The organism is Streptomyces sp. NPDC059567 (assembly GCF_042735655.1).
In the GTDB taxonomy this organism is placed as follows: domain Bacteria; phylum Actinomycetota; class Actinomycetes; order Streptomycetales; family Streptomycetaceae; genus Streptomyces.
The window spans coordinates 1-53,233 of sequence record NZ_JBHWBS010000028.1; the positions used below are offsets into that span (position 1 = coordinate 1).

General features: G+C 71.4%; 54 protein-coding genes and 1 pseudogene. 17 read left to right on the forward strand and 38 right to left on the reverse strand.

Annotated elements, in window-relative coordinates:
* Window positions 1–129: 129 nt before the first annotated feature.
* The 3 genes from ACFVZW_RS15300 to ACFVZW_RS15310 form a co-directional block, all read right to left on the reverse strand.
* Window positions 130–780, reverse strand: coding sequence for a hypothetical protein (locus ACFVZW_RS15300; RefSeq protein ID WP_384521147.1), 651 nt, complete (start codon window positions 778–780; stop codon window positions 130–132).
* A gap of 115 nt (window positions 781–895) precedes the next feature.
* A complete protein-coding gene (locus tag ACFVZW_RS15305; RefSeq protein WP_384521150.1) occupies window positions 896–1,591 on the reverse strand; it encodes a GntR family transcriptional regulator in 696 nt (231 codons plus the stop codon).
* A 113-nt stretch (window positions 1,592–1,704) separates the two neighbouring features.
* Window positions 1,705–3,066: an aspartate aminotransferase family protein gene (locus ACFVZW_RS15310; RefSeq protein WP_384521152.1), complete on the reverse strand. Its 1,362-nt coding sequence runs from the start codon at window positions 3,064–3,066 to the stop codon at window positions 1,705–1,707.
* 219 nt (window positions 3,067–3,285) lie between these two features.
* Between ACFVZW_RS15310 and ACFVZW_RS15315 the strand changes: the two genes are divergently transcribed.
* Together ACFVZW_RS15315 and ACFVZW_RS15320 are read left to right on the forward strand one after the other, a co-directional pair.
* On the forward strand, window positions 3,286–3,912 hold the full coding sequence (locus tag ACFVZW_RS15315) for a DJ-1/PfpI family protein (RefSeq protein WP_384521155.1): 627 nt from the start codon (window positions 3,286–3,288) through the stop codon (window positions 3,910–3,912).
* Window positions 3,909–4,412 carry a MarR family winged helix-turn-helix transcriptional regulator gene (locus ACFVZW_RS15320; protein WP_384521158.1) on the forward strand — a complete coding sequence of 168 codons (504 nt, stop codon included), beginning with the start codon at window positions 3,909–3,911 and terminating at the stop codon, window positions 4,410–4,412. Before ACFVZW_RS15315 ends, ACFVZW_RS15320 begins: the two co-directional genes overlap by 4 nt.
* Here the strand turns inward: ACFVZW_RS15320 and ACFVZW_RS15325 are convergent.
* Both ACFVZW_RS15325 and ACFVZW_RS15330 read right to left on the reverse strand, forming a co-directional pair.
* Complete coding sequence (locus ACFVZW_RS15325; RefSeq protein ID WP_384521160.1) at window positions 4,345–4,866, reverse strand: VOC family protein; 522 nt, start codon at window positions 4,864–4,866, stop codon at window positions 4,345–4,347. The two genes, ACFVZW_RS15320 and ACFVZW_RS15325, sit on opposite strands and share 68 nt — an antisense overlap.
* Window positions 4,867–4,903: 37 nt before the next feature.
* Window positions 4,904–5,287 (reverse strand): hypothetical protein, encoded by a 384-nt coding sequence (locus ACFVZW_RS15330; protein WP_384521163.1) that lies wholly within the window; start codon window positions 5,285–5,287, stop codon window positions 4,904–4,906.
* A 183-nt stretch (window positions 5,288–5,470) separates the two neighbouring features.
* Between ACFVZW_RS15330 and ACFVZW_RS15335 the strand changes: the two genes are divergently transcribed.
* The 3 genes and pseudogenes from ACFVZW_RS15335 (at window position 5,471) to ACFVZW_RS15345 (ending at window position 7,007) form a co-directional block, all read left to right on the forward strand.
* Window positions 5,471–6,307, forward strand: a complete 837-nt coding sequence (locus tag ACFVZW_RS15335; protein WP_384521166.1) for a helix-turn-helix transcriptional regulator — start codon at window positions 5,471–5,473, stop codon at window positions 6,305–6,307.
* Window positions 6,304–6,522, forward strand: a pseudogene (locus ACFVZW_RS15340) (DUF397 domain-containing protein); the annotation flags it as partial. The gene ACFVZW_RS15335 and the pseudogene ACFVZW_RS15340, both read left to right, overlap by 4 nt.
* A gap of 176 nt (window positions 6,523–6,698) precedes the next feature.
* Window positions 6,699–7,007, forward strand: coding sequence for a hypothetical protein (locus ACFVZW_RS15345; protein WP_384521168.1), 309 nt, complete (start codon window positions 6,699–6,701; stop codon window positions 7,005–7,007).
* Between the two features lie 83 nt (window positions 7,008–7,090).
* On the opposite strand, the gene ACFVZW_RS15350 is transcribed toward ACFVZW_RS15345, so the two are convergent.
* Entirely contained in the window at window positions 7,091–7,978 is an 888-nt protein-coding gene (locus ACFVZW_RS15350) for a glycoside hydrolase family 19 protein (protein ID WP_384521170.1), read from the reverse strand.
* Between the two features lie 109 nt (window positions 7,979–8,087).
* The gene (locus tag ACFVZW_RS15355) at window positions 8,088–8,555 is read right to left on the reverse strand and encodes a MarR family winged helix-turn-helix transcriptional regulator (protein ID WP_384521173.1); all 468 of its coding nucleotides are present in this window, start codon (window positions 8,553–8,555) and stop codon (window positions 8,088–8,090) included.
* 96 nt (window positions 8,556–8,651) lie between these two features.
* Here ACFVZW_RS15355 and ACFVZW_RS15360 point away from each other — a divergent pair, with 96 nt between their 5' ends.
* The gene (locus ACFVZW_RS15360) at window positions 8,652–8,813 is read left to right on the forward strand and encodes a hypothetical protein (protein ID WP_384521176.1); all 162 of its coding nucleotides are present in this window, start codon (window positions 8,652–8,654) and stop codon (window positions 8,811–8,813) included.
* 346 nt (window positions 8,814–9,159) lie between these two features.
* Here the strand turns inward: ACFVZW_RS15360 and ACFVZW_RS15365 are convergent, their stop codons facing one another.
* Window positions 9,160–10,101 (reverse strand): NADP-dependent oxidoreductase, encoded by a 942-nt coding sequence (locus ACFVZW_RS15365; protein WP_384521179.1) that lies wholly within the window; start codon window positions 10,099–10,101, stop codon window positions 9,160–9,162.
* Between the two features lie 177 nt (window positions 10,102–10,278).
* On the opposite strand from ACFVZW_RS15365, the gene ACFVZW_RS15370 reads away from it, so the two are divergent.
* Both ACFVZW_RS15370 and ACFVZW_RS15375 read left to right on the forward strand, forming a co-directional pair.
* Window positions 10,279–11,805 carry a substrate-binding domain-containing protein gene (locus ACFVZW_RS15370; RefSeq protein WP_384521183.1) on the forward strand — a complete coding sequence of 509 codons (1,527 nt, stop codon included), beginning with the start codon at window positions 10,279–10,281 and terminating at the stop codon, window positions 11,803–11,805.
* A 46-nt stretch (window positions 11,806–11,851) separates the two neighbouring features.
* Window positions 11,852–13,708 carry a serine/threonine-protein kinase gene (locus ACFVZW_RS15375; protein WP_384521185.1) on the forward strand — a complete coding sequence of 619 codons (1,857 nt, stop codon included), beginning with the start codon at window positions 11,852–11,854 and terminating at the stop codon, window positions 13,706–13,708.
* Here ACFVZW_RS15375 and ACFVZW_RS15380 read toward each other — a convergent pair.
* The 4 genes from ACFVZW_RS15380 to ACFVZW_RS15395 form a co-directional block, all read right to left on the reverse strand.
* On the reverse strand, window positions 13,705–14,355 hold the full coding sequence (locus tag ACFVZW_RS15380) for a Kelch repeat-containing protein (protein ID WP_384521188.1): 651 nt from the start codon (window positions 14,353–14,355) through the stop codon (window positions 13,705–13,707). The genes ACFVZW_RS15375 and ACFVZW_RS15380 overlap by 4 nt on opposite strands.
* Before the next feature lie 79 nt (window positions 14,356–14,434).
* Window positions 14,435–14,785, reverse strand: coding sequence for a hypothetical protein (locus ACFVZW_RS15385; protein WP_384521191.1), 351 nt, complete (start codon window positions 14,783–14,785; stop codon window positions 14,435–14,437).
* Window positions 14,782–15,306, reverse strand: coding sequence for a DUF6232 family protein (locus ACFVZW_RS15390; RefSeq protein ID WP_384521194.1), 525 nt, complete (start codon window positions 15,304–15,306; stop codon window positions 14,782–14,784). The genes ACFVZW_RS15385 and ACFVZW_RS15390 overlap by 4 nt, the downstream gene beginning before the upstream one ends.
* A 254-nt stretch (window positions 15,307–15,560) precedes the next feature.
* Complete coding sequence (locus tag ACFVZW_RS15395) at window positions 15,561–16,484, reverse strand: LysR family transcriptional regulator (RefSeq protein ID WP_384521196.1); 924 nt, start codon at window positions 16,482–16,484, stop codon at window positions 15,561–15,563.
* An 89-nt stretch (window positions 16,485–16,573) separates the two neighbouring features.
* Here ACFVZW_RS15395 and ACFVZW_RS15400 point away from each other — a divergent pair, with 89 nt between their 5' ends.
* Window positions 16,574–17,404 (forward strand): oxidoreductase, encoded by an 831-nt coding sequence (locus ACFVZW_RS15400; protein ID WP_384521199.1) that lies wholly within the window; start codon window positions 16,574–16,576, stop codon window positions 17,402–17,404.
* Window positions 17,405–17,468: 64 nt separating this feature from the next.
* On the opposite strand, the gene ACFVZW_RS15405 is transcribed toward ACFVZW_RS15400, so the two are convergent.
* Window positions 17,469–18,752, reverse strand: coding sequence for an adenylosuccinate synthase (locus tag ACFVZW_RS15405; protein WP_362363217.1), 1,284 nt, complete (start codon window positions 18,750–18,752; stop codon window positions 17,469–17,471).
* A 144-nt stretch (window positions 18,753–18,896) separates the two neighbouring features.
* Between ACFVZW_RS15405 and ACFVZW_RS15410 the strand changes: the two genes are divergently transcribed.
* The 3 genes from ACFVZW_RS15410 (at window position 18,897) to ACFVZW_RS15420 (ending at window position 20,543) form a co-directional block, all read left to right on the forward strand.
* The gene (locus tag ACFVZW_RS15410; RefSeq protein WP_384521202.1) at window positions 18,897–19,688 is read left to right on the forward strand and encodes a diacylglycerol kinase; all 792 of its coding nucleotides are present in this window, start codon (window positions 18,897–18,899) and stop codon (window positions 19,686–19,688) included.
* Window positions 19,689–19,782: 94 nt separating this feature from the next.
* Window positions 19,783–20,274, forward strand: coding sequence for a DUF2975 domain-containing protein (locus ACFVZW_RS15415; protein ID WP_384521205.1), 492 nt, complete (start codon window positions 19,783–19,785; stop codon window positions 20,272–20,274).
* A complete protein-coding gene (locus ACFVZW_RS15420) occupies window positions 20,274–20,543 on the forward strand; it encodes a helix-turn-helix domain-containing protein (RefSeq protein ID WP_384521208.1) in 270 nt (89 codons plus the stop codon). Before ACFVZW_RS15415 ends, ACFVZW_RS15420 begins: the two co-directional genes overlap by 1 nt.
* Before the next feature lie 248 nt (window positions 20,544–20,791).
* Here the strand turns inward: ACFVZW_RS15420 and ACFVZW_RS15425 are convergent, their stop codons facing one another.
* The gene (locus tag ACFVZW_RS15425) at window positions 20,792–21,313 is read right to left on the reverse strand and encodes a GbsR/MarR family transcriptional regulator (protein ID WP_384521211.1); all 522 of its coding nucleotides are present in this window, start codon (window positions 21,311–21,313) and stop codon (window positions 20,792–20,794) included.
* Between the two features lie 62 nt (window positions 21,314–21,375).
* Here ACFVZW_RS15425 and ACFVZW_RS15430 point away from each other — a divergent pair, with 62 nt between their 5' ends.
* Window positions 21,376–22,281 (forward strand): ATP-binding cassette domain-containing protein, encoded by a 906-nt coding sequence (locus tag ACFVZW_RS15430; protein ID WP_384521214.1) that lies wholly within the window; start codon window positions 21,376–21,378, stop codon window positions 22,279–22,281.
* Entirely contained in the window at window positions 22,278–23,861 is a 1,584-nt protein-coding gene (locus ACFVZW_RS15435) for an ABC transporter permease (RefSeq protein ID WP_384521216.1), read from the forward strand. Before ACFVZW_RS15430 ends, ACFVZW_RS15435 begins: the two co-directional genes overlap by 4 nt.
* Before the next feature lie 70 nt (window positions 23,862–23,931).
* On the opposite strand, the gene ACFVZW_RS15440 is transcribed toward ACFVZW_RS15435, so the two are convergent.
* The 19 genes from ACFVZW_RS15440 to ACFVZW_RS15530 all read right to left on the reverse strand — a co-directional run bounded on the left by ACFVZW_RS15440 (window position 23,932) and on the right by ACFVZW_RS15530 (window position 44,260).
* Window positions 23,932–25,134: a cytochrome P450 gene (locus ACFVZW_RS15440; RefSeq protein ID WP_384521219.1), complete on the reverse strand. Its 1,203-nt coding sequence runs from the start codon at window positions 25,132–25,134 to the stop codon at window positions 23,932–23,934.
* Between the two features lie 32 nt (window positions 25,135–25,166).
* A complete protein-coding gene (locus ACFVZW_RS15445; RefSeq protein WP_329118839.1) occupies window positions 25,167–25,826 on the reverse strand; it encodes a response regulator transcription factor in 660 nt (219 codons plus the stop codon).
* On the reverse strand, window positions 25,823–27,130 hold the full coding sequence (locus ACFVZW_RS15450; RefSeq protein WP_384521310.1) for a sensor histidine kinase: 1,308 nt from the start codon (window positions 27,128–27,130) through the stop codon (window positions 25,823–25,825). The genes ACFVZW_RS15445 and ACFVZW_RS15450 overlap by 4 nt, the downstream gene beginning before the upstream one ends.
* Window positions 27,131–27,247: 117 nt before the next feature.
* Window positions 27,248–28,108, reverse strand: coding sequence for an NAD(P)H-binding protein (locus ACFVZW_RS15455; RefSeq protein WP_384521222.1), 861 nt, complete (start codon window positions 28,106–28,108; stop codon window positions 27,248–27,250).
* A gap of 61 nt (window positions 28,109–28,169) precedes the next feature.
* Window positions 28,170–29,039, reverse strand: coding sequence for an alpha/beta hydrolase (locus tag ACFVZW_RS15460; RefSeq protein WP_384521225.1), 870 nt, complete (start codon window positions 29,037–29,039; stop codon window positions 28,170–28,172).
* A 94-nt stretch (window positions 29,040–29,133) separates the two neighbouring features.
* A complete protein-coding gene (gene kynU / locus ACFVZW_RS15465) occupies window positions 29,134–30,363 on the reverse strand; it encodes a kynureninase (RefSeq protein WP_384521228.1) in 1,230 nt (409 codons plus the stop codon).
* Complete coding sequence (locus ACFVZW_RS15470) at window positions 30,356–31,204, reverse strand: tryptophan 2,3-dioxygenase family protein (RefSeq protein ID WP_329118833.1); 849 nt, start codon at window positions 31,202–31,204, stop codon at window positions 30,356–30,358. Before ACFVZW_RS15470 ends, kynU begins: the two co-directional genes overlap by 8 nt.
* Window positions 31,205–31,316: 112 nt before the next feature.
* Window positions 31,317–32,210, reverse strand: coding sequence for a DUF3152 domain-containing protein (locus ACFVZW_RS15475; protein WP_384521231.1), 894 nt, complete (start codon window positions 32,208–32,210; stop codon window positions 31,317–31,319).
* Between the two features lie 447 nt (window positions 32,211–32,657).
* Window positions 32,658–33,071 (reverse strand): DUF3151 domain-containing protein, encoded by a 414-nt coding sequence (locus tag ACFVZW_RS15480; protein WP_384521234.1) that lies wholly within the window; start codon window positions 33,069–33,071, stop codon window positions 32,658–32,660.
* A gap of 14 nt (window positions 33,072–33,085) precedes the next feature.
* Window positions 33,086–34,522, reverse strand: coding sequence for an MFS transporter (locus ACFVZW_RS15485; RefSeq protein ID WP_384521237.1), 1,437 nt, complete (start codon window positions 34,520–34,522; stop codon window positions 33,086–33,088).
* Between the two features lie 76 nt (window positions 34,523–34,598).
* Window positions 34,599–36,566 (reverse strand): Ig-like domain repeat protein, encoded by a 1,968-nt coding sequence (locus ACFVZW_RS15490; protein ID WP_384521239.1) that lies wholly within the window; start codon window positions 36,564–36,566, stop codon window positions 34,599–34,601.
* Between the two features lie 111 nt (window positions 36,567–36,677).
* Window positions 36,678–37,850: a MalY/PatB family protein gene (locus ACFVZW_RS15495; protein WP_384521242.1), complete on the reverse strand. Its 1,173-nt coding sequence runs from the start codon at window positions 37,848–37,850 to the stop codon at window positions 36,678–36,680.
* A gap of 71 nt (window positions 37,851–37,921) precedes the next feature.
* Window positions 37,922–38,944, reverse strand: a complete 1,023-nt coding sequence (fbaA, locus tag ACFVZW_RS15500; RefSeq protein WP_383554098.1) for a class II fructose-bisphosphate aldolase — start codon at window positions 38,942–38,944, stop codon at window positions 37,922–37,924.
* A gap of 246 nt (window positions 38,945–39,190) precedes the next feature.
* Window positions 39,191–39,739: an orotate phosphoribosyltransferase gene (pyrE, locus tag ACFVZW_RS15505; protein ID WP_315894058.1), complete on the reverse strand. Its 549-nt coding sequence runs from the start codon at window positions 39,737–39,739 to the stop codon at window positions 39,191–39,193.
* 25 nt (window positions 39,740–39,764) lie between these two features.
* Window positions 39,765–40,565, reverse strand: a complete 801-nt coding sequence (locus ACFVZW_RS15510) for an aldose 1-epimerase (protein WP_384521246.1) — start codon at window positions 40,563–40,565, stop codon at window positions 39,765–39,767.
* Window positions 40,566–40,586: 21 nt separating this feature from the next.
* Entirely contained in the window at window positions 40,587–41,426 is an 840-nt protein-coding gene (locus ACFVZW_RS15515) for an SRPBCC domain-containing protein (RefSeq protein ID WP_384521248.1), read from the reverse strand.
* Window positions 41,427–41,494: 68 nt separating this feature from the next.
* On the reverse strand, window positions 41,495–43,162 hold the full coding sequence (locus ACFVZW_RS15520) for a polyamine aminopropyltransferase (protein WP_384521251.1): 1,668 nt from the start codon (window positions 43,160–43,162) through the stop codon (window positions 41,495–41,497).
* Window positions 43,163–43,237: 75 nt separating this feature from the next.
* On the reverse strand, window positions 43,238–43,756 hold the full coding sequence (locus ACFVZW_RS15525) for a DUF2617 family protein (RefSeq protein WP_384521254.1): 519 nt from the start codon (window positions 43,754–43,756) through the stop codon (window positions 43,238–43,240).
* Between the two features lie 309 nt (window positions 43,757–44,065).
* Entirely contained in the window at window positions 44,066–44,260 is a 195-nt protein-coding gene (locus ACFVZW_RS15530) for a hypothetical protein (protein ID WP_384521256.1), read from the reverse strand.
* Window positions 44,261–44,354: 94 nt separating this feature from the next.
* Here ACFVZW_RS15530 and ACFVZW_RS15535 point away from each other — a divergent pair, with 94 nt between their 5' ends.
* Window positions 44,355–45,530, forward strand: a complete 1,176-nt coding sequence (locus ACFVZW_RS15535) for a pyridoxal phosphate-dependent aminotransferase (RefSeq protein ID WP_384521259.1) — start codon at window positions 44,355–44,357, stop codon at window positions 45,528–45,530.
* On the opposite strand, the gene ACFVZW_RS15540 is transcribed toward ACFVZW_RS15535, so the two are convergent.
* From ACFVZW_RS15540 to ACFVZW_RS15550, 3 genes are all read right to left on the reverse strand, one after another.
* Window positions 45,517–46,752 carry an MAB_1171c family putative transporter gene (locus tag ACFVZW_RS15540; protein WP_384521262.1) on the reverse strand — a complete coding sequence of 412 codons (1,236 nt, stop codon included), beginning with the start codon at window positions 46,750–46,752 and terminating at the stop codon, window positions 45,517–45,519. The genes ACFVZW_RS15535 and ACFVZW_RS15540 overlap by 14 nt on opposite strands.
* A complete protein-coding gene (locus tag ACFVZW_RS15545; RefSeq protein ID WP_384521265.1) occupies window positions 46,749–47,279 on the reverse strand; it encodes a hypothetical protein in 531 nt (176 codons plus the stop codon). The genes ACFVZW_RS15540 and ACFVZW_RS15545 overlap by 4 nt, the downstream gene beginning before the upstream one ends.
* 73 nt (window positions 47,280–47,352) lie before the next feature.
* Window positions 47,353–47,823 (reverse strand): hypothetical protein, encoded by a 471-nt coding sequence (locus ACFVZW_RS15550; protein WP_384521267.1) that lies wholly within the window; start codon window positions 47,821–47,823, stop codon window positions 47,353–47,355.
* A 66-nt stretch (window positions 47,824–47,889) separates the two neighbouring features.
* Here ACFVZW_RS15550 and ACFVZW_RS15555 point away from each other — a divergent pair, with 66 nt between their 5' ends.
* Complete coding sequence (locus ACFVZW_RS15555) at window positions 47,890–49,251, forward strand: hypothetical protein (RefSeq protein ID WP_384521270.1); 1,362 nt, start codon at window positions 47,890–47,892, stop codon at window positions 49,249–49,251.
* A gap of 11 nt (window positions 49,252–49,262) precedes the next feature.
* Here ACFVZW_RS15555 and ACFVZW_RS15560 read toward each other — a convergent pair whose 3' ends face one another.
* Both ACFVZW_RS15560 and clpB read right to left on the reverse strand, forming a co-directional pair.
* Window positions 49,263–49,793 (reverse strand): YbjN domain-containing protein, encoded by a 531-nt coding sequence (locus tag ACFVZW_RS15560; RefSeq protein WP_137988427.1) that lies wholly within the window; start codon window positions 49,791–49,793, stop codon window positions 49,263–49,265.
* Window positions 49,794–49,980: 187 nt separating this feature from the next.
* Entirely contained in the window at window positions 49,981–52,566 is a 2,586-nt protein-coding gene (clpB, locus tag ACFVZW_RS15565; RefSeq protein WP_384521273.1) for an ATP-dependent chaperone ClpB, read from the reverse strand.
* Window positions 52,567–52,685: 119 nt separating this feature from the next.
* Between clpB and ACFVZW_RS15570 the strand changes: the two genes are divergently transcribed.
* Entirely contained in the window at window positions 52,686–53,099 is a 414-nt protein-coding gene (locus tag ACFVZW_RS15570; RefSeq protein ID WP_376434911.1) for a pyridoxamine 5'-phosphate oxidase family protein, read from the forward strand.
* Window positions 53,100–53,233 lie beyond the last annotated feature (134 nt).

A 53,233-nucleotide genomic window follows, 5' to 3' on the forward strand; every position in this document is an offset into this window, starting at 1 on the left:
CGGCGGCCCGGCGTCGCCCCCCACGGGGTCCGTTATCCACCGTGTGCGGCCCGCGGCGCAACCCCCCCCGAGTCGCGGGGCGCCCCTGCACGAGGGGCGCCCGTCTCGTCGGTCGGATGTCCGCCGGGCTCAGCTCAGGATGATCATCGAGCCCTGTCCGAGGCTCCGCGTCGCCGCAGCGTGCAGCCCGAGCCACACGTGGCGCTCGCGCGCGAACGGATTGTCGTCGTACGCGATGGCCCCCGCCGGCTCCTCGAGCGCGGTGGGACGCTCCGGCGGGAGCGGGGCGGCCGGCGGGTTCGCCGGGTCGATCCCGATCGCCGGGGCGACGAACTCCAGCTCCCGCAGCAGCCCGTGCGAGGACCCCAGCGGGCCGCCGCCCTCCAGCAGCTCGTCGTTGGAGAGCGGGGCCGGGAAGTCCACGGGGACGTACGCGCCGGCGTGGTCGTAGTGCCAGACCAGATGGGACTGCTGTGCGGTCGCCTCGAACATCTCGAGGAGCTGCTCGTAGTCACCGCCGAGCTCGTCGACCGGTTCGACGGCGAGACCGCACATCAGCAGCAGATAGGCGCGGCGGAGGAAGTGCAGGGCCTCGTAGTCGAATCCGGCGACGGGCGCCACGTCGCCCGAGAGCCCCGGCATGTAGGCGAAGACGGGAACGGTGGGCAGACCGGACGCGGTCAGGGCCTTGTCGTAGGCGGCGATCTCTTCGGCGAAGGGATTGTCGGGGCTGTGGCACAGCACGTCGACAAGAGGGACCAGCCACAGGTCACAGGCCAAGGGAGGCTCTCTCTCCGTCAGTTGCAGGGACGGCCAGGGTAGTCGGCGCGGTCCGTGCCGCACACCTGCTGGTGACCTGCCCTTCGACGCCCCCGCCGACACCCCCGGGCCGGCGTCACTCCGAGAGGCTGTCCAGGCGGTCCGCCCATGCCAGGGACTGGGTGTTGTACGCCTGGACGACCGCGACGGCCGCCTCGGCGTCGCCGAGCGTGAGCGCGTCGACGAGGTCGACGTGCCCGCTCCACAGCCAGCCGAGGACATCGCGGTCGGACCGCAGATACGGCACGGAGAACACCCATGCCTGGACCCGCAGCCGGTGCAGGAAGTCGGCGATGTAGTCGTTGTTGGAGACCAGCCTGGCCAGTTCGCGCCAGTAGCGGATGTCGTATCCGATGAGGATGTCCAGGTCGCCCGCGCGGGCCGCCCGCGCCGCCGCCTCGCCCCGGCGCCGTACGGATACGAGCGCGACCCCGCGGGAGACGTCGGGACCGGGCGGTTGGGTGACGGGGTCGTGGCGGCGGAAGATGCCGTCCACGACGAGCATCCGGGCCTCGACCATGCCGCGGTAGTCGTCGACCGTGAACTGGTGCACCCGGAAGCCGCGGTGCTGGTCGGAGTCGAGGAGCCCCTGCGCGGAGAGGTCGACGAGGGCTTCGCGCACGGGTGTCGCCGACACCTCGTACTGCTCGGCGATCTGCTTGACGGTGAATTCCTCGCCGGGCTGCAAACGCCCAGCGAGCACTTCGTCACGGAGCGCGTCCGCGATCTGCCGCCGCAGGGTGTTGCGGGTGACAGCTCCGCTCGCGGGCATCTTGGTCGGCCCCCTCCGTCCGGCTTCGGACACCCTAGACCAGACGGAGGGAAGGCTCCGTGACGCCGGTTACGCGACGTTTGCGCCACCGCGCGCGTGCCCGGTGGCGCGCATTACGCGGTGTGCTCGTCGGCCACGCTCAGCGCCGCGTCGAGGGCGGCGAGGCCCTCCTTGGCCTCGGCCTCCGAGACGTTGCAGGCGGGGACGGCGTGGGTGCGGTTCATGTTGATGAAGGGCCACAGGCCGTGCTTCTTGGCCTCCGCGCCGAACGCGGCCATGGGGGCGTTCGCCGCGCCCGTCGCGTTGTACGGGACGAGCGGCTCGCGCGTCTCCTTGTTCTTGACCAGGTCGAGCGCCCAGAACGTGCCCATGCCGCGGACCTCGCCGACGGACGGGTGGCGCTCGGCGAGCTCGCGCAGGCCGGGGCCGAGGACGGTCTCGCCGATGTGGGCGGAGTGCTCGACGACCTTCTCGTCCTCCATGACCTGGATGGTGGCGACGGCGGCGGCGCAGGCGAGCGGGTGACCGGAGTAGGTCAGTCCGCCCGGGTAGGGCCGCTTGTCGAAGGTCGCGGCGATCTCGGCGCTGATGGCGACGCCGCCGAGGGGCACGTAACCGGAGTTCACGCCCTTGGCGAAGGTCATCAGGTCGGGCACGACGTCGAAGTGCTCGGCGGCGAACCACCTGCCGGTGCGGCCGAAGCCGGCCATGACCTCGTCGAGGACGAAGACGATGCCGTACTTGTCGCAGATCTCGCGGACGCCCGCGAGGTAGCCGGGCGGCGGCGTCATGATGCCGGCGGTGCCGGGGACGGTCTCCAGGATGATCGCGGCGATGGTCGCCGGACCCTCGAAGGCGATGGTGTCCTCCAGGTGCGCGAGGGCACGCTCGCACTCCTGCTGCTCGTTCTCGGCGTAGAACGGCGAGCGGTAGAGGAACGGCGCCCAGAAGCGCACGACGCCGGCGGAGCCGGTGTCGGAGGCCCAGCGGCGCGGGTCGCCGGTGAGGTTGATCGCGGTGGAGGTGGCGCCGTGGTACGAGCGGAAGGCGGAGAGCACCTTGTGGCGGCCCGTGTGCAGACGGGCCATCCGTACGGCGTTCTCGACGGCCTCGGCGCCGCCGTTGGTGAAGAAGATCTTGTCCAGGTCGCCGGGGGTGCGCTCGGCGATGAGGCGTGCGGCCTCGGAGCGTACGTCGATGGCGAAGGCGGGCGCGAAGGTGGTGAGCTTCGCGGCCTGCTCCTGGATGGCGGCGACCACGCGGGGGTGCTGGTAGCCGATGTTGGTGTAGACGAGGCCGCTGGTGAAGTCGAGGTAGCGGTTGCCGTCGTAGTCCCAGAAGTACGAACCCTCGGCACCGGCGACGGCGAGCGGGTCGATCAGGCCCTGGGCGGACCAGGAGTGGAACACGTGCGCACGGTCGGCGGCCTTCACGGCCGCGCCGGCCTGGGGGTCGGGTTCGACATGAGGGGTCATATGCCCAGGGTAAGGACGCGCAGGTCGGAGCGGCCATGACCATCTTGTCCACCGAGACCGCGGGCGACGCGACACGTTGCCGCGCCCACTCCGCGCGGACGCGCCGGCCCCGTACCCCCTCCGGTGCCCGCCCTTCCTCAGCATTGACAGCATCCTGTCGACATGACAGCCTTCTGTCATACAAGGAACGGCACCGACACGAACGCTGGAGGCCCCGAAATGCCCCGCACCGTCCACCTCGCCGTATACGACACCCTCGCCGACTGGGAGACCGGCCACGCCACCGCCTGGCTCGCCCGCTCCGGCTTCACCGTCAAGACCGTCGGACTCGTCGCCGACAAGCCCGTCACCACCATCGGCGGCATGCGGATCGTCCCCGACCTCTCCCTCGAAGACCTCCGCCCGGAGGACAGCGCGCTGCTGGTCCTCCCCGGCGCCGATCTCTGGGACACGAGCGACGACCTCGCGCCCTTCGCGGCGGCGGCCCGCCGCTTCCTCGATGCCGGCGTCCCCGTCGCCGCGATCTGCGGCGCCACCGCCGGCCTGGCCCGCGAGGGCCTCCTCGACGACCGCGCGCACACCAGCGCCGTCTCGTTCTACCTGGCCGCGACCGGCTACAAGGGCGGCGAGCTGTACGTCGACGCCGACGCGGTCACGGACAAAGGCGTCGACGGCCTCGGCGACCTGATCACCGCGGGACCGACCGAGCCGGTCGCCTTCGCCCGCGAGGTGCTCGGGAACATGGGCGCCTTCGACGGCACCAGGCTGGACGCCTGGTACCGCCTCTTCCACGACTCCGACCCGGCGGCGTACGAAGAGCTGAACGCGGACGAAGAGGCATCGTGAGCCGGGAGCAGCAGGACGCCCTCGCCCGCACCGCGCTGAGCGTCTTCCGGCTCAACGGCCAGTTCCTCGCCGCCTCGGAGGAACTGGCCCGCCCCGTCGGCCTCACCGCCGCCTGGTGGCAGGTCCTCGGCGCCGCACTCCGCACCCCGCAGCCCGTCGCGGGCATCGCCCGCACCATGGGCATCACCCGCCAGAGCGTCCAGCGGATCGCGGACCTCCTGGTGGAGCGGGGGCTCGCGGTGTACGAGCCCAATCCGGCGCACCGGCGCGCCAAGCTCCTGTCGCCGACCCCGGAAGGGCTGGCGGCCGTCGAACGGCTCGACCCCGGCCACGCCGACCTCGCGGCCCGACTCGCCGACGCCCTCGGCGGCCAGGCCGAGTTCGACGAGACCGTACGGGTCCTGGAGCGGCTCTCCAGGGCGCTGGAGGCGGTCACCGAGGCGGATCCTGCTCCCCCGGTCGGTACATGGCCCCCGTCACGTACTCCATCGCCCGAGTGAAGACGGGGTCCGTCATCCGGCGGCCCATCTCCTCCTCGTCGACGTCCTCGATGTGGGTCTGGATCCACCAGAGATTCCCGAACGGATCGCGGACCCGGCCGACCTTGTCGCCGAAGAAGAGGTGGGTCACCTCCGTGACGGACGTGCCGCCCGCCTCGACGGCCTGCCGGTGCGTGGCCTCCGCGTCCTCCACGTACAGCCGGATGAACGCGGGGGTCGCCTCCCAGCCCGGCGGGCTGTCGAAGGCCATCAGCCGGCCGTTCCCGATCCTGAGCTCGGCGTGCCCGATCTTCCCGTCGTCCATGACGACCCGGCCCAGGTCCTCGGCCCCGAAGGCGCGCTCCAGGTAGTCGATGAGCCCGGCGGTGTCGTGGCCGATGATCCAGGGGGTGACGGTGGTGTACCCCTCGGGGATCGGCTGGACCTGACGCTGATCCTGCTTGTTCTCGCTCATGCCCCGAAGGTAGGCGGCAATGAGGCCGGATCCTGTCCTAGTTCGCCAGCATTTCGGTGACCGCGCTGCGCAGAAGCAGCGGATGCACGAACCTCCCCGGCCCGGTCGGCGGAAACCGCCAGGCCAGCGGCCAGGTCCGCCCCGTCAACGCCGGTACGGGTACGTAACTCACATGGGCGGGCCCGGCATTGAGCCGGGTCACACCACGCGGCCAGGTCCGCCGTGCGGTCGTCCCGGCCGGAACCAGGAAGTAGACGCCCCGCCGGCCGTTCGCCTCGGTGACGACCGGGCCGGGATCGCCGCCCGTGAGCTCTTCCATCCAGTCGGCGAGCCGACGGCCGTCCCCGCCGTCGACACGGACGGCGTCGAATTGCACGCCGGCCTTACGGAGTTGGAATCCGGAAACTGGAATCCAATCCATGTTTGCCTGTCGATTCTCTGCATTCACGAGGACATGTTCCCGCGTCGAAGCTAGCGTTTTCCACGACTGAGGAGGGCGCGTCGGCAACCCCTTGACCTGCGCCAACGCACCTTACAGTCAGTCGAATTCGGCGGGGAGCAGTTGAGACCGGTTGAGATCGGTTGAGTCCGGATGGGGACGGTAATGGCGCGTGCGGAGAACAAGGAAACGGCAGGTCCGGCGGCGCGGATGGCGGCCGCGGTGGCGAAGAGATTGCGGTTGAAGAAAGGATGGACACAGGAGCAGTCGGGGGCGCGAATGGGTTACACCGGCGCGGCCATCAGCGCCATGGAGTGCCTTTCGCAACCGGTGAGCGACGAGATGCTGGTGAAGCTGGAGGAGGTACTGGGAGACGGCACGGGCATCTTCGAGGAGATGCGGGAGCTGGTGCGGCTGGAGAAGCTGCCGGAGCAGTTCAGGGGCTATGCGCCGATCGAGCAGAAGGCGGTGAGCCTGTGTCTGTACGCGAGCCATGTCGTGCACGGGCTCTTCCAGACGGAGACGTACGCGCGGGCGCTGATCGCGGGTGGGTATCCGGAGCCGACGCCGGAGCGGGTGGAAGAACTGGTGGTCGGGCGTATGGCGCGCAAGGCGCTCTTAGACCGCAAGCCGCCGTGCGAGATCGAGCTGGTGCTGGACGAGTCGGTGCTACGACGGCCGATCGGGAGCGAGGAGATCACGCGCGAGCAGCTCGCGCACCTCGTGGAGTGCGCGCGGAGGAGAAATGTGAACCTTCAGGTCCTGCCGCTGAACGCGGGCCTGGGCGGCGAGTACGCAGGTGCCCGGGGCGAGTTGAACCTGGTCGAGACCCCGGCCCACGACCGTGTGACGTTCCTGGAGATCCAGGGCGAGAGCCTGCTGATCACCGAGCGGGCAAAGGTCAGTACGCACATGCAGCGGTATGCGAAGATCCGGGCACAGGCCCTGGACCCGCGCGGGTCGCTGGGCCTCATCGAGCAGTTGGCAGGAGAACTGAGATGAGCGAGACCCTGCGCTGGTTCAAGTCCAGCTACAGCGACGATGGCGGCGGCAACTGCGTCGAAGTGGCCTTCGACTGGCACAAGTCGTCCTACAGCGACAGCGGCGGCGGCGACTGCGTCGAGGTCGCCACCTGCCCCCACTCCGTCCACCTCCGTGACTCCAAGGTGCCCGACGGGCCCAGCTTCGCCGTCGCTCCGGCCTCCTGGTCCGCGTTCCGGCCCCCGTGCCCGGACTGCCGCCGGCCCGGATGTGTCGGGGCCCTGTCGGGCACCCGTCCGGGACGCGTCCCGGACGGGAACGGCCTTGAGCGGTCGCTCGGCGGGCGACAAGAGTTGCGCTCTGTCAGGGCCTCGGCATCCACCGGGGCCCCACTCGCGACAGAGGAGCCTTCATGCGCATCCGTATGCTCGCAGCGGCGGGAGTCCTCGCCGGCGCCGCGCTGACCGCGACCACCGTGGTCCCCGCCCAGGCGACCCCCGCACCGGCACCGGCCCAGGCGTCCGCCGGGTGGGCGATGTCGATCGGCGGGCCCATCAGGTCCTGTGACGCGGCGAGTTGCCGCGTGGTCTACCAGACGTCGTACGGCGAGGACGTCTACTGGACGACCAGCAGGATCAACTCGGCGGGCAACCGCTGGTACAAGGTGACGTCCCCGGCGTCCGGCTGGATCTACTGCGGGAACATCAGCGCCCCCTGCTGACGGCAGCACCATGACCTGACATGACAACGATTCCCGGGGCCCTGTCGGGCGTCCCGGGAATCGTTGTCATGCGCGTACGGAACTCAGCAGTACAGGTTCGCGCCGGTCGGCACGCCGAGGATCTGCGTGAACTGCTGGTACTTGCTCACGCGGCTCTGGACCTGCGCCGGGTTCTTGCCGTCGCACTCCAGCGCGCCGTTGATCGAGCGGATCGTCTGGCCGAAGCCCGCGCCGTTGACCATGGCGTTGTGGCCGGTCATCGTGCCGGGGCCGTTCTGGGTGTTCCAGTACCAGAGGCCGGTCTTCCAGGCGATGGGCGCCTCGCGCTCGACGCGGTAGGGGTTGTTGAGCAGGTCGATGCCGAGGGCGTCACCCGCGGCCTTGTAGTTGAAGTTCCAGGAGAGCTGGATGGGGCCGCGGCCGTAGTAGGCGGCCTGGCCGGCGGGGCAGCCGTAGGGCTGGCTGCTGTCGCAGTAGTGGGGGTAGTTGGCGGTGTTCTGCTCGACGATGTGGACCAGCCCGCCGGTCTCGTGGCTGACGTTGGCGAGGAAGGCGGCGGCCTCCTGCTTCTTCACCGTGTCGTTGCCGGTGTTGGCGAAGCCGGGGTAGGCGCTGAGGGCGGCCGTGAGACCGCTGTACGTGTAGAAGGAGTTCCGACTCGGGAACATCTGGTTGAACTGGGCCTCGGAGACGACGAACCCGGAGGGGTTCGGGTCCGTACCGCCGCCGCCACCGCAGGCGCCCTCGTCGCGCCAGACGTCGGACGAGCCGGGGCGTTCGTTCTGGGTCCACCACTTGGCGTACCAGTTGTGGCCGTTGTACGAGGCGGTCATGCCGCCGGTGTACACGCTGCCGGAGTTCCAGGCGGCCACGCAGGCGGGCGCCGCGCCCGCGCTGGATGCCGGGATGAACACGGCCAGTCCGACGGCCGTACAGAGTGCGGACAGGAGAATGAGCAGACGTCGCTTCATGCGCTCGCCCTTCCGTGGGGGAAGGCCAGCGAATCGTCTTTGGTCTGGACCTGTCAAGGTCTAGACCATCACTTGTGACAAACGGTGGTCGAACCACTCGGCGACCGGCTCAATGGTTGAGCACGCGCTCCAACAAGCTTGTGAGCAGCTCGCGTTCGAGCCTCGACAGCGGCTCCATCAGCTCGTCCTGCACTCCGGCGAACACCTCGTCCAGGCGCTCCAGGTGGCTACTTCCCTGCTCGGTCAGGGTGATGACGTTGCGTCGGCGGTCCTCGGGGTCGGGGGTGCGCTCGACGTGCCCGCGCTCGGCGAGTTCGTTGATGACGGCGACGAGATCGCTGCGGTAGATGCCGGTGCGGCGACTCAGGCCGGCCTGGCTGGTCGGGCCGTACTCGTCGAGGGAGGCGAGCACCGCGTAGTGCCATTTGCGGGCGTCCTCCCCCGCGAGCCCCTCGCTGATCAGGCGGTCCGCGCGGGCGGCGGTCAGGGCCAGCAGGCGGCTGGGCAGACCGCGGAGGCGGGCCGGGGTCTGGCGCTCATCCATCTCGGAGGCGTCGCCTCCGCTGTCCGTCGTCATGGCCGCAGATTACCCCTTGCGTTAGTGGCCCGAACGATGTAGCTTCGTTAGTGTCATAAACGTTAGGGCAGTAAACGTTAGAGGGGTGAACGGATCATGGCGACGATCGATGTCCTCGACTCGACGATGCACTACGGGGAGTCGAGGGCGGCCCCCCTCGTCTTCGGCCCGGCCGGCCACCAGGCCCCGGAGGACCGCCCGAAGGAGATCGCAGCCGCGATCACGGACTGGGCGGACCGCCATGGGCTGGGGCTGTAGCGCCCAAGGCTCCCGCGGCACGGGGGCTGACCGCGGGAGCGGCACGGTGACGGGCAGCGGGAGCGGCACGGGGGCTGACCGCGGCGGCGGCACGGCGGCCGACCGCGGGACCGGCACGGTGGCTGACCGTGGGAACGGCACGGTGACGGGCCGCGGGGGCGGCACGGGGGCTGACCGCGGGAGCGGCGCCGTGGCTGAGCGCAAGGCCGGCGCGGTCGTCGGCCGCGGGACCGACAGCGAGGCCGGCGCCGTGGCCGGCCGCGGGGGCGGCCGCGGGGGCGGTCGGTCCCGGGCCGGGTTGCGGGTGCTCTGCGCCGCGTGTCGGTCGCGGCGGCGCCCCCGTGCCTCAGATCATCAGGATCATGCGGCCCGGCCGGTGCCCCGCCTCCGCCCTGCGGTGAGCCTCCGCGACCTCCTCCAGCGGCATGACGTCGGCCACCCGGGTGATGATCTCCCGAGCCGCCACCTTCTCCAGGGTCTCCTTCAGTCGTGCGGCGTCCGGCTTCCCACGGACGGTCTCGACGCGGATGTTCCGTTCGGGGGCCGGCGTCCGGTTGGCGGCGAGCGCGACGAACACGCCGCCGTCCTTCACCACCGGGAGAACCGGAGCAGCGTGGAGCGCCCCGTCGAAGACCGCGTCGACCCCCTCCGGGACGAAGTCCAGCACCTTCCGGACCACGTCCTCGGGTGTGCCGCGGGTGACGCTGTGCTCCGCGCCGAGGACCTTCAGTTCGTGCTCGTCGCCCTCGTGGGCGACGGCCACCACCCGCAGTCCGGCCGCCGCGGCGTACTGCAGCGCGAGGCGGCCGACCACCCCGCTCGCGCCGGTCACGACCAGCGTCGACCCTGCCGGGAGCCCGAGCCGGTCGAGGCTCTGCTGGGCGGTGGCAGAGGCGAGCGGGATGGAGGCGGCCACCGTGTAGTCCACGTCGTCCGGGATGGGGGCCACCCACTCCGGGGCGACCCGTACGACCTCGGCGTACGTGCCCTCGCCCGTCAGCTCCTGCCACCAGGGCACGAACCCGGCCACGCGGGTCCCGGCCGCCATGCCCGGCACCGGATCGAGGAGCTTGCCCGCGAAGTCCGTCCCGAGGACGAACGGGGGCTTGAGGTCGCCGACCTCGTCGGCGTACACGCCGGCGCGGATCCGCAGATCCGCCTGGTTCACACCGGCCGCCTTCAGGCGCACCCGTACGCGCCCCGGGACGTCTCCGGCCTCGGGCTCGGGCCGGCGGGCCATCCTCAGGACCTCAGGGCCACCGTAGGCGGTCACTTCGACGACACGCATGGGGTTCCTCTCCGACGGGCCCCCTCGTGGCCATTACACCCACGGTCCTCACCCCCGGCAACACATGCTCCGCCAACCCGTGCCGCCCCGCGACCGCCGCTGAACGAAGGGAGAACTCCACATGGCGGGATGCGACCTCCCCCACGGAACCGCACGCGCGTCCGTACCGTCTCGGTCGTGGACTGGGTCACCGCTGAGAACGTCATCGCCGTGGTCACCGCGCTCCTCGGTGTCCTCGTCTCCGCCGGCGTGGTCGCGTACGAGCGCTTCCTCCAGCGGGGGCGACGGCTCGGCTACCGCGTGCAGCTCAACACCCCGCTGCGCGACGCGGGCGAGACCGCCGGTGACCTCACCCTGTGGGACGGCGACATCGGCGATTCCAACGGGTCCACGCTCGTGCTGCTCCGGATCGAGAACGACGGCCTGCGGGACATCACCCACGGCGACTACACCCAGGGGGACGACACCGGAGGACTGAAGGTCACCTTCGGCGACCGGCTCGTGCGGGCCGTCGTCGCGACGATCCCCCGCGCGTTCGAGCCGGTGAAGATCGACATGGCCGCGGGTCTCGGGCTGCGGAAGCACGAGAACTCCGTCCTGATACCGAAGGTGTCGCTCGAACGGAAGCAGTACTTCAAGCTGCTCGTCCTGCTCTCCGGCAGCGTGCTCGAAGGCGCGATCCGGCTCAACGGCTTCCATGAGACGGTCGAGGTCCACCACAACAAGAGCATGAGTGTCGACGACCGCAGACCGACGTTCAGCCCCGCCGCCCGGAACATCACCCTCGTCCTCGCCGCCTGCGTGCTCGCCCTCGCCACGATCATCGTCCGCAGCGACACCCCGCCCCCGATCGGCTGCGCCCGGGGCACGCTGCGGGTCACCGGATCGACCGCGTTCGCCCCGGTGGTGCGGGAGCTGGCCAAGAAGTACGAGAAGGACTGCGAGGGCGCCACGGTCGTGGTGGACGCGCACGGTTCGACGGCCGGCATCAGGGAGTTGGCGACGGTCGGCGCCGAGAGCGGCAACAAGGGCTCCCCGGCCGTCATCGCCCTCTCCGACGGGCGCAAGCCCGGCGGCTATCCGCAGCTGCGCGAAAGCATGGTCGCCGTCTCCCTGTTCACGCTCGTCCTGAACGACGCGATACCGGTCACCAACCTCACCCTCGACGAGGTCCGCCGGCTGTACCACGGCGAGATCACCAACTGGAACCAGATCCCCGGCGGGCCGAACCGTCCGGTCCTACTGGTCAGCCGGGGCGCCAACTCCGGTACGCGGGAGGTATTCCAGCGCCGCGTCCTCGGCCGCAACGAGCCCGCGAACTCCTCGCTCGACTGTATGACCAAGGATGACCCGGAGGCTCCGGTCGTACGCTGCGAACTCGACACCACCGACCAGGTCCTGTCGACCGTCGCCAAGCTCCCGGGCGCCATCGGCTACACCGAACTGCGCTCCGGCACCGGGCTGAAGGGCCTGCACCGGGTGTCGATCGACGGGCGCGTGCCGAACGTCGACGAGATCGGCGAGTCGACGTACCCGTACCGGGAGATCGAATACGCCTACACCTGGGGACAGCCGCCGGCCGACTCGCTGACCTCCAGTTTCCTCACCTACCTGAGCCGGGGCGGCGGCCAGGACATCATCCGCGTCCACGGCCACCTGCCGTGCGCTACACCCAAGGGCCTGCGGATCTGCGGTGAAGGGTGACAACGGGGGGAGAACTGGTGGGACCGGTCTGGCATCCTCTTTCGACGTGGAGCCATTGAACGCGGAAGACCCGGTCAGCATCGGCCCGTTCCGCCTGCTCGGCCGACTGGGCGTGGGCGGGATGGGACGGGTGTTCCTGGCGCGTTCGGCCGGCGGCCGGACGGTCGCGGTGAAGGTCGTGCACGCCGAGTTGGCGGCGCAGGAGGAGTTCCGGCGCCGGTTCGCCCGTGAGGTGGCCGCCCTGGAGCGGGTCGGCGGCACGGGCACGACCCCCGTCCTCGGTTCGGACACGTCAGCCGAAGCCCCCTGGGTGGCCATCGGCTACGTACCGGGGCCGTCGCTGCGGACCGTGGTGGGCGACGAGTTCGGGCCGCTGCCGTCCGCGACCGTACGGGCGCTGGCGTCCGGGCTCGCGCGGGCGCTCACCCATGTGCACACCGCCGGACTCGTCCACCGCGATCTGAAGCCCTCGAACGTGCTGCTCACCGTCGACGGCCCGCAGATCATCGACTTCGGCATCGCCCGCGCCGTCGACACGATCACCGACGGCGGACTGACCAGCACCGGAGCGGTGGTCGGCTCGCCCGGCTTCATGTCCCCGGAGCAGGTACGCGGCGAGAAGCTGACGCCGGCCTCGGACATCTTCTGCCTCGGCTCGGTTCTCGTGTACGCGGCGACCGGCCACTCCCCGTTCGGTACGGCGGACAGCGGCGTCCACGCCACCATGTTCCGCATCGCCCACGACGAGCCCGATCTGACCGACCTCGCGCCGGAACTCGCCGGCGTGGTGCGGGCCTGCCTGGCCAAGGACCCGGCGGCCCGGCCCTCGGCCACCGAGCTGGTGGAGACGATCACGGTCGCCGACCCGTGGCTGCCGGCGGAGGTGCTGGCCCGCCTCGGCCGCCACGCCGCGCGGGTCCTGGAGGCCGAGGCGGAGTCGACCGCCACCGACGGCACCCCGGCAAGCCCCGACGACCCCACACCTCCGCCGGCCCCGAAGCCGCCCAAGCGGCGGCGCACCGGCCTGATCGCCGCCGCCACGGCCCTCGTCGTCGCCGCGGCGGCCACGCTCACCTATGTCTTCTGGCCGGACCCGGACAAGGGCATGGACGAGCAGAAGAACCAGGCGCGCGGCAAGACCGGTGATGTGTCCGCCCGCCCGGCGGGGATCGTGCCCGCGGCGTTCCTCGGTGCCTGGGAGGGCGTCCAGCGCGGCTCGGCCGACCACCCCAGGGCGACCATGCGGATCGAGATCGGCCAGGGTGCCGCGGGCGCCAAGACCGCCGTCTACGTCCAGGTGAACGAGGAGCAGCTGTGCATGGGGCGCTCCCGGCTCGTCTCCGCCGACGAGGACAAGGTGGTCCTCGGCGAGTCCGACGTCACCACGAGCGTCCCCGCCCAGCGCTGCACGCCCGCCGCCCACCAGACCCTCACGCTGCGCTCCCCCGAGGTCCTGGAGTGGACCTCGGGAGCCGCGAAGACCACCTTCCGCAAGGCCAAGACCGGCACGAACATCGTGCCGACGCAGTTGATCGGCCGGTGGAAGATGGAGAACGACCCGCTGATCTTCGGCGAGAACGTCGACCGCTACAGCGACGAGGTGACCATCACCCAGGGCCCCGTCGGCTCCACCGTCTTCCGTCGTGTGCACGTCTACCCGCGCACCGACGACGAGGGCAACCCGACCCCCGACTCGGTCGCCTGCACCTTCACGGCGATCCTCGCCGGCTCCGGAACGCCCCTGATCATCGGCCCGGGAACCTCGGACCCGGACGCCTCCGACCGCGACTGCGAGCGGGCCGACATCTCCGGCTATCTGTCGGTCGTCCCGTTCAAGGGACGGGAGAGGCTGCTGGTCTTCCCGATGCTGGACGGGGAGCCTGGCGAGTACTACCGCCCCTAGGGGCCGGCCGCGCCGCCGTGTCCCGTGGGGCAGGGGCCGGCCGCGCCGCCGTGCGCGATCCGGGCCGTCTGCAGCGGGGTCACGGTGGCCCAGGTGTTCGTTTCCGGACTGTATGCCTCCACCGTGGCGAGAGGGGGGTTGACGGGGTCGTTGCCGCCGAAGACGTAGACGCACGTCCCCCGCAGCCCCCGCCCCTCGGCGCACGGCGCGGTGGCGGCCGCGGTGGCGGTGCGGGCGGTCGGCATGTCCGGCAGGGTCAGCCAGGTGTTGGTCTCCGTGCTGTACGCCTCCGCCGTTGCCAGGGCCGGGCCGCTGATGGTCGTTCCCCCGACGGCGTACACACAGTCCCCTCGCACCCCTTCGGGGCAGGGAGCGGTCGAGGAGGCGACCGAAATGCGAGGTGTCTTCATCTGCGGCAGTGTGGCCCACGCGTTGGTGCTGGGGCTGTACGCCTCGAACGGGGCGATGCCTTGGTTCCCGGCTCTGCCGATGGCGTAGACGCAGGTGTCGAGCAGACCCTCCGGGCAGTGCGCCGCCGTGGACGGGAAGGCGGTGCGGGCGGTCGGCATCGACGGCACCGACACCCACACGCCTTGCGCGGTCGCGGACCCGGCCGCCATCGCCAGCAGCGGGGCGAGTGCCAGCACCGCCAGCCGCCGCCGGCCCCGGCTGGGTCACAGGGTCCCATCGTCAGTGGCGCGCTGACCAGGACGTTCCCGGTCGGCCCTAGAGCAGCGCGATCACGCGCTCGACCGCCGCGACGAGCGGGGCGCCGATCGCGCCCGCCGCGCCGGCGATCTCCGCGATCCGGTCCAGTGCCCGACGCCGCTCCTCCGGCTCGGCGGCCGGACCGGCGGCGATGGCCGGCAGGGTGGCGTCGAGGGACTGCGCCGTACCCGCGGGCACGTTGCCGCGCAACTCCACGAGCAGGCGGAGCAGCTCCTGGACGGCGGCCTCCATGGCGGGAGACACGGCCTGGGCGCCGACCGTGCCCGACTGGTGGTTCACCATGCCGGTGTTGTTCGTCCCGTCGTGCATGTTGACGGTGTTGCCGTAGAAGTAGTTGTCGCCGCTCATCCGTTGGACATCCCCACGTTGCCATTGCCGCCGTACATGTTCACGGCGTTGCCGAAGTAGTAGTTGCTGGGGTTGCTGATCGTCAGCCGCTCCACGCGCACGCTGAGTTCCGTGTCCGGGTTCTCTATGGCGTACGCGACCTGGTGAACGAGCTGGTTCAGATGGTCGGGGCGCCCGGTGACCAGGGCGGTCGACTGCCCGTTCGACTCAACGGCCATCACGAAGTGGGAAGACGCGGTCACCACCGTGAGCATGTCCACGAGGAAGTAGATCAGTCCGCCCACACTGATCACCCAGACGAACTGGAGGGTACCGCCGAACGCCCCCTCCTCCCGGGAGAGGAACGAAGCGATACCGCCGAACAGGGTGAACGCCATCGCCATCAGGAGCGTGATCGCCGTGCGCTTCAGAAAGTGCAGCACGGCTTCCTTGCGGCGGGGATGGAGCACGAACGTGTAGACGCGAGCGACGTTCTGGAGCGGATAGACCGCCCCGCCCACCCACAACAGCCGCCTCGTCACGGTCAGATCGAGGGAGCCCGGAAGCCCGGCCGCCGAGGCCGGAGGGGGTCCCGGCGGACGCTGCGGAACCGGCGAACTCGACGACGAAGGCGGACCCTTCGGCGGCTCCGGCACCGTCGACCGCTGGGGTTCCGGTGGCTGCTGAGGCGTCGGTGACTCTGTCGCTTCCATGATTCCCCCTGAGATGAAACGGCATCGGAGCGGAGCCACATTAGGCACTCGAAGTACTCCGCCACACAAGGCGACTTCAGGCCTCACGCAGCCCGTTTCGGGGCACGGCCTGCACCCAAACCCCTCGCTGCGGCCCGCGCGTAGTCCTGGACGAGCTGTCGGGTGTCGTCCGCGCGCCAGGCCAGGGCGAAGCGGCTCGGGGACAGCCCGTCGACAGGCAGGACGACGACCCCGCCCCGGGTGAGCAGCGGCGCGTTGCCCGCGGCCACCAGGCAGACGCCGAGGCCGTCGACGAGCGCCTCGTACGTCTCGTCCGTGCTGGCGATCTCCCCGCCGATCACCGCGGGCCGGCCCTCGCGCGCGTCCAGCGCCAGCCAGTGGTCCCGCAGTTCGGGTGTGGTGGCGGGCAGCGCGAGGAACGGTTCGTCGAGGAGCTCGGCGAAGTCGACGCGCTCGCGCCCGGCGAGCGGATGCGTCTCGGACAGGGCGACCAGGCGGGGTTCGGTGGCGACGACGACCCAGCGGTAGCGCTCGGCATCGGCCAGGGGCAGCCAGACGAAGGCGACGTCGCTCGTGCCGTCGGCGAGTCCGGCCGTCGGGTCCTCCCAGCCCACCTGTCGCAGCTTCAGCCGGATCTCCGGGTGGGCCTCGGTGAAGCGGGAGCGGATCGCCGGCAGCAGCCCGCCGCGGCCGGGGCTGGTGGACATCCCGACGACGAGCGTGGCCTGCTCGTCGGCGCGGGCCCGTCGCACGGCCTCGTCCGCCTCCGCCCAGGCGGCGAGCACGGCACGGGCGTGGGGCAGCAGCGCCGTACCGACGGGGGTGAGGCGGACGCCGTGCCGGTCGCGGTCGAAGAGCGGGGCCCCGAGCTGCCGCTCCAGCGCCCTGATCTGCTTGCTGAGCGCGGGCTGGGAGACGTACAGCTTCTCGGCGGCGCGGGTGAAGTGCAGCTCCTCGGCGACGGCGACGAAGTACCGCAGGTCCCGCCCGTGCACGTCCATGGTCATAACCATGGGTTATCACGACAGGTCTTGGACCGGCAACGACCGTGTGGCACAGGCTGGTTGTGTCACCGATACGAGGGAGAGCGGTCCGCATGAGCAAGGTCTGGCTGATCACGGGTGCCAACGGCGGTTTCGGACGCGCCTTCGCCGAGGCGGCGGTCGCGGCCGGCGACGTGGTCGTCGCCGCGGCCCGCCGGGTGGCGTCCCTGGACGAGCTGGTCGCGGCCCACCCGGACCAGGTCGACGCGGTCGCGCTCGACGTCACCGAGACGGCGGCGATCGACCGGGTCGTGGGCGAGGTCGCCGAGCGCCACGGCCGCATCGACGTGCTGGTGAACAACGCGGGCCGCACGCACGTCGGTTCGGTCGAGGAGACCGGCGACGCGGAGTTCCGCTCGCTCTTCGACGTGCACGTCTTCGGCCCCGCCGCGCTGACCCGCGCGGTCCTGCCCCATATGCGGGCCCGCCGCTCGGGCGCGATCGTGCAGCTCAGCAGCGTGGGCGGGCAGATGTCGATGGCCGGCTTCGGCGCGTACAGCGCGACGAAGTTCGCGCTGGAGGGGATGTCGGAGGCGCTGGCCGACGAGGTCCGCCCGCTGGGCATCGACGTCCTGATCGTGGAGCCGGGCGCCTTCCGCACGAGCCTCTTCGGCAACCGCAGCGTGAGCGCGGACGGCATCGCCGACTACGCGGACACGGTGGGGGCGACCCGCACGTACGTGGAGACGAGCGGCGGCACGCAGCCGGGGGACCCGGCGAAGGCGGCGGCGGCGGTGCTGGCGGCGCTGAACGCGGAGGAGACGCCGCTGAGGCTGGCGCTGGGCGACGACTCGATCGACACGATCCTGGGGCACCTGGACCAGGTCCGGGGAGACCTGACCACGTGGGAGAAGCTGGGCCGGGACACGAAGCTGGACGCCTAGGCAAGGCCGAGGGCCCGCACCCCGGGGTACGGGGTGCGGGCCCTCGGGCATGTTCCTGCCGGTCCTAGAGGAACGAGTTGATCTCGATCGTTTCCGTGCGGCCCGGGCCCACGCCGATCGCCGAGATCGGCGCGCCCGACATCTCCTCCAGCGCCTTCACGTACGCCTGCGCGTTCTTCGGCAGGTCGGCGAAGGTCTTCGCCTTGGTGATGTCCTCGGACCAGCCCGGCAGCATCTCGTAGATCGGCTTCGCGTGGTGGAAGTCGGTCTGCGAGTACGGCAGCTCCTCGACGCGCTTGCCGTCGATCTCGTACGCGACACAGACCGGGATCTGCTCCCAGCCCGTCAGCACGTCGAGCTTGGTGAGGAAGAAGTCCGTCAGGCCGTTGACCCGGGTCGCGTACCGCGCGATGACCGCGTCGAACCAGCCGCAGCGACGGTCACGGCCGGTGGTGACACCGCGCTCGCCGCCGATGCGGCGCAGCGCCTCGCCGTCCTCGTCGAACAGCTCCGTCGGGAACGGGCCGGCGCCGACACGGGTCGTGTACGCCTTGAGGATGCCGATGACCCGGCTGATCTTCGTCGGGCCCACGCCGGCACCGGTGCAGGCGCCGCCCGCGGTCGGGTTCGAGGAGGTGACGAAGGGGTACGTGCCGTGGTCGACGTCCAGGAGCGTGCCCTGGCCGCCCTCGAAGAGCACGACCTTGTCCTCGTCCAGCGCGTTGTTGAGGATCAGGGTGGTGTCCGCGACGAACGGCTTGATCTGCTCCGCGTACTGGAGCATCTCCTCGACGATCTGCGCGGCGTCGATCGCGCGGCGGTTGTACAGCTTGGCGAGCAGCTGGTTCTTGCCCTCCAGCGCCGCCTCGACCTTCTGGGTGAGGATCGACTCGTCGTACAGGTCCTGGACCCGGATACCGACGCGGTTGATCTTGTCGGCGTAGGTCGGGCCGATGCCGCGACCCGTGGTGCCGATCTTGCGCTTCCCGAGGAACCGTTCCGTCACCTTGTCGAGGGTGACGTTGTACGGCGTGATCAGATGCGCGTTGCCGCTGATCAGGAGCTTGGACGTGTCAACGCCGCGCTCGTTCAGTCCGCTCAGCTCGGAGAGCAGGACCGCCGGGTCGACGACGACACCGTTTCCGATCACCGGGGTGCACCCCGGGGAGAGGATTCCGGAAGGGAGAAGATGCAGCGCGTACTTCTGGTCGCCGACGACGACGGTGTGGCCGGCGTTGTTGCCGCCCTGGTAACGCACTACATAGTCAACGGATCCACCGAGGAGGTCGGTGGCCTTTCCCTTGCCCTCGTCACCCCACTGAGCACCGAGCAGCACAAGTGCGGGCACAGGCGTACACCCCTTCCGGGCGGGGCATGTCCAAGGTCAGGGGGCCTAATGCCGCCTCACCGGTGTGCCCCGGAATAGACGAAGCCCCTGGCGCAATAGCGCAAGGGGCTCTTGCACAAAGATGCTACCCGAGGAAGGACCGAGGTGTCGGCTCACGACCAGCTGCTGGTGGTCATCGACCCGGTCGCCCGCCGAAGTGACGGCGAGTCCGTACGGATCGCGAAAGATGTGTTGTGTGCGGGAGCGGAGACGAAGATCTGTCTTCCGGACAGCCCGGAGGAATTCTTCCGGGCCCTTGCCCGGCGGGGGTCCCGCCGCCCTGTGGTGGTCGGCGATGACCGCATGCTGCTACGGACGGTGACGGTGCTGCACCGTGAGCGTGAGCTCGCGGACGCGGCGCTCGCCCTGGTCCCGATCGGCGCGCCGGGCTCGCTGGAAGTCGCGTACGCGCTCGGCGTGCCGCAGAGCGCGGTGACGGCGGCGCGGGCGGTGCTCGACGGGGCCGTACGCCGCCTGGACCTGCTGGTCGACGACAGCGACGGGGTCGTGCTCGGCGATCTGAGCATCCCGGCCACGGCGGGGCGGGCGGCCGGCGATGCCGCGCCCTCCGTCTGGGACGCCTGCCGCTCCCTGGTCCGGCCGGCCCCGTCACAGCTCGCGGTGCGCACGCACCGCCTCCGGGTGGAGGCGGACGGCGTCCTGCTCAGCGATGTGAACGCGCCCGTGGAAGGGGTCAGCGTCCACTCCGTGGCCGGAGTGGCCGACATCACCATCCAGCCGCCGTCCGCGCCCCCCATCCACACCGGCGCCCGCACCCTCACCGTCTCGGGCCCGGACTTCCGCTACCGCGCGGACACGGTGGTGTCGGGACCGGTGCGCAGACGGACGTGGACGGTGCGCGAAGGGGCGTGGGGGCTGACGCTGCCGAAGACCTGAGGCGTCGCGCCGCGGGTCGGCCGCGTCTCTCAGCACTTGCCATACCTATCGATTATCAATAGATTCCCATCGTGACTCGATCGAAGGAGCGACGATGGGAAGACTGACGGTGCTCGCGCTGCGCGCCGTGCTCGTGGTGGTGCTCACCGGCACCGTGCTCGTACAGGCATTGATGGTGTGGACGTTGGTCAGCGGGAGCGACCCCGAGGACGGGTCGCTCCCGCTGACCCCGCTGCGCGTGCTCACGATCCTGGGCCTGATGTCGGCGCAGGTCACCCTGGTCTGCGTATGGCGGCTGGTGACGATGGTGCGACGCGGAACGGTGTTCTCTCCCACCGCCTTCCGGTACGTGGACGTCGTGATCGGCGCGATCGTGGCGGCTGCCCTCGTATGGTTCGCGGTCACGGCCCTCAACGCACCGGGCCAGCGGGACGACCCTGGCGTCACCGTGATCATGGGCGGGGTCGGCCTGGCGATCCTGGGGGTCGCGCTGATCGTGCTCGTCCTGCGGACGCTGCTCGCCCAGGCCGTCGCGCGCGATGCCGAGGCGACGGCGATGCGGGCAGAGCTGGACGAGGTGATCTGATGCCGATCACCGTCGACATCGACGTGATGATGGCCAGGCGGAAGATGTCCGTCGGCGAGCTCGCGGAGCGCGTCGGGATCACGCCGGCGAACCTGGCGGTGCTCAAGAACGGCCGCGCGAAGGCGGTGCGCTTCGCGACACTGGCGGCGCTCTGCGAGGTGCTGGAGTGCCAGCCGGGTGACCTGCTGCGGTGGGAGCCCGGGGCCGAGTCCGAAGCCGCATCCGCCGCCGCGCCGGAGACCAAGACGGAGGTCGCGACGGAGAGCTGACCTCGGCCCCCTCGCCCGAGACCGAAGCCCGGGCCTCATGCAACCCGAAGCCCGGGCCTCACGCCAGACCGAAGTCCCGCGGTCACCCCAGACCGAGACCCGGCCTCGCCCGAGACCGAAGCCCGGGGCTCGCCCAGGCCCGAAGCCCGGGGCTCGCGCCAGACCGAAGCCCGCGCCTCGCGCAGGCCCGAAGCCCGCGCCTCGCGTAGGCCCGAAGCCCGGGGCTCGCCCAGGCCCGAAGCCCGGGCCTACGCCTTGGTCTCCGTGGCGGCCGCCTTCGCTGCCCTGTGTTCCCGCCAGCGGCCCATCATTCCGAGCATCTCCTCCTGGAGGAACTCGAAGAACTCCGCGGTCTCCGCCGTCCGTCGCCCCGCCGCCGTGCTCGGGCCGAGGATCTCGGAGCCGTCCCGGAGCACCTTCTCCCAGCGGACCAGGATCTGATCGCGGCGGGTGATCGTCTCGTACCAGACCTCGTTGTGGAGCACGTAGCGCTCGCGGCGCGAGCCCGGGTCGCGCTCGCGGCTGACCATGCCGACCTGGTTGAGGTAACGGACGGCCCCGGAGACGGCGGCCGGGCTGATCTGCAGCTGCTCCGCGAGTTCGGCGGAGGTCATCGACGCCGATTCCGAGGCCAGCAGCGCCGCGAACACGCGTGAGGCCATCCGCTGCATCCCCGCCTCGGTGAGTTCGGCGGCGAAGCGCTCCACGAACCGGGAGACACCCTCGTCGTTGCCCTCGCCGCCGGCGCCGGTCGTCGTCATCTCGCTCATCCCCCAACTTTATACGGTTCCTTAACTTCACAATTTTGTGAAAGTAGCGTACGTTCTGAAGCATGACGAAGGCAATCACCGTCGCCGGGCTGCACAAGTCCTTCGGGCGGACGCATGCGCTGGACGGCCTCGACCTCGCGGTCGAGACCGGTGAGGTCCATGGCTTCCTCGGCCCCAACGGCGCCGGGAAGTCCACCACCATCCGGGTCCTCCTCGGACTGCTGCGCGCCGACTCCGGCGCCGCCCAGCTCCTCGGCCGCGACCCGTGGAACGACGCCGTCGAGCTGCACCGCCGGATCGCGTACGTCCCCGGTGACGTGACGCTCTGGCGCAACCTCTCCGGCGGCGAGGTCATCGACCTCTTCGGGCGGCTCCGCGGGGGCCTCGACAAGACCCGGCGGGCCGAGCTGATCGAGCGGTTCGAGCTCGACCCGACGAAGAAGGGGCGGACGTACTCCAAGGGCAACCGCCAGAAGGTCGCCCTGGTCGCCGCCTTCGCCTCCGACGTCGACCTGCTCGTCCTCGACGAGCCCACCAGCGGCCTCGACCCGCTGATGGAGGAGATCTTCCAGAGCTGTGTCGCCGAGGCGCGCGGGCGCGGGTGCACGATCCTGCTCTCCTCGCACATCCTCAGCGAGGTCGAGACCCTCTGCGACCGGGTCAGCATCATCCGCAAGGGGCAGACGGTGGAGAGCGGTTCGCTCGCGGACCTGCGCCACCTCACCCGTACCAGCGTCACCGCCGAACTCGCCGGCGCGCCGAACGGGCTCGCGCACCTCCCCGGCGTCCACGACCTCGCCGTCCAGGGGCACAAGGTGCGGCTCCAGGTCGACACCGACAAGCTCGACGCGGTGCTGCGCTCGCTGACCGACTCGGGAGTGCGTTCGCTGACGAGTACTCCGCCCACGCTGGAGGAGCTCTTCCTCCGCCACTACGCCGACGAGACTGCCGAGGTGACCGCGCGATGAGCACGCTCGCCGTGCATCTGACCGGGACCGGCTCCCTGGCGCGGCTCGCGCTGCGCCGCGACCGGGTGATGCTGCCGATCTGGGCGCTCGTCACCGGCGGCATGGTCGCCAGCGGTGTCGGCTCGCTGGAGGGCCTGTACGGCACCCAGGAGCAGCGGACCGAGCTGGCCGCGTCGATGAACGCCAACAGCTCGATGCGCTCACTGTACGGGCCGGTGTTCAGCGACTCGCTCGGCGGGCTGGTGGCCTGGCGCTTCAGCACCTTCGCCGCCGTGCTCGCGGCCGTGATGAGCCTGATCATCGTCATCCGGCACACCAGGGAAGAGGAGGAGACCGGGCGTCAGGAGATGCTCTCCTCCGCGGTGGTGGGCCGCCGGGCCCCGCTGACCGCCGCGCTGCTCGCGGCGCTCGTGGCCAACACGGCCGTCGCGCTCCTCATCACGGCCGGCCTCGCCGGCCAGGGTGCGGGCGGGGCGCTCGCCCTCGGCCTCGCGGTCGGCGGCACGGGAATGCTCTTCGCCACGATGGCGGCGATCGTGGCGCAGCTGACGGAGAGCGCGCGGCTCGCGAAGGGGCTGACGGCGGCGGTGCTGGGCCTTGCCTTCGTGCTGCGCGCGGCGGGGGACGCGGGGACGGCTGACGGCTCTTCGGTGCTGACGTGGCTCTCGCCGATCGGGTGGGCCGAGAACGTTCGCGCCTTCGCGGGTGAGCGGTGGTGGGTGCTGCTGCTGATCGCCGCGGCCGTGCTCGTACAGGCGGCGTTGGCGTACGAGCTGGCCGGCAGGCGCGATGTGGGCATGAGCTTCCTGCCGACGCGGCCCGGCCCCGCGGTGGGGCGGCTCGGGACGGCCTGGGCGCTGGCCTGGCGGCTGCAGCGGGGCAGTGTGGTCGGCTGGTTGGTCGGCTTCCTGCTCGGCGGGATCGTCTTCGGCGGGATGGTCGAGGGCGCGGCCGACATCGTGGGCGACAACGAGCAGGCGCGGCAGATCTTCGAGCGGATGGGCGGGCAGACGGGCCTGACCAACGCGTTCCTGGCGACGATGGTGAACCTGTTCGGGATGATCGCGGCGCTGTACGCGGTCGGTTCGGTGCTGCGGCTGCACGGAGAGGAGACGTCGCAGCGGGCGGAGCCGATCCTGGCGAACGCGGTGGGGCGCATGCGGTGGGCGGCCGGTCACCTGGTGATCGCGTTCGGGGGCGCGGCGCTGATCATGCTGCTGAGCGGCCTCGGCCTGTACGTCTCGTACGGCTCGGACCTCGGCCCGATCCTCGGTGCGTCGCTGGCGCAACTCCCCGCGATCTGGACGCTGGCGGGGCTCGCGGTCCTGCTGTGGGGCGCGTTCCCCGGGGCGGCGGTGGCGGGGTGGGGTGCGGCCGGCCTGTGCCTGGCGCTGGGCTGGATCGGCCCGGCGCTGGATCTTCCGCAGTCGCTCCTGAACCTGTCGCCCTTCGGCCACTTGCCGAAGCTGCCGGGCGGGACCATGGCATGGGGCCCGACCCTGACCCTGACGGCGCTGTCCCTGGCCTTCGTGGCGACGGGCCTGTGGCGCCTCCGCCACCGGGACGTGACGACGTCCTGACGCCACCGGGAACGAGGGGCCTCCCGACCGGGGCGGCGGCGCGAAGCCGCCGCCCCGGCGGATGGGGCCCCTACACCTCCACCAGGAGCTCGTTCACGCCCCTGATCACGTAGCCCGGGTTCCACTGCGGCTCCGCCGTCAGGCGCAGGCCCGGGGCCCGGCGGATCAACTCGTCGAAGATCGCCGTCAGTTCCAGGCGGGCCAGTGGTGCGCCGAGGCAGTAGTGGATGCCCGCGCCGAAGGTGATGTGGGGGTTCTCCTTGCGGGTCAGGTCCAGGACGTCGGGGGACGCGAAGCGAGCGGGGTCGCGGTTCGCCGAGCCGAAGAGGAGGGCCACCTCCGAGCCGCGGGGGATCCGGACGTCGCCCACCTCGATGTCGTCCAGGACCCAGCGCTCGAACATCTGCAGCGGGGTGTCGTAACGCAGCAGCTCTTCCACAGCTGTGGACAACATTCCGTCCGGATCACGCCGCAGCGCCGCGAGCTGTTCCGGATGCCGCAGCAGCGTCCACCAGCCGTTGACCGTCGTGTTCACCGTCGCCTCGTGCCCCGCGTTCAGCAGCAGCACGCACGTGGAGATCATCTCCTGCTCGGTCAGCTCCTCCACCGCGATCAGCGAGGAGATCAGATCCTCTCCAGGATCCTTCCGCCGCCGCTCGATCAACTCCCGCAGATACGCCGAGAAGTCGAGTGAGGCCTGGACCGCCCGCCGCGCCGTCTCCTCCGACGGGTTCAGCTCGAACATGCCGCAGATGTCCGCCGACCAGGGCCGCAGCCGCCCCCGCTCCTCGTCCTCCGCGGGAATGCCCAGCATCTCCGCGATCACCGCGACCGGCAGCGGCTCCGCCACGTCCGCGAGCAGGTCCCCGCCGCCCCGCTCGACCAGGGCGCCGACGAGCTCCCCCGCCAGCCGCCGCACCGTCGGCGCCAGGTTCTCCACCGTCCGCGGGGTGAACGCCTTCGAGACCAGGCGCCGGATCCGCGTGTGGTCGGCCGCCTCCAGGTCGAGCAGACCGTGGTCGTTGAGGGTGTGGAAGGGCTCGTATGCCGCCGGCGGAGGCGTGCGCCCGAACTCCTCGTGCGTGAAGCGGTGCGTGTACGTGCGGCCGAGGCGCCGGTCCCGCAGCAGCGACGACACGTCCTCGTAGTGCGGGATCAGCCATTGGCGGGTCGGCCCGTACCAGTGCGCCCGGCCCGTCGCCCGCAGCTCGGCGTAGGCGGGGTACGGGTCCGCGACGAAGGCCGGCGACCACGGCTCGAAAGGAACATCCATGGCCGGACGCTACCCGGCGACCACCGGCCGGCCTAGCCGCCGACCTGCACCAGCCTCGCCTCGTACGCGAACACCGCCGCCTGCGTCCGGTCCCGCAGCCCCAGCTTCACCAGGATCCGGCTGACATGCGTCTTGATCGTCGACTCGGCCACCACCAGATGGTCGGCGATCTCCGCGTTCGACAGACCCTGCGCGATCAGCACGAGCACCTCGGTCTCCCGCTCGGTCAGGTCCCCCACCTGAGCCAGCGTCGGTGGCCTCGGCGTCTCGGCCGCCTTCGCGAACTCGGTGATCAGCCGCTTCGTCACGGTGGGCGCCAGCAGCGCCTCGCCGGCGGCCACGACCCGTACGCCGTCGGCGAGCTGCCGCGCCGACGCGTCCTTGAGCAGGAAGCCCGAGGCCCCGGCGCGCAGCGCCTGATAGACGTACTCGTCGAGATCGAAGGTCGTCAGGACCAGCACCTTCGCGTCCGCGTCCGCCGCGACGATCTCGCGGGTCGCCTCGATCCCGTTCAGCTCCGGCATACGGATGTCCATCAGGACCACGTCCGGGCGCAAGGCCGCCACCTGCGCGATCGCCTCGCGGCCGTTGACGGCCTCGCCGACGACCTCGATGTCCGGCATCGCGCCGAGCAGCACCGAGAAGCCCTCGCGGACCATCATCTGGTCGTCGACGATCAGCACCCGGATCACTGGTCCGCCTCCTCACGCGTCACGGGGATGAAGGCCGTGACCTCGTAGCCGCCGTCCTCGGTCGGCTCGGACGTCATCTCGCCGTTCAGCATCGACACCCGCTCACGCATCCCGGTGATCCCGTGCCCCGCTCCCGGGGAGGGCTTCACGAGGCCGCGCGCCGGACCGTTGACGATCCGCAGGCCGAGGCCGCCGAGGACGTACGACACCTCGACCTTCGCGCCGGCGCCGGGCGCGTGCCGCAGCACGTTGCTCAGCGCCTCCTGGATGATCCGGTACGCCGAGAGCTCCACGCCCTGCGGCAGCTCCCGCACCGCGCCGGTCACCGTCTTCTCGACGTCGAGCCCGGCCTCGCGGACGTTGCCGATCAGCCCGTCGAGTTCGGCCAGCGTGGGCTGCGGGGCGTCGGGGGCCTCGTAGTCCTCCGCCCGTACGACCCCGAGGACGCGCCGCAGCTCGGTCAGGGCGGCGACCGCGTTCTCACGGATGGTGACGAAGGCCTGCTCCAGCTCCGGCGGCGGGTTCTCGACCCGGTAGGGCGCGGCCTCCGCCTGGATGGCGACCACCGACATGTGGTGGGCGACGACGTCGTGCAGCTCGCGGGCGATGGTGGTGCGCTCTTCGAGGAGCGTGCGCCTGGAGCGTTCCACGGCGGTCACGGTCTGCTGGGCGGTGACGGTCTGCTCGGCCTCCCTGCGGACCTGGAGGACGGTCACGACGAGCAGCGCGAGCGCGGAGGGGAAGAGGACCGACACGGCGTTGTCGCTGCCTCCCCGGAGGGTGGTGGCGAAGAAGGCGTACGCGAGGGTGACCACCCATATCCAGGCGGCGGTGCGGGGCCGGGTGCGGGCGGCCACCACCGTCATCACCACCACCTGGGCGATGCCGGACGTCGGGCCCCACGGCCAGCCGTAGTCGTACGAACCGAGGAAGGCGACGAAGGGGGTGAAGGCCAGCGACGCCCAGAACGCGAGCACGGGGCGGACCAGCGTCAGCAGCACGGCCACGGTCGGCATTCCGGCGAAGACGAGGACGAAGACGCCGTTGCCGGACCCGAGGTCCATCCCCATCGCGAAGACGAAGAACGCGAAGGCGGCCACGATCGCATGCGGCGTCCAGCGGGCCTTCCTGCGTATCCGCCCCGGGAGGCGCCGGGTCAGCGGTCCGTCGACCGCCATCGGCGGCAGCGGCCGGTAGGCGAAGGCGTCGTGGAAGAGGTCCTGGCGCAGCCCGCCGAGTGCGCCCTGGGCCAGGCGGAACTCGGGGCTGCGGCTCGTTTCACGGGTGTCGGTCACAGCAGCCAAGGTACGGGGGCGGGCGGACGCGGTCGTCACCTTGAATATGGATCCTCCCGCGTCCTCCCTGAGGACTACGGCGCTGACCAGCACGTGGTCGCGATCAGCGACCACGCGTGTGCGCGGTCACGCCCGGAACGCGTCCGCATGGTCCGCGGCCCACCGCGCGAAGGTGCGCGCCGGGCGGCCGGTGACCCGCTCCACGGTGTCGGCGACCGTCCTGCCGACCTCGGGGGTGTTGCCGTACGCCTCCAGCAGGAAGCCGATCACGTACTCGTCCAGGCCCGCCGTCCGCCACTGGCCGACGGCCTCCTCCTCGGTCAGCTCGACCAGCCGGATCTCCCGGCCGCGGGCGGCGCCGAGGGTCGCGATCTTGTCGTGCAGGGTGAGCACCTCGGGGCCGGTCACGACGTACGACTGCCCGCCGTGCCCTTCCTCGGTGAGTGCGACGGCGGCGACCGCGCCGATGTCGCCCTCGTGGACCATGGCGCTGAGCCGGTCGGCGAACGGCTCGCGGATCTCGTCGTCGGTCCGGATGCCCGGCGCCCACTCCAGTGCGTTGGACATGAACTCGACCGGCATGACCACCGTCCAGTCGAGCCCCTCACTCTCCTTGACCGCCCGCTCCAGCGGCGTGTCCTCGCCACCGTGCAGCACGGTCACCCGGCGGACCCCCGCCTTCGCGGCGAGCTCCAGAATGCGCGGGCCGGTCTCCAGCGGGGCGAAGGCCGCGCCGCCGAAGGTGATCAGATGCAGGCCGGTGACGCCCTCCAGGGCGGTGGCGAGCGAGTCCGGGTCGGTGAGGTCGCCGACGGCGATCTCGACGGACTCGGGGAGCACGGCCCGGGCCTTGTCCGCGTCACGGGTGAGGGCGCGGACGGCGTGGCCGCGGGCGAGGAGCTCGGCGACGACCTGGCGGCCGACGGTGCCGGTGGCTCCGGAGACGAGGACCTTCTGGCTGCTGGTGGTGGTCTGCTGGTTCTTCATGCCTCGACGGTAGGAAGGCTTGCGGTCAGCTTCTGTCCGCAAGCCTCGGCCTCATGTCCGCTCAGTACGCGAGCTGGGCGATCTCCTCCGCGACCACCGCGCATGCGTCCGCCGCCGGGTCGATCAGCGGGAAGTGGCCGACGTCCTGCAGCAGCGTGAAGCCGACGGTCTCCCCCGCCTTCGCCGCCGCCTCCACGTAGGCGTCCGCCACGGCCTGCGGGACGACGATGTCGTCGCGACCCTGGACGACCGTCGTGGCGATCCCCGTCGGCAGCAGCAGCGCGGGGTCGGCATGGCGCGCCCGCACGTCGAACTCCCCTTCTCCACCCAGGAGTTGAGTCACCGCACCGCCGCAGACCCCGAGCTCCACCGCCCGGTCGAAGTGGGCGATGGGGGCGAGGGCCACCACCCCGCGCAGCTCGGGCGCGGCCGGCAGCCGCCAGGGCGCGTCCGGCGCCAGTACGTGCCGGGCGGCGGCCCACAGGGCGAGATGGCCGCCCGCGGAGTGGCCGGTGAGCACGATCCGGCGGGGATCGGCCTGCGGCAGATGCTCGGCGGCCAGTCGCGGTACGGCGTCCAGCGCCGCGGCCACGTCGTCGAAGGTCTCCGGCCAGCGCCCCGCGACGGGCGCGGTCCCGCCCTGCCGGGGGATGGCACTGCCGCGCCGGTACTCGACGTTGGCGACGGCGAAACCTCTGCGCGCCAGAAAGTCCACGAAAGGAGTCAGGTGCTGCCGGTCGTACGGCGCCCGCCAGGCACCGCCGTGCAGCGCGACGACGAGCGGAGCCCGCTGCCGGCCGTCGCGCGGCGCGTAGAAGTCGACGACCTGGTCGGGGTGTTCGCCGTACGCGGCGGACACGTCAGGGGCGACGGCCGGGTGCGAGAAGGCCGATGCTTCTTCGGCGGCGTCGCGCGCGGCGGGGTCCGGCATTCTGTTCCAACCTCTCAGGGACGCGGCCCAATTGGCCTGACCTGCGGGGACCGTACCAGGACTGACGCCCCCACAGATCAAGCGATCATCGGACCTACGAACCCGACACGTCGGCCGGGACCCCCGCCGGGACCTCGGCCAGGACCTCGGCGAGGACCCGCGCCGCCCGCTCCGCGTCCGCGAAGCCGACGTACAGCGGCGTGAATCCGAACCGCAGCACGTCGGGCCGGCGCAGATCGCCGACCACCCCGCGCCGGATCAACTCCGCCATGACGTCCGGCGCCTCGGCGCAGCGCAGCGCGACCTGGCTGCCGCGCTCCCCGTACGACTCCGGGGTGAGCGACTCGACGCGGCCGGCCGGCGCGTACTCCCGTACGCACTCCAGGAAGAAGTCCGTCAGGGCCAGGGACTTCACCCGGACGTCCTCGATGTCGACACCGTCCCAGACGTCCAGTGCCGCTTCGAGCGCGAGCATGGACAGGATGTCGGGGGTGCCGACACGGCCCCGGAGCGCGCCCGCCGCCGCCTCGTAACCCGGGGTCATCCCGAACGGGTCGGCGTGCGAGTTCCAGCCGGGCAGCGGCGAGTCGAAGGCCGCATGGTGGCGCTCGGCGACGTACAGGTACGCGGGCGAGCCGGGGCCGCCGTTCAGGTACTTGTAGGTGCAGCCGACGGCCAGGTCGACCCCGTGCTCGTCCAGGCCGACCGGCAGGGCGCCCGCGCTGTGGCACAGGTCCCAGACGGCGAGCGCGCCCGCCGACCGGAGCGCGGCCGTGATCCCGGGCAGGTCGTGCAGCCGGCCGGTGCGGAAGTCGACGTGGTTGACCAGGGCGGCGGCCGTGCGCGGCCCGACCGCGCCCGGCATGTCGGCGGGCGCGACCGGCACGATCCGGCGGCCGGTCACGCGGGCCGCCGACTGGGCGATGTACCCGTCCGTGGGAAAGGTCGTCGCGTCGACGAGGATCTCGTCCCGGTCGTCCGTGCTCAGCCGGGCCGCGGCGACCATCGCCTTGAAGACGTTCACGCTGGTCGAGTCGCCGACCACGATCTGTCCGGGGGCGGCGCCGACGAGCGGGGCGATCCGGTCACCGATCCGCTCGGGCGCGGTCCACCAGCCGCTCTCGTCCCAGGAGCGGATGCGCAGCTGCCCCCACTCGCGGGTGATGACGTCGGCCATCCGGGCGGGGACGTGCGCGGGCAGGGCGCCGAGCGAGTTCCCGTCGAGGTAGACGGTCTCGTCGTCGAGGGCGAACTTCTCGCGCAGCTTGGCCAGCGGGTCCTCCGCGTCCCTGCGCAGCGCGTTCTCGCGCAGGGACTCAGACATGGCTGCGCGCCGTCCACAGCTCGGGGAACACGTTCTTCTGAGCCCGCTTCTCCAGCCAGGCCACGCCCGCCGAGCCGCCGGTGCCCGTCTTGGAGCCCATGGCACGGCGGGTGGCGACGAGGTGGTCGTTGCGCCAGCGCCAGATCAGCTCGGCGACATCGCTCAGCGCCTCGCCCAGCCGGACGAGTTCGGCGTTCTGGTCGGTGTCGGCGTAGATCCCGGCCCAGATCTGCTCGATCTCGGGCGACGGCTCGTACTTCTTCGCCAGGTCGCGGCCGAGCACGGCCTCCGGCACGGGCAGCCCGCGCCGGGCGAGGAGCCTGAGCACCTCGTCGTACAGGCTGGGCTCCTGGATCGCCTTCTCCAGCTCGGCGTGGACGCGGGGCGCGCCGCGGTGCGGCACCAGCATCGACGCGGACTTCTCGCCGAGCAGGAACTCCATACGCCGGTACATCGCCGACTGGAAGCCGGAGCCCTCGCCGAGGGCGGCGCGGTAGGAGTTGAACTGCGCGGGGGTGAGCTGGGCGAGCGGCCGCCAGGACTGGTTCAGCGCCTCCAGCTCGCGCACGGAGCGCTTGAGCGCGTCCATCGCCACCGGGATGCGGTCCTCGCGCAGCGCGCGGCCCGCGGTCTCCCATTCGTGGACGATGACGGTGAACCACAGCTCCATGACCTGGGTGGTGACCAGGAAGACCATCTCGCCCGGATCGTCGGAGCGGAGGTGCTGGAGGTGGGTGAGTACGTCCGCCTGTACGTAGTCCTCGTACGGCGTGGTGCCCGCGAAGTCGAGGTTCGGGTCTGCGACCGAACCGGCTCCGGAGGCATCGGGGAAGGTGGACATCGCTGTCTCCTCGATACGCAACTACCGGGTAGCGGTCCGCTCCTTCCGTTTGGCAAGTGGAGCCCCGGTCCCCTCGGGGCCGCGTGCTTCGTCGCGCGCGGTCCCATGCGCATCATGGCACGATCGGGCCCTGGATGTAGCTACCGTCTTCGTCATACGGAAATGCGTTCGATCGGCAACCGTTGAGGCCCTTGATCTGCTGCATCATCACCGGCGCGGGCTTGCCCGGCCCCGGGCAGCTCATGTGCATCCGGATGCCGATCTCGTGTCCGACCTCGTGGTTGATGATCAGATGCCGGTACTCCGCGGGTGTGCCGGAGAAGGTCGGGGAGCCGAGCATCCAGCGCTTGAGGTTCACCACGACACCCTGGGTGGTCTCGCAGTTCAGCTCGCCGCGGGTGTTGAGGCCCTGCGCGAGACAGAGCCTGTCGGCGGTCTTCGGGGTGGCGATCCGGATGACGAAGTCGGCGTTCTCGGAGACCAGCTGGAAGCGTCCGCGGCCGTGGGCGGCCCAGCCGCGCGGATGGTCGAGGATCTGCTGGATCTCACCGGCGACCTGGCGGGCGGAGAGGTCGATGCCGTCCTCGACCTGGACGCGATAGCGGCGCAGGGTGCCGCCGCTGCCGACGGCGTCGCCGGTGGACTGGGCGGTGGTGAAGGTACCGGCGCCGGAGGCCGGCACGGTCGTCTTCTTGGACGTGGGCGTCGGCTTCGGCTTGGGGGTGGTCGGCTTCGGCTTCGGCGGGGGCGTCGTGGCCGCCGGGGGCGGGGGCGGCACGGTCGTCCGCTCGACGGTGGGGGCCGCGGCCTCGGTGGAATCGGGCTTCTTGCCGCCGTTGTAGTGGGCGAGGGCGGCGCCTGCGCCGAGGGAGAGGGCGACCAGTGCCAGCGTGGGCAGGGCGAGCCGTCTTATGGGGCTTTTCGGACGCCTCTCGGACCGGCCCCGGCCCCGCCGGCGGCTCTGTGTGCGGCCCCGGCCTGCGGGTGCGGCGGCACGCTTGCCCAAGACAGACTTCTCCCCTGCGTCAGCCGGAGTGGGGGAAGAGGGTGGGGCCTCTGTGCCGGCGGCTCGGTACAACGGTCCGAAGGATCGTAACCGTCACTTCGAACACCTTCGAACGGCCGCGGGACTATGACCGGAATTCCCCCTGCCCTTGCGGACAGGGGGAACCGAGCGTCACCGAGAGGCTGCGGCGGGCATCACCCAAGGGCTCCACCAGCGCGTCACCTCAAGGCCCACCGAACGTCACCTCACGGCTCCGCCGGGCGTCAGCCGAGGGTTTCGGCCGGCCGTGACCTCGTGGCTGCGCCGGATGTCGACCGAGGTCTCCGCCGCCGTCACCGCGAGGCTCCGCCGGGCGTCAGCCGAGGGTTTCGGCCGGCCGTGGCCTCGTGGCTGCGCCGGATGTCGACCGAGGTCTCCGCCGCCGTCACCGCGAGGCTGCGCCGGGCGTCAGCCGAGGGTTTCGGCTGCCGTTTCGGAGGAGTCGCGCAGGAACGTCGAGCAGCGCTCGTACTCGTCCTTCTCGCCGATCTCGCCGGCGGCACGCGCCAGCGCATGCAGCGCCCGCAGGAAGCCCCGGTTCGGCTCGTGCTCCCACGGCACCGGACCGTGGCCCTTCCAGCCACTTCGGCGCAGCGCGTCCAGGCCGCGGTGGTAGCCCGTACGGGCGTACGCGTACGACTCGACGACGCGACCGGCCTCGTACGCCTCGTCGGCGAGCTGGGCCCAGGCCAGCGAGGAGGTCGGGTACTTCGCGGCGACGTCCGCCGGTGCCACGCCGTTCGCGAGCAGCTCGCGCGGCTCCGGGTCGTCGGGCAGGTGGGTGGGGGGCGGTCCCCCCAGCAGGTTCTCGTGGATGGCCATGGGGCCAGTCTGCCTCAGCCGTTCCCCGGGTCCAGCGGCGGCGCCGTCACCCCGCAGTGCACCTTGCACTCGGGGTGGCAGTCGGCCCCGCCGACGGGCATCCGCACCGTCGCCCAGGCGAGGACCGCCCCCGCCACCATGAGCCCCGCGCACATCGGCATCGCCCGCTGGAACGTCTCCCCGAACTCCTCCGCCGAGCGGTACGCCTCGGGCCCCATGCCCGCCAGCGCGGGCAGCGCCGCGACCGCGAGCAGGCCCGCCGCGCGCGCGGCCGCGTTGTTGATCCCGCTCGCCAGACCGGCGCGCGCCACGTCCACCGAGGCCAGGACGGTCGCCGTCAGCGGGGCCACCACGACGGTCAGGCCGAGACCCAGCACCACCATCGCCGGCAACACGTCCCGTACGTACGAGGCGTCCTCGCCCACCCGCAGCATCAGCATCATCCCGCCGGCGCACAGCAGCGGCCCCACGGTCAGCGGGATCCGCGGCCCGATCCTCTCGCCCAGCTCCCCCGCCTTCGCCGACAGCAGCAGCATCAGCACGGTGGTCGGCAGCAGCGCCGTGCCGGCCGCGAGCGCCGAGTAGCCGGACACCACCTGGAGCTGGAGCGTGGCCAGGAAGAAGAAGCCGCCGAGCGCCGCGTACACACACAGCGTCACGAGGTTGACCACGGTGAACAGCCGTGACGCGAAGACCGACGGCGGCACCATCGCGGTCTCGGCCCGCCGCCGCTCCACCAGGACGAACGCCGTCCCGACCACCAGGCCGAGCGCCCCCGCCCACCACGCCTCGGCGATCAGCGCGTACGTGACGAGGGCGAGCCCCGCCGCGCCGAGGAAGGCTCCGAGGACGTCGAAACGGCCCCGCGCGGACTCGTCCCGCGACTCGGGCACATGACGCAGCGCGACCGGTACGCACAGCGCGGCCAACGGCACGTTCAGCAGGAACACCCACCGCCAGCCGGGCCCGTCGACCAGCCACCCGCCGACGAACGGCCCGATCGCCGCGCCGACCCCGCCGAACCCGGACCACAGTCCGACGGCCTTCGCCCGGTCGTCCGGGTGGAAACTCGCCTGGATCAGCGCGAGCGAGCCGGGGGTGAGCAGCGCGCCGCCGATGCCCTGGAGGGCGCGGGCGGCGATCAGCACACCGGCGTTGGGCGCGAGCCCGCACAGCAGCGACGCGATCGCGAACCACACGATCCCGACGACGAAGACCTTCCGCCGTCCGTACCGGTCACCGAGCGCCCCACCGAGGAGGATCAGCCCGGCGAGCGTGAGCATGTAGGCGTTGACGATCCACTGGAGGTCGGCCATGTCGGCCCCCAGGTCCTCACCGATGTGCGGCAGGGCGACATTGACGACGGTGGAGTCCAGCAGCGCCATCCCGGACCCGAGCACGGTGGTGAAGACGATCCACCGCCCCGTGCCGGAGCTCAACCGGATGTCCATGCCTGCATGGTCCCGCGAACCACGGAGCCCCGCCCGCCGGAACGGCGAACGGGGCCCATGTCGGTGCGGACGTGCCTCAGCGGGTGAAGTTGAAGTACTTCCAGGAACCGTAGATCGTCGTGTTCACGTTGTCGCCGGACGAACCGTCGACGTACGCCGAGCGGACACGGAAGCGGTACCCAGCCGCCCCGTCGCCGTCCACCGTCACGTACGCCATGCCGTTGGCGTTCAGCCGGAAGTAGTCCGTGGCGACGTGCTGCCACGCACCCCCGTACCAGATCTGGAGGTCCAGCCGGGTGCTGCGGCCCGGGTAGGAGTTGTGCCAGGCGGCGATCATCGGATCGGCCGTCTGGTGGTAGGTCTGGTACGACGTGCTGCCGATCTTCGTCCACTTGTAGTGGCGCGACAGCGTGGTCGTCAGACCCGCCCGCGTGTAGACGGCCGACCGGGCCTCGGCCGGGGCGGAGCGGGAGTCACCGGCGAAGTTCACGGACACCCAGGTGTCGCGGGTCATCTTGAGCTGCGCCGCGAGCTTGCCCTCCGAGTTGACCGCACCGCGCCGCAGCAGCTTCTTGGGCTCCGGGCCGATCGGGTCGGCCCAGATCTCCACCTCACGGTTCTTGTACGTCGGGCCGAGCGTGGCCGTGTACCAGACGGGGGTGTTGAAGTTGACGGTGAGCCCGTTGCGGTCCAGCGTCAGCGCGGTCTTGTTCCGCGAGACCTCGACCTTGGCGGTCGCGGAGGCGCCGTTGTGCGCGGCGTCCCCGGCGTACGCGACCTTGTAGGTCACGCCGCCGCCGGCGGTCGGGGTGTCCGTGAACGAGAAGGCCCCGTTCGCACCGAGCGTCTTGGTCCCGAGCGCCTTGCCCTGCGGGGCGTCGACGTCGTACCGGGTGACGGTGAGCGGCGTACCGGCCGGGAGGGGCAGCGTCGACGCGACCGTGCCACTGACGGTGAGCGCCTTGAGCACGGACGCCGTGGCCGGGGCCTTGACGGTCACCGTGCTGAGGTGTGCCTTGGGCATGCTGTAGATCTGGAGCTGGAAATCGGAGCTGCCCGGGCGCTGGACCGGGGCGAACAGCCGGGTGCCGTCGGGCGACCAGGCCAGCTCCTCCTCCTCAAGCCACCCGGACGTGTCGCGCACGCTCGCGGGTGCCGCCGCTCCACCGGGGAAGACGAAGATGTCACCCACGTTGTCGCGGTCGTACGACGCGCCGGCCACGGTGCCGTCCGGGGCGATGTCCACACCCTTGGCACCCCAGGACACGGGGTAGCTCGCCACCTCGGAGAGGTCGGCGAGGCTCAGCTCGGTCAGCGAGGTGACACGGTCCGCCACCACGATGTTCTTGCCGTCCGGGGTGAAGTCCACGTCGGCGACGAAGCCCTCGCGCTTGACCGAGGTGCGGACGGTCGGCGTACCCGACGTGACGTCGTACGCGACGATCGGGCCCGAGCTGATGTTGCTGTCGATCGCGACAAGGGTGCCGGGCGCCGCCGGGTCGGTGAAGAGCTTGGGCGTGGAGGACCAGTCGGCGCCGGCCGAGAGGGCCAGGGTGACGGTCGGCGTCTCCGTGGTCAGGTCCACGGAGCCGAGCTCGGAGTCCCAGTTCTCGGCGTAGCCGAACCAGAGCTTGCCTTCGTTCGCCTCGACGGTCGAGGGCTTGGTGCCGGTACCCGTCGGGTACTCGGCGGCCACGGTCAGCTGCTCCGTGTCGATGGCCACGATCTTGTCCGCGCCGGCCAGGGCCGCGTACAGCCTGCTGGAATCGGCGGAGAGGTCGAGGTCACGGACGTAGTCCAGTCCGGTGATCGACGTCAGGACCACGCCGTCGAAGTCGGTGACGACGATGCGGTTGTTGTACGTGTCACCGAAGTAGAGGCGCTGGTGCACACCGTCGACGACCATGTCGCCGACGCTGCCGACGGGAAGCGGCGCGACCTTGTCCGTCGCGGCGGCCGCCGAACCCGCCGTGCCCGCGACGAGCGCCGCGGAGCTGAAAAGGACCGCGAGCGCCGTCGCGGCCGAAAGAGTGCGCTTGCGCACGATGAAGAGACCCCCCAATTGAGTCTCCGGCCTCTCACAAACGGAGGCACGGTGAGCGAAGACTAGATCACGCCACCGACAGCCCGCCTCCCGGTATCCCCCCTGGCCGCCTCACCCCGTTCGCAGCCTGCTCGCCGCCCTCACCAGCGCGTCCGCTCCCCGCTCGGCCTTCTTCCGCGGGCAGCCGATGTTGAGCCGGACGAATCCGGGGGCTCCGTAGACGCTGCCCGGCATGATCGCGACCTTCTCGGTCTCCACCAGTTCGCGCTGGAGCGCCGTCTCGTCGATGCCGAGCGGGCGCAGGTCGATCCAGGCCAGGTAGCCCGCCTGCGGGGGTGTCCAGGTCACGCCCGGCAGCCCGTCCGTGAGCCGCTCCTCGAGGAGTCGCATGGTTCCGGCCACGTACGCCCGCAGCTCGTCCAGCCACGGAGCGCCCTGGGTGTACGCGGCGATGTGGGCGGTCAGCGAGAGTACGGCCGGGGAGGCGAGGCCCTCGCCGGTCTCCATGCGGCGGATGAACGCCTCGCGCTCGTCGGGGTCGCCGATGATCCCGTACGAGCCGGAGAGCGCGGGGAAGTTGAAGGCCTTGGTGCCCGAGGTGATCAGGGCCCAGCGCCGGACGCGCACGGCCTCGGCGATGCGGCTGAAGGGCAGATGGCGGTGGCCCTCCGCGACCAGGTCCGCGTGGATCTCGTCGCTGACGAGGGCGACGCCGTGCCGCTCGGCGAGGCGGGCGAACTCCGTCAGCTCCTCCTCCCGCCAGACCCGGCCGGTCGGGTTGTGCGGCGAGCAGAGCAGCAGCATCCGGGCGTCCGGCCGCGCCAGCTCCGCCTCCAGCGCCTCCATGTCCCCGACCGGTACGCCGCGCAGCTCACGCCCCAGTCCGGTGACCGCCTTGCGGAAGCCGTCGTACGTCGGGGTGTGCACGACCACCCCGTCGCCGGGCTCGGTCCACATCCGGAGCAGCTGTGAGAGCTGGTTCAGCACGGACGGCGCGTAGACCAGCGTCTCGATGTCGAGCGCGGTGTCGTAGCGGGTCGCGTACCAGTGGCGGATCGCCTCCCGGAACGTGCCGAGCCGCCAGTCCGTGTAGCCGAACACCCCGTGCTCGACCCGCTCCTTCAGGGCGCTCAGCACCTCCGGCGGGGAGGCGAAGTCCATGTCGGAGATGGTGAAGGGGAGCAGGTCGGACACCGCGAAGCGGTCCGCTATGCCGTCCCACTGCACCGACCAGGTGCCGCGCCGGTCGATCTCGCGGTCGAAGTCGTAGGGGTGCGTCGTCAACTCAGGTACCTCCGGACATGCCGAGGGCCCGGCACCACCGAGGGGTCGTACCGGGCCCGTCGAACAGAGCCTTACTTCAGCTTCGTGCCGGTCGAGCGCAGCGCGGCGCATGCCTCGGTGACGCGCGCGGCCATGCCGGCCTCGGCCAGCTTGCCCCAGGTGCGCGGGTCGTAGGTGGACTTCTTGCCGACCTCGCCGTCGACCTTCAGGACACCGTCGTAGTTGCGGAACATGTGGTCCACGACGGGGCGGGTGAAGGCGTACTGGGTGTCGGTGTCGAGGTTCATCTTCACGACGCCGTTCTCCAGCGCGGTGGCGATCTCCTCGGCCGTCGAGCCCGAGCCGCCGTGGAAGACGAAGTCGAACGGGTTGGCCTTGCCGTACTTCTCGGCGACACCGGCCTGGAGGTCCTTGAGGAGCTCGGGGCGCAGGACGACGTTGCCCGGCTTGTAGACGCCGTGCACGTTGCCGAAGGAGGCGGCCAGCAGGTAGCGGCCCTTCTCGCCCAGGCCCAGGGCCTCGGCGGTGCGGATCGCGTCGTCGACGGTGGTGTACAGCTCGTCGTTGATCTCGTGGCTGACGCCGTCCTCCTCGCCACCGGTCGGGGTGATCTCGACCTCGAGGATGATCTTGGCGGCGGCGGCCTTGGCGAGCAGCTCCTGGCCGATGGCCAGGTTGTCGGCGAGGGTCTCGGCGGAGCCGTCCCACATGTGCGACTGGAACAGCGGGTTGCGGCCGGCCTGGACGCGCTCGGCGGAGATGTCGAGCAGCGGGCGGACGTAGCCGTCCAGCTTGTCCTTCGGGCAGTGGTCGGTGTGCAGCGCGACCGTGATGTCGTACTTGGCGGCGACGATGTGCGCGTACTCGGCCAGGGCGACCGCGCCCGTGACCATGTCCTTGTTGTACTGGCCGCCCAGGAACTCGGCGCCACCGGTCGAAATCTGGATGATGCCGTCGCTCTCGGCCTCCGCGAAGCCGCGCAGCGCAGCGTGCAGGGTCTGGGACGAGGTCACGTTGATGGCCGGGTAGGCGAACTTGCCTGCCTTCGCCCGGTCGAGCATCTCGTTGTAGACCTCGGGGGTTGCGATGGGCATTCGTCCGCTCCTTGTGATGTGCGGTGGGGTGCGTTGCTTGTCCCTGACCTGGGGCGACGTCATCGTCGGGGCCCATCTTTCCAGACTCTCCTGCGGACGCCAGGACTAAGGGGCGGAGCGTTTCACGTGAAACACTCCGCCCCTCGTCAAAGCCGCAGGTCAGGCCCGCACCGCCGGGGGCCCCGGGACCTAAGTCACGACTTCGCGTCGGTCAGGCCGGGACCGTGCCTGGCGTCGGCCCGGCTGCTAGGCCAGGCCCAGCTCGTCCAGCGCGAAGGCGTACAGGTACGGCACGCCCGCCGTGGTGCTGATCTTCTCGCCCGCGCCCGTCGCCCGGTCCACGATCGTGGCGACCGCGACGACCTCGGCACCGGCCGCCCGCGCCGCCTCGACGGCGGTGAGCGGGGAGCCACCGGTGGTGGAGGTGTCCTCGACGATCAGGACGCGACGGCCCTTGATGTCCGGGCCCTCGACCTGGCGCTGCATCCCGTGCGCCTTGGCGGCCTTGCGGACGACGAAGGCGTCCAGGCGCTTCCCCTGGGCGGCGGAGGCATGCAGCATCGCGGTCGCGACCGGGTCGGCGCCGAGCGTCAGGCCGCCCACGGCATCGAACTCGAGGTCGGCGGTCAGATCGAGCATGACCTGACCGACCAGCGGGGAGGCGGCGCCGTCCAGCGTGATCCGGCGCAGATCGACGTAGTAGTCGGCCTCAAGACCCGACGAAAGGGTCACCTTGCCGTGCACCACGGCCTTGTCCTTGATCTGCTGGAGCAGGTCAGCGCGTACGTCAGTCATGCCCACGAGCTTAAGCCGCCTGGCCTTACAACCGCCGCCAGGCCCACGTGGCCGCGATCTCCAGGGGCTCGATCGGGGTCACGTACCGCGCATGGGTGTTGAGCCCGTTCGGCGGGCCGGACTGCGGCTCCACGCAGACCGCCTCCTCCTGCTCGTCGTAGACCACCACCCACTCCGCGCGGCTGGTCACCTTGAGCTCCAGCCGCTCCGGCCAGGTGAGGGTGACGTCCACGCCGCCGGGCATGCCGAAGCAGTCGTCCCAGGGGCCCGGCGTGGGGCCGATCCGGCGCCCGGTGGGGAGATGGTCGGCGCCGCGCTCCTCCTGCCAGTCGGCGGTGAAGTCGAGACGGACGTCCTTGCCGTCCTCCCCGAGCCTGCGGTTGAACCACGGGTGCCAGCCGGCCTGGGCGGGGAAGGAATCGGAATGGGTCTCGACGCCCAGGGTGAGCGTGAGCCCGTCCTCGGTCAGCTCGAAGAGCTGCGTGACCCGTCCGGCGTACGGCCAGGGGTCCCCGAGTTCATAGGTGAACGCGGCCGTGCGGCCTTCCCCGTCCGCCGTCCTGGCGGCCTTCCACACGGTGTCGCGGCCGGTGCCGTGGATCGCGTGCGGCGGGGAGTTGAGGGGCAACTGGTGCGTCTCGGCGCCGTTGCGGAACCGCCCGTTCTCGATCCGCCCGCACCACGGCACCATCGGGAAGCATCCGTACCGCTCGCCCTGGCGCAGCAGTTCCGTTCCCGCGATCCGCAGGCTCTCGACCCGGCAGCCGTTGTCGGGGTTGATGGTCAACTCGGCGTCGCCCGCCGTCAGTCGTGTCAGCTCGCTCACGACTCCGACAGTAGACGGGGATCAGCGTCGGCGGCGCAGGGCCCGGCCGACGACGACCGCGGAGGCGAGCGCGAGCGCGGCCGCGGGGGCGATCCAGCGCAGGGTGGCGCCCGCGGTGCTCGACTCCGGCGCAGGGACGGGCGCGTACCGCCCGCGCGGCGGGGCGTGGTCGACCTCCTCGGCGGACCGCCCGATCATGGTGCGCCGGGCGTGCGCGGCCTCGGCGGCGGGCGGCTCGGCGGGGTACTCGACCGGCGTGTCCTCGAAGTCCCCGCCCGCGAGGGGGTCGAGGGACGGCGGCGGGACCGGCGTGTCGAAGACGGTCGGGCGGTGGGGCTCCTCGACGCCGTCGTCGACGCCGTCGCTGTCACTGTCGGCCTCGTCCTCGTCCTCCACCTCGTCGGTGGCGAGGTCCGTGGCGAGGTCCGTGGCGAGCTCCGCGACGGCGGCCAGGCCCGCGACGAACTTCTCGATCAGCCGCTGGGCCGCCGACTCCCGCGCCTCCTCGGAGAGATCCGCGAGGCGCCCGGTCTGGCTGGCGGCACCGGTGAAGGTGAGCGTCGTCCCGTCGGCCACCGGGGTGAGCGCGATCGCCAGGGAGACCTTCACCGAGCCCTTGCCACGGACCTCGGTGCCCTTGCCCTCGACGGCGATGACCCCGTCCCGATCGGTCATGCGGAGCGCGCCGCGGTAGGTGATCGTGTTGCCGCCGGCGCGGATTCTCAGCCGGCCCGACAGCGGGCCCGCCTCCGCGTCGGCGTCCTGCTGGAGACCGGGGACGCAGCGCGCCACCCGGGCAGGGTCCGTGAGCGTCTCGCGCAGGACGTCGGCCGGTACCGGAACGAACACCTCATGCTCCATGGAAGCCGAGCCTACTCAGACCGGGCGTCGGCGTCGCCTGTTTGTCCAGGGAGCGCTTCCCGTGACGCTCAACCGCCGTAGCGCGGGTGCACCAGAGTCGAGGGCGGCGGTACGGCTCCGCGCGGGTCGCGGGTGGCCTCCGCGGCCCGTGCCCCGGCCCCGAGGTCGTCCACCGTCAGGGACCGCAGCCGGGGTGCGTCGGGGGCGAGGCCCAGATCGGGCGGGTAGGTGTCGGCGACGGCCAGGAGGTATCCCCAGTCCCCGGTCCCGGTGCTCACATCGGGGGAACGGTCCGCCCGCTCGGCCCGGTCGGGTCCCGCGGCGACCCGCGCGCCCCGGCCCCGCGCGCTGTAGGGCCGGGTCGCGAAGCCCGCCGCGCGCAGGGTGGAATCGACCGTCCAGAAGGTGCGGGGGCGGGCCGAGACCGAGCCGACGTGGACGACGAGCCGCCCGCCGTCGGCGAGGACCCGGGACGCCAGCCCGTAGAACTCCTGTGAATACAGCTTGGTGCTGGCGGAGATCCCCGGATCGGGCAGATCCGAGATCACCACGTCGTACCGCCCGCCCTCCGCCGCCCCGCGCAGCCAGCGGAACCCGTCCGCGAACTCCACCCGCACGCGCGGGTCGCGGTAGGCATGGCCGTTGAGGGCGGCCAGCTCGGGGTTGGTCCGGGCGAGTCGTACGACTCCGGGGTCGACCTCGACGACGGTGACGGAGCGGACGCCGGGGTAGCGCAGCACCTCGCGGGCGGCGAGTCCGTCGCCGCCGCCGATGATCAGGACGCGCGCGTGGGGCCCGTTCATCGCGGGGTGCACCAGCGATTCGTGGTAGCGGTACTCGTCCTGGCCGCCGACCCGCAGCCGCCCGTCCACGAAGAGGTCCGGCGGGCCGCCGCGCTCGCCCGTCACCACCACCTCCTGGAGGTCGGTGTGGACGGCGACCCGCACGCTGTCGCCGTACACCGCGCGGCGCGCCGCCCGCTCGAAGTCGTCGACGAGGACGGTGGCGGTGGCGAGGACGGCGAGCACCGTCACGTTCGCGGCGATCAGCACCGCCCGGGACCGGGGGGTCAGGTCGCGCCGGAAGAGCCAGAGCACCAGACCGCCGCCCGCCACCGCGTTCACGGCGCCGGTCACGAGCGCGCCGGTGAGCTGTCCGAGCCAGGGCAGCAGCAGGAACGGGAAGGCGAGTCCGCCGACGAGCGCGCCGACGTAGTCGGCGGCGAAGAGGTCGGCGACCGTCCCGGCGGGGTCGCGGGCGCCCTCCTTCTCCCGCGCGCCGGGGGCGCGCGCCGACTCCGCCTTCTGGATCAGCGACATCAGGAGCGGAATCTCCGCCCCGATGAGCACCCCGATGGCGAGCGAGAACCCCACGAGGACGTACCGGGCCTCGCCGATCCACGCGAACGCGGCGTACAGCACGAGGGCCGAACAGCCGCCGATCAGGGCGAGTCCGCCCTCGACCAGGCCGAAGCCGACGGCGGCGCGGCAGCGCAGCCGCTTGGCGAGCAGCGAGCCGACGCCCATCGCGAAGACCATCAACGACAGCACGACGGACGCCTGGGTGACCGAGTCGCCGATCAAGTACGAGGCGAGCGCGACCAGTTCCAGCTCGTAGACGAGTCCGCACGCGGCACAGACGAAGACCACGACGAGGACCGGATACCGCACCGCGCTCGGTCGCACGGGCGCCCGCGTCACCCTCTTGGGTGGCAGGGTCACGGGCGGATCGATCATGTTCGTAACGCTACGTCACACATCTGTCGCCGCTTGTCACCCACACGAGTGCACCTGAGGCTCTGGGGCGGCGCGTTACAGCGTTGCGGGCATACGAACGCCGATCCGCGTCCTGGTGACGACCAACTGCCCTTCCTGCGGGTACGCGTGCCAGGTGCGCCATCGCACCTGGCCCTCGTGGCGCTGCGCCAGCATCGCCGTGAAGGCGTGCGGGGAGCCGGGGAACGTCCCCGCGAGGCCGTTGGGATGGTCGGCGACGAGCGCGAGCAACTCCTGCGCGCGGCCCGCGAACGAGCCGTGGGACAACGTTTCGACACGCGCCGCGAATTCGTACTCCCACGCGCCGAAGCGCTTGGAGACGCCCAGCGGCAGCGGCGTGCTGCTGCCGGGCATGCAGGCGACGGTCTCCGAGCAGCTGTGCTCCTGTTCCTCCAGAAGCACCTGATGGGAGGCGCCGAGAAGCCGCAACTGCAGCTTGGCGCCGGTCAGTTCGAGGTCGAGCACGGCGAGGGCGGGCAGCGGCTCGCGCCCGAGTGCCCAGGCCAGATCGGCCGCGCGGGTGTCGGTGTAGGAGGTCTTCAGGGTCGTGAGCATGGGTCGGCTCCGCAAACACGGTTTGACGGGTGGGCCGGGGGCGCCCCGGAGAAAGGGTTCAACGAGAGTGGGGGATCGCCGGCTCGGGTCCACACACGGTCCGAGGGCTGTCTCTTTTCAACAGCGAGGGAATCATGGACATCGAGCGACTCGCAGCGTTTTTACCCAACTTGCAGCGGTTTCCATCCCCTTCGGGGACCCAACAGTTCACTTGTTCAAGCAGAATCGATTCCGGCTCCAACACAGAGGTGCCCGGCGGATGTTGGACCGGCCGGGCACCTGGGTGATCGCGGAGTCGACTGCCCCGTGTCAGTCGCCCCCGCCGCCACCGCCTCCGCAGGACGAGCCGCCGCCGCAGGACGATCCGCCCCCGCAGGACGAGCCGCCGCCGCCCGACCAGCCGCCACCGCGCCGCCGGCCGCCACCGCGCCGTGAGCCCTTGACGGACGACGCGATGCCCACCACCACGATCAGGATGATGACTGCGATGATCAGAGCTTCCATGTGTGACACCCCCGTAGGTCTTGTGTGACAGGGGGATGCCCCCCACCGCTCCGGCCCAAAGCGCACTTGAGGAAGTCCAGAGCTTCACCGCAGGATGGCGGGCATGACACGACCGCTGCTCAACCGCCGGCTCGCCGAGTTCGGGACGACGATCTTCGCCGAGATGTCCGCGCTGGCCGTCCGGACGGGGGCGATCAACCTCGGACAGGGCTTCCCCGACACCGACGGCCCGGAGCAGATCCGGGAGGCGGCGGTCCGGGCCCTGCGCGACGGACGCGGCAACCAGTACCCGCCGGGGCCCGGCGTCCCCGAGCTGCGCACGGCCGTCGCCGAGCACCAGCTGAAGCGGTACGGCCTCGCCTACGACCCCGACACGGAGGTCCTGGTCACCGCCGGCGCGACGGAGGCGATCGCCGCCTCGCTCCTCGCCCTCCTCGAACCGGGCGACGAGGTGATCGCCCTGGAGCCGTACTACGACTCGTACGCCGCCTGCATCGCCATGGCGGGTGCCACGCGCGTACCGGTCACGCTCCGCCCGCACGAGGGCGCGTACCACCTCGACCTGGACGAGCTACGGAACGCCGTCACCGACCGGACGCGGCTCATCCTCCTCAACACCCCGCACAACCCCACCGGCACCGTCCTGACCCGCGGAGAACTCACGGCCGTCGCGGAGCTCGCCGTCGCACGCGATCTGCTCGTCGTCACCGACGAGGTGTACGAGCACCTGGTCTTCGACGACGCCGAGCACGTGCCGATCGCGAGCCTGCCGGGGATGCGCGAGCGCACGGTCACCATCGGCTCGGCCGGCAAGACCTACTCCTTCACCGGCTGGAAGGTCGGCTGGATCACCGCGACCCCCGCACTGACCACCGCCGTCCGGTCCGCGAAGCAGTTCCTCACCTACGTCTCCTCGGGCCCGTTCCAGTACGCGATCGCCGAGGCGCTGCGCCTGCCCGACACGTACTTCGACGACCTGCGCGCCGATCTGCAGGCCAAGCGCGACCTGTTGAGCGACGGCCTCGCCCAGGCGGGCTTCGAGGTCTACCGCCCGGCCGGCACGTACTTCGTCACCACCGACATCCGCCCCCTCGGCGAGTCCGACGGCTTCGCCTTCTGCCGCGCCCTGCCGGAACGGGCGGGCGTGGTCGCCATCCCCAACGCGGTCTTCTACGACCACCAGGACGAGGGCGCACCCTTCGTACGCTTCGCGTTCTGCAAGAGGCTCGACGTTCTCGAGGAGGCGGTCTCGCGGCTCAAGCGGCTCTGAGCGGACCGTGCCGGAGCGTGGCGGCGATGCGGAGCACCACGGGGTCCGCGTAGCACCGGGCCACCAGCTCCAGCCGGGCCCCGAGCGCCTCCCAGTCGTCCGGGTCGGGTCCGGGACCGGCGGGCCCGGACGGCTCCGGCGCGTACTCCGGCACCGCCGTGGCGTCGGCACCGCCACACCTGCGGGCGATCGCGCACCGGAGACAGGCCGCCTCCACCGCCGCCTCCAGTCGTACGCCCGTCAGCCCGGCGGAGGCCAGCAGGCGGCCCGCCTCGGCCCGGGCCCCTTCGCCGCAGTAGGGGGCGAGGACGAGCATCCCGTCGCTGATCTCGATGATCCGCCGGTACAGCAGCACATCGGGCGCGCTCGACAGCTCGGGCGGCAGCGGCAGGACGACCTCCGGTACCGCGTCCCCGATCGCCTCCCACAGCGGGCGGACACGGCGCAGCCGGCGCCGGCACCGCCGGCCGCGTGCGAGATCGACCAGACCCGGCCAGGCGATGCCGGCGACGATCAGGAGCAGCGTGGGCGCCAGCAGGAGCTGCGTGGTCGCGATCACGACGTCGTCGCGGAACAGCCATAGGTCCCGTCGGCCGACGGCCAGGAAGACCGCGCGGTGCGCCGCGTAGGCGAGGCCCGAGACGCTGGCCGCGTACAGGAGCCGGAGCGAGGTCCGCAGCGGGCCCGGCGGGGCCTGGTGCCGGTACCGGTGGCACATCCGTCCGGCCTCGGCCATGCCCCAGCCGAGGTAGAGCAGATAGATGCTCCAGTACGCGTAGACCGGTGCCGTGGGCGTCTGCGTCAGCAGATGCGCCTCGGGGTCCGGGCGGGGGCTCAGAAAGAAGGAGCAGGACAGCGCGGCCGCCGCCACCGGGAGGGCGAGCGCTCGCCACCGGCCTCTCCGGGGTGCGGAACCCGCCTCCGGGGCCGTGCCGGTGGCCGCCCCGTGGGTGAGCCCGCGGATGAACGCGATCAGGCACGTCGCGGCCGCGAGCGAGAGCAGGTGGGTCAGGAGGTTGGTGACGCCCTCCGCACCGGTCGCCGCCTCCAGCGCCCTGCGGACGGCGGGCGTGCCGAGGGTGACGGAGAGGGTGATCAGCGCGATCATGCCGCTGAGCAGCCCGGACCGGCGGTCCCTGGTCAGCGCCCGCCGCGCGGAGTACACGGTCGCGATCCACAGCGGGCCGAGCAGGACGAGGTCGAAGGGGCGTATCGCGGTCATCGGCGCGTCTCGGGCGCGAGGATGCGCTGCAGCTCGGACAGCGCCGTGCCGGCTCCGTCGGCCACCGGACCCGTGGTCCGGCGGTGGATCAGGGTGGCGAGCAGTTCCGCCTCGCGCTCCTGCACTTGGGAGTAGTCGGTGCGCCCGCGGGCGAGCAGCCGACGGACCATGGCGGGGTCGAGGCCGGGGAAGAGCCGTTCGAGGCCCGAGGACGCCACCTCGTCGGCCGTGCTCCCGTGGTCGAGGAGCAGATGGGCGATCTCATGAAGGATGATGTGCTTCTGGTGGAGCCTGTTCGTGGACGACTCGTAGAAGATGTGGTCCGCGTCCCCGAGGCTTATCAACAGCCCGCACACACCGCCTGATTCACCCGCGCCGGCGGGCAGCGGCGAGAGCGTCAGGCCTCGGCCGCGCTGCTCGGAGATGGTCCTGCACAGTTCCTCGACGGTCTGCGGCCGCTCCGTTCGCAGACTGCTCAGGATCCGCGCACAGCGTCCGCTGAAGTCCGACCACACGTCGTGGCGCATCGCGCCCCCTCCCCCTAGGGCCCCCCGCCCGAGCGCAGTATAGGCAGCCGGGAAGGGCGGTTCAGGGGGAAGATCAATCGGAACGCGACTCCGGTTCGCCGGCTTCCGAACGGGCCGTACGGGCCGTGTGCGCGGCCTGCTCGACCAGGCTCCGTACGAGGTCGATTCCCTGCGCGGACGAGGTGGCGACGGCCGCCGCCCGCATGGCCACGGCGCGGACGTCGTTGCGCCGCATGGCGCCCAGCAGCGCCAGTTGCGCGACCGTCTGCTCGGCGACGTCGTCGTCGATGAAGTAGGCGACGGGGACGCCGAAGAAGACCGCGATGGCCCGCAGCGTCCCGATGGTCGGGTTGCTGGCCTTGCCGTTCATGAGCATCGAGAGCCGGCCGACGCTCAGGGAGGTCCCGTCGGGGTCGTCGGCGTTCTTGATGCCGTCCACGACCTCCTGCAGCGTGTGGCGCCGGCCCAGCGGCTGGACGTTCTCGAAGAGGTACTCCAGGCGCTCGGCGAGAAGTCGGGTCTCCTGGCCTTCCGTGCCGCTCACTGTCGTCCGCCCTCCCCGCACACGTGGTCACGTGGCGTGGGGGAAGTATGGCGCAGCGGGGGCGCCATGGCGAAGGCGGATGGCACCGAACCCGCCACCCGGCCTGGTGCGACACGCCGGGACCCCGCGCCCGGCCGCCGTTTTCCACCCGCGCGGGGGGCCGGTGCGCGCGCCCCCACCGGGCCGGGCCGCTCGTCGGGTAGATCGATTCGTCGGGTCGACCCGACCCCGTGCGCACGGAGGTGCCCCCTGTCCGCCGAGATCCTCGACCGACCGGTCCCGTCCGCCGGTGTCCGGAGCGTCCCGCACCGGCGGGCCTCGCTGCACCGCGCCGCCCCCGCGCTCGGCCTGTTCGCCGCCGCGCGCCTGACCGGGACGCTCGTCCTCGCCGGCTGGGCCTGGCACATCGGGCGCTCGCCGCGCGCGCTGCTCGCGAAGTCCTGGGACTCCGCCTGGTACGCGCAGATCGCCGCCCACGGCTACGGCCGCACCCTCCACAGGCCCGACGGCGTCATCCAGTCCGACCTGGCCTTCTTCCCGCTCTATCCGGGACTCGTACGCGCCGTCACCAGCGTCCTGCCGGTCTCCTTCGGAACGGCCGGGCTGCTGGTGTCCTGGCTGTCGGCCGGCGCGGCGGCCTGGGGGATCTATCTGGTCGGCGAGCGGCTGTACGGACGGCCCACCGGCGTCGTCCTGGTGCTGCTCTGGGGCCTGCTGCCGCACTCGATCGTGCTGACCATGGCGTACACCGAGCCCTTGATGACGGCGCTCGCCGCCTGGGCGCTGTACGCGCTGCTCACGCGGCGTCCGCTGTGGGCGGCCGCGCTGGCCGCCCTGGCCGGTCTCTCCCGCCCCAGCGGGATCGCCGTCGCCGCCGCCGTCCTCGCGGCGGCGGCGTACGAGCTGTGGCGCGGGCGCGGGCGGATGGACCGGCGGATGTGGGCCGCGGCCGCGCTGGCGCCGGTCGGCTGGCTCTCGTACCTGCTCTGGGTCGGCGCCCGGCGCGGCGATCTCCTCGGCGGCTACTTCGCCGTCCAGGACGGCTGGACCTCGCGCTTCGACTTCGGGGTCGGCGCGCTGCGCTTCGTCCGGGACATGCTGGGCGGCCGGACCCAGTTCGGCTTCGCGATGGCGCTGCTGATCACGGCCGCCGGGGTGATGCTCTTCGCCCTGCTCGCGCTGGTGGACCGGCCGCCGCTGCCGGTCCTCGTCTACACGGGCGTGCTGGTGCTCATCACGGTCTGCGGCTCCGGCTTCTTCGAGTCGAAGCCGCGCTTCCTGCTGCCCGCGTTCCCGCTGCTGCTGCCCCTGGCCCACGCACTGACGAAAGCCCGGCCGGGGGCCGCGATCGTGGTGATCACGGCTCTGGCCGGGCTCTCGTTCAGTTACGGGGTGTACGCGCTGACGATGGCGTACATGGCCCTGTGAGGAACCGGGGGCTACTCGCCCTCGGCCTCCTTGTCCTCGGGGGACTCCAGGCCGAACTGCTCCACGAGCCACTTGTCGAACTCGATGGAGGCGCGCACCCAGCTGACGGTGGAGGACACGAAGTGCTCCAGCGCCACGCCGGTGCCGATCAGCATCTGGGCCTCACCGATGAGACGGAGGGTGGCGGAGCCGTCCTCCTCCTCGTGCAGGTGCGTGTACACCTTGGGCCACAGGGTGCGGCGGTTCCAGTCGTCGATCGCGTCGAGAACCTTGGCGCGGTCGTCGGCGGAGTGCGGGCGGTCGTAGAACGTCCGCACCGAGAAGACACGCTGGTCCTCCTCGCCGCGGAACATGAAGTACGTCCGGAATTCCTCCCACGGCGCCGCGAGGTCACCCTCGTCGTCGACGACGTACTTCAGCTCCATCTGGTCCAGGAGCTGCTTGACCAGGTCCTGGTCGGGGACGACGGGGCCCGCCGGTCCTGCTGCCTGAGGCTGGGGCTGGCCCCCGAAATTCGGAATCGAGGACGGGTCGATGCTCACCGTGAATATCCCTTCGTACGGTTGCCGCCATCCTCCCCCATGCCGGGCGGTACGGCGCAAGCCCCGCCTGCCGCGATCCGCTGCGGGCTGACAAGATCTGGTGCCTTTGGGGGACAAACCGAAGCCGGTCCGCCCGCATGCGCGCGGATCGCGGCCGGCGGGTCCATCGACAGCCGACCGCGTCCGCCTACTGCGCCGCGCCCACGATCAGGCCGTCCTCGAAGCGGTCCACGCGGACCGTGTCACCGTCGCGGACCTCGCCCGCGAGGATCTCCTTCGCCAGCCGGTCGCCGATCGCCGTCTGGATGAGGCGGCGCAGCGGCCGGGCGCCGTACGCCGGGTCGTTGCCCTCCTCGGCCAGCCAGGCCAGCGCCTCCGGGGTGACCTCCAGCGTCAGCCGACGTTCGGCGAGGCGCTTGGCGAGCCGGTCGATCTGGAGCCGCGCGATCCGCCCGAGCTCGGCCTTGTCGAGCGCGGAGAAGACGACCAGGTCGTCGAGCCGGTTGAGGAACTCCGGCTTGAAGGAGGCCCTCACCACCTCCAGGACCTGCCGCTTCTTCTCCTCCTCGGAGGTCAGCGGCTCGACCAGGTACTGGCTGCCCAGGTTGGACGTCAGGATCAGGATGGTGTTGCGGAAGTCGACCGTGCGGCCCTGGCCGTCGGTGAGCCGGCCGTCGTCGAGGACCTGGAGCAGGATGTCGAAGACCTCCGGGTGGGCCTTCTCGACCTCGTCGAGCAGCACCACGCTGTACGGACGGCGGCGCACCGCCTCCGTGAGCTGGCCGCCCTCCTCGTATCCGACGTAGCCGGGGGGCGCGCCGACGAGCCGGGCGACGGAGTGCTTCTCGCCGTACTCCGACATGTCGATGCGGACCATGGCCCGCTCGTCGTCGAAGAGGAAGTCCGCGAGCGCCTTCGCCAGCTCGGTCTTGCCGACACCGGTCGGGCCGAGGAAGAGGAAGGAGCCGGTGGGACGGTCGGGGTCGGCGATCCCGGCGCGCGTACGGCGGACGGCGTCGGAGACGGCCCGTACGGCCTCGGTCTGGCCGATGAGCCGCCTGCCCAGCTCGTCCTCCATGCGCAGCAGCTTCTGCGTCTCGCCCTCCAGGAGGCGGCCGGCGGGGATGCCGGTCCAGGCGCCGACCACGTCCGCGATGTCGTCGGGGCCGACCTCCTCCTTGACCATCGTGTCCTTCGAGACCTCCTGCTCGGCCTCGGACGCCTCCTCCAGCTCGCGTTCGAGCGTCGGGATCTCGCCGTAGAGCAGCTGGGAGGCGGTGTCGAAGTCACCGTCGCGCTGGGCCCGCTCGGCGCGTCCGCGGAGCTCGTCGAGCTGTTCCTTGAGCTCGCCGACGCGGTTGAGGGACTGCTTCTCCTTCTCCCAGCGGGCGGTCAGGCCGCGCAGCTCCTCCTCGCGGTCGGCGAGGTCGCGGCGGAGCTTCTCCAGGCGCTGCTTGCTGGCGTCGTCGGACTCGTTCTTGAGCGCCAGCTCCTCCATGCGCAGCCGGTCCACGGAGCGCTGCAGCTCGTCGATCTCGACGGGCGAGGAGTCGATCTCCATCCGGAGCCGGGAGGCGGCCTCGTCGACGAGGTCGATGGCCTTGTCGGGCAGGAAGCGGGAGGTGATGTACCGGTCGGAGAGGGAGGCGGCGGCCACGAGCGCGGAGTCGGCGATCTGGACCTTGTGGTGCGCCTCGTACCGGCCCTTGAGTCCGCGCAGGATCGCGATGGTGTCCTCGACGCTCGGCTCGGCGACCAGGACCTGCTGGAAGCGGCGCTCCAGGGCGGGGTCCTTCTCGATCCGCTCGCGGTACTCGTCGAGGGTCGTCGCGCCGACCATGCGCAGCTCGCCGCGGGCCAGCATCGGCTTGAGCATGTTGCCGGCGTCCATGGCGGAGTCGCCGCCGGCGCCCGCGCCGACGACCGTGTGCAGCTCGTCGATGAAGGTGATGATCTGGCCGTCGCTGGCCTTGATCTCGGAAAGGACGGTCTTCAGGCGCTCCTCGAACTCGCCGCGGTACTTGGCGCCCGCGACCATCGCGCCGAGGTCGAGCGAGACCAGGCGCTTGTCGCGGAGGGACTCCGGGACGTCGCCCTTCACGATCCGCTGGGCGAGGCCCTCGACGACGGCCGTCTTGCCGACGCCGGGCTCGCCGATGAGGACCGGGTTGTTCTTGGTGCGGCGGGAGAGCACCTGGACGACGCGCCGGATCTCCTGGTCACGCCCGATGACGGGGTCCAGCCTCCCCTCCCGCGCGGCGGCCGTGAAGTCCGTGCCGAACTTCTCCAGCGCCTTGTACTGACCCTCCGGGTCGGGTGTGGTCACCCGGCGTCCTCCCCTTGCCTTCTCGAACGCGTCCAGCAGCCTCTTCGCGCTCGCCCTCTGCCGTTCCAGGACCTCGCCCGCCTGCCCGCCCTTCGCGGCGATCCCGATGAGCAGGTGCTCGGTGGAGAGGTACTCGTCCCCGAGCTCCTTGGCCACCTTGGCGGCCTCGGCGATGACGGCGAGCAGCTCCCGGTTGGGCTGCGGCGGCGCGACCGTCGAGCCGGTCACGCTGGGCTGGGCGGCGAGCAGCCGCTCCGCCCCGGACCGTACCGCGGCCTGGTCGGCCTCGACGGCCGCGAGCAGGTCGACGATGTTCTCGTTGTCCTGACCCGCGAGCAGTGCGAGGAGCAGATGCGCGGGGGTCAGATCGGGGTGTCCCCCGGACACGGCGCGGCTGGTGGCCGCGTTGATCGCGTCCCGGCTCCTGTTGGTCAGTTCGGCGTCCACGTGGGCTTCTCCTCCTCGGTGTGCGCTGTACACGGTCTATGACTCATCCAGCGTACACAAAGTTGAGTCTATTCCGCTCAAGGTGTCGCACATACCCGTCCCGCGGGTAGGTTCCGGGCATGGCGACTGACCCGCGGAACCCGGACGACTCGTACCTCAGCTTCTGGCGCGAGTACCACATGAGCACCCTGACGACCCCGCGCGCGGACGGCACCCCGCACGTGGTGGCGGTGGGCGTGACGTACGACCCCGAGGGCGGCGAGAACGGCATCGCCCGGGTGATCACCAACAAGCACAGCCACAAGGTGGCCAACGTCCTGGCGGCGGGCCCCGAGGGCGCGCGCGTCGCGGTCTGCCAGGTGGACAAGGGGCGCTGGGCGACGCTGGAGGGCGTGGCACGCATCCGTACGGAGGCGGACGTCGTCGCGGACGCGGTGGACCGCTACGCGACGCGCTACGGCCGGACGCCGGCCCCGAACCCGGACCGGGTGGTCATCGAGATCGCGCTGACGCGGGCCATGGGCCGGGCGTAGCACCCCACCTCTGCACGAGCTTCCGGCACGGGCTCCCGTACGGGCTCCCGCACGGACCTCCCGCGCGGGCTCCCGCACCCGGACAGCACAGCGGCGGGGGGTGGGGGGTGGTGGGGGGTGGGGGGGGGGGTGGG

Excerpts from the sequence above, each read along its gene's own strand:
- ACFVZW_RS15570 (WP_376434911.1), top strand. The coding sequence starts at position 52,686 with ATGGCGACTGACCCGCGGAACCCGGACGACTCGTACCTCAGCTTCTGG.
- ACFVZW_RS15455 (WP_384521222.1), bottom strand. The coding sequence starts at position 28,108 with ATGAAGAACCAGCAGACCACCACCAGCAGCCAGAAGGTCCTCGTCTCC.
- pyrE (WP_315894058.1), bottom strand. The coding sequence starts at position 39,739 with ATGACTGACGTACGCGCTGACCTGCTCCAGCAGATCAAGGACAAGGCC.
- ACFVZW_RS15515 (WP_384521248.1), bottom strand. The coding sequence starts at position 41,426 with ATGGAGCATGAGGTGTTCGTTCCGGTACCGGCCGACGTCCTGCGCGAG.
- ACFVZW_RS15310 (WP_384521152.1), bottom strand. The coding sequence starts at position 3,066 with ATGACCCCTCATGTCGAACCCGACCCCCAGGCCGGCGCGGCCGTGAAG.
- ACFVZW_RS15325 (WP_384521160.1), bottom strand. The coding sequence starts at position 4,866 with ATGAGCGAGAACAAGCAGGATCAGCGTCAGGTCCAGCCGATCCCCGAG.
- ACFVZW_RS15525 (WP_384521254.1), bottom strand. The coding sequence starts at position 43,756 with ATGCTCACGACCCTGAAGACCTCCTACACCGACACCCGCGCGGCCGAT.
- ACFVZW_RS15400 (WP_384521199.1), top strand. The coding sequence starts at position 16,574 with ATGAGCAAGGTCTGGCTGATCACGGGTGCCAACGGCGGTTTCGGACGC.
- ACFVZW_RS15555 (WP_384521270.1), top strand. The coding sequence starts at position 47,890 with ATGGCGAAGGCGGATGGCACCGAACCCGCCACCCGGCCTGGTGCGACA.
- ACFVZW_RS15355 (WP_384521173.1), bottom strand. The coding sequence starts at position 8,555 with ATGACGACGGACAGCGGAGGCGACGCCTCCGAGATGGATGAGCGCCAG.
- ACFVZW_RS15305 (WP_384521150.1), bottom strand. The coding sequence starts at position 1,591 with ATGCCCGCGAGCGGAGCTGTCACCCGCAACACCCTGCGGCGGCAGATC.
- fbaA (WP_383554098.1), bottom strand. The coding sequence starts at position 38,944 with ATGCCCATCGCAACCCCCGAGGTCTACAACGAGATGCTCGACCGGGCG.
- ACFVZW_RS15485 (WP_384521237.1), bottom strand. The coding sequence starts at position 34,522 with ATGGACATCCGGTTGAGCTCCGGCACGGGGCGGTGGATCGTCTTCACC.
- ACFVZW_RS15385 (WP_384521191.1), bottom strand. The coding sequence starts at position 14,785 with ATGAGCGGCGACAACTACTTCTACGGCAACACCGTCAACATGCACGAC.
- ACFVZW_RS15415 (WP_384521205.1), top strand. The coding sequence starts at position 19,783 with ATGGGAAGACTGACGGTGCTCGCGCTGCGCGCCGTGCTCGTGGTGGTG.
- ACFVZW_RS15335 (WP_384521166.1), top strand. The coding sequence starts at position 5,471 with ATGGCGCGTGCGGAGAACAAGGAAACGGCAGGTCCGGCGGCGCGGATG.
- ACFVZW_RS15545 (WP_384521265.1), bottom strand. The coding sequence starts at position 47,279 with ATGCGCCACGACGTGTGGTCGGACTTCAGCGGACGCTGTGCGCGGATC.
- ACFVZW_RS15530 (WP_384521256.1), bottom strand. The coding sequence starts at position 44,260 with ATGGAAGCTCTGATCATCGCAGTCATCATCCTGATCGTGGTGGTGGGC.
- ACFVZW_RS15470 (WP_329118833.1), bottom strand. The coding sequence starts at position 31,204 with ATGTCCACCTTCCCCGATGCCTCCGGAGCCGGTTCGGTCGCAGACCCG.
- ACFVZW_RS15540 (WP_384521262.1), bottom strand. The coding sequence starts at position 46,752 with ATGACCGCGATACGCCCCTTCGACCTCGTCCTGCTCGGCCCGCTGTGG.
- ACFVZW_RS15520 (WP_384521251.1), bottom strand. The coding sequence starts at position 43,162 with ATGATCGATCCGCCCGTGACCCTGCCACCCAAGAGGGTGACGCGGGCG.
- kynU (WP_384521228.1), bottom strand. The coding sequence starts at position 30,363 with ATGTCTGAGTCCCTGCGCGAGAACGCGCTGCGCAGGGACGCGGAGGAC.
- ACFVZW_RS15460 (WP_384521225.1), bottom strand. The coding sequence starts at position 29,039 with ATGCCGGACCCCGCCGCGCGCGACGCCGCCGAAGAAGCATCGGCCTTC.
- ACFVZW_RS15345 (WP_384521168.1), top strand. The coding sequence starts at position 6,699 with ATGCGCATCCGTATGCTCGCAGCGGCGGGAGTCCTCGCCGGCGCCGCG.
- ACFVZW_RS15535 (WP_384521259.1), top strand. The coding sequence starts at position 44,355 with ATGGCGGGCATGACACGACCGCTGCTCAACCGCCGGCTCGCCGAGTTC.
- ACFVZW_RS15365 (WP_384521179.1), bottom strand. The coding sequence starts at position 10,101 with ATGCGTGTCGTCGAAGTGACCGCCTACGGTGGCCCTGAGGTCCTGAGG.
- ACFVZW_RS15360 (WP_384521176.1), top strand. The coding sequence starts at position 8,652 with ATGGCGACGATCGATGTCCTCGACTCGACGATGCACTACGGGGAGTCG.
- ACFVZW_RS15315 (WP_384521155.1), top strand. The coding sequence starts at position 3,286 with ATGCCCCGCACCGTCCACCTCGCCGTATACGACACCCTCGCCGACTGG.
- ACFVZW_RS15425 (WP_384521211.1), bottom strand. The coding sequence starts at position 21,313 with ATGAGCGAGATGACGACGACCGGCGCCGGCGGCGAGGGCAACGACGAG.
- ACFVZW_RS15430 (WP_384521214.1), top strand. The coding sequence starts at position 21,376 with ATGACGAAGGCAATCACCGTCGCCGGGCTGCACAAGTCCTTCGGGCGG.
- ACFVZW_RS15395 (WP_384521196.1), bottom strand. The coding sequence starts at position 16,484 with ATGACCATGGACGTGCACGGGCGGGACCTGCGGTACTTCGTCGCCGTC.
- ACFVZW_RS15420 (WP_384521208.1), top strand. The coding sequence starts at position 20,274 with ATGCCGATCACCGTCGACATCGACGTGATGATGGCCAGGCGGAAGATG.
- ACFVZW_RS15480 (WP_384521234.1), bottom strand. The coding sequence starts at position 33,071 with ATGGCCATCCACGAGAACCTGCTGGGGGGACCGCCCCCCACCCACCTG.
- ACFVZW_RS15435 (WP_384521216.1), top strand. The coding sequence starts at position 22,278 with ATGAGCACGCTCGCCGTGCATCTGACCGGGACCGGCTCCCTGGCGCGG.
- ACFVZW_RS15440 (WP_384521219.1), bottom strand. The coding sequence starts at position 25,134 with ATGGATGTTCCTTTCGAGCCGTGGTCGCCGGCCTTCGTCGCGGACCCG.
- ACFVZW_RS15330 (WP_384521163.1), bottom strand. The coding sequence starts at position 5,287 with ATGGATTGGATTCCAGTTTCCGGATTCCAACTCCGTAAGGCCGGCGTG.
- ACFVZW_RS15350 (WP_384521170.1), bottom strand. The coding sequence starts at position 7,978 with ATGAAGCGACGTCTGCTCATTCTCCTGTCCGCACTCTGTACGGCCGTC.